The sequence below is a fragment of the Burkholderia sp. Bp9090 genome, assembly GCF_003857985.1.
Classification (GTDB): domain Bacteria; phylum Pseudomonadota; class Gammaproteobacteria; order Burkholderiales; family Burkholderiaceae; genus Burkholderia.
The window spans coordinates 55,419-112,005 of record NZ_QTPV01000019.1 but is presented as its reverse complement, the minus strand read 5'-3'; the positions used below and the strand labels follow the sequence as shown (position 1 = coordinate 112,005).

The 56,587-nt window shown below is 68.9% G+C and carries 50 protein-coding genes (2 of these 50 only partly in view); 28 read left to right on the top strand and 22 right to left on the bottom strand.

From position 1 onward, the window contains the following. The 3 genes from groL to DIE16_RS19055 form a co-directional block, all read right to left on the bottom strand. On the bottom strand, positions 1 to 1,485 hold the 5' portion of the coding sequence (gene groL, locus DIE16_RS19065) for a chaperonin GroEL (RefSeq protein WP_124893164.1). Its footprint begins 156 nt before the window's first position; 1,485 of the gene's 1,641 nt are visible here — the first part of the coding sequence; the start codon lies at positions 1,483 to 1,485; its stop codon lies off the left edge, out of view. A 13-nt stretch (positions 1,486 to 1,498) separates the two neighbouring features. Next, positions 1,499 to 1,789: a co-chaperone GroES gene (locus DIE16_RS19060; protein WP_011356207.1), complete on the bottom strand. Its 291-nt coding sequence runs from the start codon at positions 1,787 to 1,789 to the stop codon at positions 1,499 to 1,501. Positions 1,790 to 2,040: 251 nt separating this feature from the next. Beyond that, a complete protein-coding gene (locus DIE16_RS19055) occupies positions 2,041 to 2,907 on the bottom strand; it encodes a hypothetical protein (protein ID WP_124893162.1) in 867 nt (288 codons plus the stop codon). Between the two features lie 148 nt (positions 2,908 to 3,055). Between DIE16_RS19055 and DIE16_RS19050 the strand changes: the two genes are divergently transcribed. The 5 genes from DIE16_RS19050 (at position 3,056) to DIE16_RS19030 (ending at position 8,249) form a co-directional block, all read left to right on the top strand. Next, a complete protein-coding gene (locus DIE16_RS19050; RefSeq protein ID WP_124571113.1) occupies positions 3,056 to 5,011 on the top strand; it encodes an arylsulfatase in 1,956 nt (651 codons plus the stop codon). Between the two features lie 10 nt (positions 5,012 to 5,021). Beyond that, complete coding sequence (locus DIE16_RS19045; protein ID WP_124571114.1) at positions 5,022 to 6,071, top strand: formylglycine-generating enzyme family protein; 1,050 nt, start codon at positions 5,022 to 5,024, stop codon at positions 6,069 to 6,071. After that, the gene (locus DIE16_RS19040) at positions 6,068 to 6,877 is read left to right on the top strand and encodes a MetQ/NlpA family lipoprotein (RefSeq protein ID WP_124893160.1); all 810 of its coding nucleotides are present in this window, start codon (positions 6,068 to 6,070) and stop codon (positions 6,875 to 6,877) included. Before DIE16_RS19045 ends, DIE16_RS19040 begins: the two co-directional genes overlap by 4 nt. Then, positions 6,871 to 7,857, top strand: a complete 987-nt coding sequence (locus tag DIE16_RS19035; RefSeq protein ID WP_124893158.1) for a YkgJ family cysteine cluster protein — start codon at positions 6,871 to 6,873, stop codon at positions 7,855 to 7,857. The genes DIE16_RS19040 and DIE16_RS19035 overlap by 7 nt, the downstream gene beginning before the upstream one ends. 65 nt (positions 7,858 to 7,922) lie before the next feature. Further along, entirely contained in the window at positions 7,923 to 8,249 is a 327-nt protein-coding gene (locus DIE16_RS19030; protein WP_124520399.1) for an antibiotic biosynthesis monooxygenase, read from the top strand. 62 nt (positions 8,250 to 8,311) lie between these two features. On the opposite strand, the gene DIE16_RS19025 is transcribed toward DIE16_RS19030, so the two are convergent. Next, entirely contained in the window at positions 8,312 to 9,244 is a 933-nt protein-coding gene (locus DIE16_RS19025) for a LysR family transcriptional regulator (protein WP_124520398.1), read from the bottom strand. A gap of 203 nt (positions 9,245 to 9,447) precedes the next feature. On the opposite strand from DIE16_RS19025, the gene DIE16_RS19020 reads away from it, so the two are divergent. The 4 genes from DIE16_RS19020 (at position 9,448) to pdeR (ending at position 18,213) form a co-directional block, all read left to right on the top strand. Further along, positions 9,448 to 10,221, top strand: coding sequence for a putative hydro-lyase (locus tag DIE16_RS19020; protein ID WP_124893156.1), 774 nt, complete (start codon positions 9,448 to 9,450; stop codon positions 10,219 to 10,221). A gap of 244 nt (positions 10,222 to 10,465) precedes the next feature. Continuing rightward, a complete protein-coding gene (locus DIE16_RS19015) occupies positions 10,466 to 11,770 on the top strand; it encodes an MFS transporter (RefSeq protein WP_044847288.1) in 1,305 nt (434 codons plus the stop codon). 130 nt (positions 11,771 to 11,900) lie between these two features. After that, positions 11,901 to 15,539, top strand: a complete 3,639-nt coding sequence (locus DIE16_RS19010; RefSeq protein ID WP_124893154.1) for a hydantoinase B/oxoprolinase family protein — start codon at positions 11,901 to 11,903, stop codon at positions 15,537 to 15,539. Positions 15,540 to 16,209: 670 nt separating this feature from the next. Continuing rightward, positions 16,210 to 18,213 carry a cyclic di-GMP phosphodiesterase gene (pdeR, locus tag DIE16_RS19005; RefSeq protein ID WP_124487712.1) on the top strand — a complete coding sequence of 668 codons (2,004 nt, stop codon included), beginning with the start codon at positions 16,210 to 16,212 and terminating at the stop codon, positions 18,211 to 18,213. Between the two features lie 51 nt (positions 18,214 to 18,264). Here pdeR and DIE16_RS19000 read toward each other — a convergent pair whose 3' ends face one another. Together DIE16_RS19000 and DIE16_RS18995 are read right to left on the bottom strand one after the other, a co-directional pair. Further along, a complete protein-coding gene (locus DIE16_RS19000) occupies positions 18,265 to 19,128 on the bottom strand; it encodes a crotonase/enoyl-CoA hydratase family protein (RefSeq protein ID WP_124571121.1) in 864 nt (287 codons plus the stop codon). A 182-nt stretch (positions 19,129 to 19,310) separates the two neighbouring features. Beyond that, positions 19,311 to 19,526 (bottom strand): hypothetical protein, encoded by a 216-nt coding sequence (locus tag DIE16_RS18995; protein WP_124893152.1) that lies wholly within the window; start codon positions 19,524 to 19,526, stop codon positions 19,311 to 19,313. A 159-nt stretch (positions 19,527 to 19,685) separates the two neighbouring features. Between DIE16_RS18995 and DIE16_RS18990 the strand changes: the two genes are divergently transcribed. The 3 genes from DIE16_RS18990 to DIE16_RS37160 all read left to right on the top strand — a co-directional run bounded on the left by DIE16_RS18990 (position 19,686) and on the right by DIE16_RS37160 (position 22,257). Continuing rightward, complete coding sequence (locus DIE16_RS18990; protein WP_124893149.1) at positions 19,686 to 21,656, top strand: APC family permease; 1,971 nt, start codon at positions 19,686 to 19,688, stop codon at positions 21,654 to 21,656. Between the two features lie 168 nt (positions 21,657 to 21,824). After that, positions 21,825 to 22,073, top strand: a complete 249-nt coding sequence (locus DIE16_RS18985) for an OmpA family protein (RefSeq protein WP_409364457.1) — start codon at positions 21,825 to 21,827, stop codon at positions 22,071 to 22,073. Between the two features lie 58 nt (positions 22,074 to 22,131). Then, a complete protein-coding gene (locus DIE16_RS37160; protein ID WP_260434415.1) occupies positions 22,132 to 22,257 on the top strand; it encodes a hypothetical protein in 126 nt (41 codons plus the stop codon). Between the two features lie 135 nt (positions 22,258 to 22,392). On the opposite strand, the gene DIE16_RS36630 is transcribed toward DIE16_RS37160, so the two are convergent. Continuing rightward, complete coding sequence (locus DIE16_RS36630; RefSeq protein WP_185500344.1) at positions 22,393 to 22,551, bottom strand: hypothetical protein; 159 nt, start codon at positions 22,549 to 22,551, stop codon at positions 22,393 to 22,395. 612 nt (positions 22,552 to 23,163) lie between these two features. On the opposite strand from DIE16_RS36630, the gene DIE16_RS18975 reads away from it, so the two are divergent. Further along, positions 23,164 to 25,074: a DUF3857 and transglutaminase domain-containing protein gene (locus tag DIE16_RS18975; protein ID WP_124893145.1), complete on the top strand. Its 1,911-nt coding sequence runs from the start codon at positions 23,164 to 23,166 to the stop codon at positions 25,072 to 25,074. A 76-nt stretch (positions 25,075 to 25,150) separates the two neighbouring features. Beyond that, positions 25,151 to 25,318, top strand: coding sequence for a hypothetical protein (locus DIE16_RS36625; protein WP_185500345.1), 168 nt, complete (start codon positions 25,151 to 25,153; stop codon positions 25,316 to 25,318). A 93-nt stretch (positions 25,319 to 25,411) separates the two neighbouring features. Here the strand turns inward: DIE16_RS36625 and DIE16_RS18970 are convergent, their stop codons facing one another. After that, entirely contained in the window at positions 25,412 to 26,446 is a 1,035-nt protein-coding gene (locus DIE16_RS18970) for an AraC family transcriptional regulator (RefSeq protein ID WP_124487704.1), read from the bottom strand. A 70-nt stretch (positions 26,447 to 26,516) separates the two neighbouring features. Here DIE16_RS18970 and DIE16_RS18965 point away from each other — a divergent pair, with 70 nt between their 5' ends. Then, entirely contained in the window at positions 26,517 to 27,728 is a 1,212-nt protein-coding gene (locus DIE16_RS18965; protein WP_124667074.1) for an MFS transporter, read from the top strand. Positions 27,729 to 27,933: 205 nt separating this feature from the next. After that, positions 27,934 to 28,080 (top strand): hypothetical protein, encoded by a 147-nt coding sequence (locus tag DIE16_RS18960; RefSeq protein ID WP_260434414.1) that lies wholly within the window; start codon positions 27,934 to 27,936, stop codon positions 28,078 to 28,080. Positions 28,081 to 28,098: 18 nt separating this feature from the next. Here the strand turns inward: DIE16_RS18960 and DIE16_RS18955 are convergent, their stop codons facing one another. Beyond that, positions 28,099 to 28,566, bottom strand: coding sequence for a MarR family winged helix-turn-helix transcriptional regulator (locus DIE16_RS18955; protein ID WP_124487702.1), 468 nt, complete (start codon positions 28,564 to 28,566; stop codon positions 28,099 to 28,101). An 82-nt stretch (positions 28,567 to 28,648) separates the two neighbouring features. On the opposite strand from DIE16_RS18955, the gene DIE16_RS18950 reads away from it, so the two are divergent. Further along, positions 28,649 to 29,017: a hypothetical protein gene (locus DIE16_RS18950; protein ID WP_124487701.1), complete on the top strand. Its 369-nt coding sequence runs from the start codon at positions 28,649 to 28,651 to the stop codon at positions 29,015 to 29,017. A gap of 193 nt (positions 29,018 to 29,210) precedes the next feature. Further along, a complete protein-coding gene (locus tag DIE16_RS18945; RefSeq protein ID WP_124487700.1) occupies positions 29,211 to 29,828 on the top strand; it encodes a glutathione S-transferase family protein in 618 nt (205 codons plus the stop codon). Between the two features lie 64 nt (positions 29,829 to 29,892). Here DIE16_RS18945 and DIE16_RS18940 read toward each other — a convergent pair whose 3' ends face one another. The 4 genes from DIE16_RS18940 to DIE16_RS18925 all read right to left on the bottom strand — a co-directional run bounded on the left by DIE16_RS18940 (position 29,893) and on the right by DIE16_RS18925 (position 33,964). Next, entirely contained in the window at positions 29,893 to 30,615 is a 723-nt protein-coding gene (locus DIE16_RS18940; protein WP_124520420.1) for an HAD family hydrolase, read from the bottom strand. Between the two features lie 29 nt (positions 30,616 to 30,644). Continuing rightward, positions 30,645 to 31,616 (bottom strand): ornithine cyclodeaminase family protein, encoded by a 972-nt coding sequence (locus DIE16_RS18935; protein ID WP_124893180.1) that lies wholly within the window; start codon positions 31,614 to 31,616, stop codon positions 30,645 to 30,647. A gap of 174 nt (positions 31,617 to 31,790) precedes the next feature. After that, positions 31,791 to 32,924, bottom strand: a complete 1,134-nt coding sequence (locus tag DIE16_RS18930; RefSeq protein ID WP_124893143.1) for a DSD1 family PLP-dependent enzyme — start codon at positions 32,922 to 32,924, stop codon at positions 31,791 to 31,793. 113 nt (positions 32,925 to 33,037) lie between these two features. Continuing rightward, positions 33,038 to 33,964, bottom strand: a complete 927-nt coding sequence (locus DIE16_RS18925; protein ID WP_124893141.1) for a LysR family transcriptional regulator — start codon at positions 33,962 to 33,964, stop codon at positions 33,038 to 33,040. A 436-nt stretch (positions 33,965 to 34,400) separates the two neighbouring features. Between DIE16_RS18925 and DIE16_RS18920 the strand changes: the two genes are divergently transcribed. From DIE16_RS18920 to DIE16_RS18910, 3 genes are read left to right on the top strand one after another with little or no spacing between them, the layout of a single operon-like run. Next, positions 34,401 to 34,991 (top strand): DUF2760 domain-containing protein, encoded by a 591-nt coding sequence (locus tag DIE16_RS18920; protein WP_124893140.1) that lies wholly within the window; start codon positions 34,401 to 34,403, stop codon positions 34,989 to 34,991. After that, complete coding sequence (locus DIE16_RS18915) at positions 34,988 to 36,829, top strand: Hsp70 family protein (protein ID WP_044845390.1); 1,842 nt, start codon at positions 34,988 to 34,990, stop codon at positions 36,827 to 36,829. Before DIE16_RS18920 ends, DIE16_RS18915 begins: the two co-directional genes overlap by 4 nt. Before the next feature lie 5 nt (positions 36,830 to 36,834). After that, entirely contained in the window at positions 36,835 to 39,609 is a 2,775-nt protein-coding gene (locus DIE16_RS18910; RefSeq protein WP_124520390.1) for an Hsp70 family protein, read from the top strand. A gap of 111 nt (positions 39,610 to 39,720) precedes the next feature. On the opposite strand, the gene ctlX is transcribed toward DIE16_RS18910, so the two are convergent. Both ctlX and DIE16_RS18900 read right to left on the bottom strand, forming a co-directional pair. Further along, positions 39,721 to 40,698, bottom strand: a complete 978-nt coding sequence (ctlX, locus tag DIE16_RS18905; protein ID WP_124893138.1) for a citrulline utilization hydrolase CtlX — start codon at positions 40,696 to 40,698, stop codon at positions 39,721 to 39,723. A 58-nt stretch (positions 40,699 to 40,756) separates the two neighbouring features. Beyond that, complete coding sequence (locus DIE16_RS18900) at positions 40,757 to 41,836, bottom strand: ornithine cyclodeaminase (RefSeq protein WP_124893136.1); 1,080 nt, start codon at positions 41,834 to 41,836, stop codon at positions 40,757 to 40,759. Positions 41,837 to 42,132: 296 nt separating this feature from the next. Between DIE16_RS18900 and DIE16_RS18895 the strand changes: the two genes are divergently transcribed. Then, complete coding sequence (locus tag DIE16_RS18895) at positions 42,133 to 42,564, top strand: Lrp/AsnC family transcriptional regulator (RefSeq protein ID WP_044845386.1); 432 nt, start codon at positions 42,133 to 42,135, stop codon at positions 42,562 to 42,564. Between the two features lie 60 nt (positions 42,565 to 42,624). Here the strand turns inward: DIE16_RS18895 and DIE16_RS18890 are convergent, their stop codons facing one another. The 4 genes from DIE16_RS18890 to DIE16_RS18875 are packed head-to-tail and all read right to left on the bottom strand — an operon-like array spanning position 42,625 to position 46,262. After that, on the bottom strand, positions 42,625 to 43,218 hold the full coding sequence (locus DIE16_RS18890; protein WP_124520387.1) for a peroxidase-related enzyme: 594 nt from the start codon (positions 43,216 to 43,218) through the stop codon (positions 42,625 to 42,627). Next, positions 43,215 to 43,745 (bottom strand): CMD domain-containing protein, encoded by a 531-nt coding sequence (locus DIE16_RS18885; RefSeq protein WP_124893134.1) that lies wholly within the window; start codon positions 43,743 to 43,745, stop codon positions 43,215 to 43,217. The genes DIE16_RS18890 and DIE16_RS18885 overlap by 4 nt, the downstream gene beginning before the upstream one ends. 46 nt (positions 43,746 to 43,791) lie before the next feature. Then, positions 43,792 to 45,243 (bottom strand): NAD(P)-binding domain-containing protein, encoded by a 1,452-nt coding sequence (locus tag DIE16_RS18880; RefSeq protein ID WP_124893132.1) that lies wholly within the window; start codon positions 45,241 to 45,243, stop codon positions 43,792 to 43,794. Further along, on the bottom strand, positions 45,240 to 46,262 hold the full coding sequence (locus DIE16_RS18875; RefSeq protein ID WP_124893130.1) for a LysR family transcriptional regulator: 1,023 nt from the start codon (positions 46,260 to 46,262) through the stop codon (positions 45,240 to 45,242). Before DIE16_RS18875 ends, DIE16_RS18880 begins: the two co-directional genes overlap by 4 nt. Before the next feature lie 355 nt (positions 46,263 to 46,617). Here DIE16_RS18875 and DIE16_RS18865 point away from each other — a divergent pair, with 355 nt between their 5' ends. From DIE16_RS18865 to DIE16_RS18850, 4 genes are read left to right on the top strand one after another with little or no spacing between them, the layout of a single operon-like run. After that, positions 46,618 to 47,811, top strand: a complete 1,194-nt coding sequence (locus tag DIE16_RS18865) for an ABC transporter substrate-binding protein (RefSeq protein WP_044845382.1) — start codon at positions 46,618 to 46,620, stop codon at positions 47,809 to 47,811. A gap of 40 nt (positions 47,812 to 47,851) precedes the next feature. Beyond that, the gene (locus tag DIE16_RS18860) at positions 47,852 to 49,663 is read left to right on the top strand and encodes an ABC transporter permease (protein ID WP_124893178.1); all 1,812 of its coding nucleotides are present in this window, start codon (positions 47,852 to 47,854) and stop codon (positions 49,661 to 49,663) included. Positions 49,664 to 49,674: 11 nt separating this feature from the next. Beyond that, entirely contained in the window at positions 49,675 to 50,532 is an 858-nt protein-coding gene (locus DIE16_RS18855; protein WP_124893128.1) for an ABC transporter ATP-binding protein, read from the top strand. Continuing rightward, on the top strand, positions 50,529 to 51,293 hold the full coding sequence (locus DIE16_RS18850; protein WP_044845379.1) for an ABC transporter ATP-binding protein: 765 nt from the start codon (positions 50,529 to 50,531) through the stop codon (positions 51,291 to 51,293). The genes DIE16_RS18855 and DIE16_RS18850 overlap by 4 nt, the downstream gene beginning before the upstream one ends. 30 nt (positions 51,294 to 51,323) lie before the next feature. On the opposite strand, the gene DIE16_RS18845 is transcribed toward DIE16_RS18850, so the two are convergent. Further along, positions 51,324 to 52,745, bottom strand: coding sequence for a sensor histidine kinase (locus DIE16_RS18845; RefSeq protein ID WP_124487686.1), 1,422 nt, complete (start codon positions 52,743 to 52,745; stop codon positions 51,324 to 51,326). Further along, positions 52,732 to 53,397: a response regulator transcription factor gene (locus DIE16_RS18840; protein ID WP_124521995.1), complete on the bottom strand. Its 666-nt coding sequence runs from the start codon at positions 53,395 to 53,397 to the stop codon at positions 52,732 to 52,734. The genes DIE16_RS18845 and DIE16_RS18840 overlap by 14 nt, the downstream gene beginning before the upstream one ends. Positions 53,398 to 53,633: 236 nt before the next feature. Between DIE16_RS18840 and DIE16_RS18835 the strand changes: the two genes are divergently transcribed. Next, on the top strand, positions 53,634 to 54,650 hold the full coding sequence (locus DIE16_RS18835) for an ABC transporter substrate-binding protein (protein ID WP_044845401.1): 1,017 nt from the start codon (positions 53,634 to 53,636) through the stop codon (positions 54,648 to 54,650). Between the two features lie 116 nt (positions 54,651 to 54,766). Beyond that, on the top strand, positions 54,767 to 56,077 hold the full coding sequence (locus tag DIE16_RS18830; protein ID WP_044845376.1) for an MFS transporter: 1,311 nt from the start codon (positions 54,767 to 54,769) through the stop codon (positions 56,075 to 56,077). 139 nt (positions 56,078 to 56,216) lie between these two features. On the opposite strand, the gene DIE16_RS18825 is transcribed toward DIE16_RS18830, so the two are convergent. Further along, positions 56,217 to 56,587 carry the final stretch of a sensor histidine kinase gene (locus tag DIE16_RS18825; RefSeq protein ID WP_185735481.1) on the bottom strand. 1,441 nt of this gene lie beyond the right edge of the window, so the window shows 371 of its 1,812 coding nt (coding positions 1,442–1,812); the start codon falls outside the window, past its right edge — the gene reads right to left on this strand; it ends in the stop codon at positions 56,217 to 56,219.

Sequence of the window (56,587 nt, the reverse complement as noted above, 5' to 3'; positions counted from 1 at the left end):
ATCGAGCACGCCCGACTCGACGAGGTCGCCGTATTCGCCGGTCTGCGCGTTGTAGCCGAAGTTGCCCGTGCCTTCCGCGACCTTCGCGACGACCACGCTCGCTTCCTCGCCCGCGTTCGTGACGATCTGGCGCAGCGGTTCCTCGAGCGCGCGCAGCACGATCTTGACGCCCGCGTCCTGATCGGCGTTCGCGCCCTTGAGTGCGCGGATCGCCTGCCGCACGCGGATCAGCGCGACGCCGCCGCCCGGCACGATGCCTTCCTCGACGGCCGCGCGCGTCGCGTGCAGCGCGTCGTCGACGCGGTCCTTTTTCTCCTTCACTTCGATCTCGGTCGCGCCGCCGACCTTGATCACCGCGACGCCGCCCGCGAGCTTGGCCACGCGTTCCTGCAGCTTTTCACGATCGTAGTCGGAGGTTGCTTCCTCGATCTGCACGCGGATCTGCTTCACGCGGGCCTCGATGTTCTTCGCGTCGCCCGCGCCGTCGATCACGGTCGTGTTTTCCTTGCCGACCTCGATGCGCTTGGCCTGGCCGAGTTCGGCGAGCGTCGCCTTCTCGAGCGTGAGGCCCGTTTCCTCGGCGACGACCTGGCCGCCGGTCAGGATCGCGATGTCTTCCAGCAGCGCCTTGCGGCGATCGCCGAAGCCCGGCGCCTTGACCGCGACCGTCTTCAGGATGCCGCGGATGTTGTTCACGACCAGCGTCGCGAGCGCTTCGCCTTCGACGTCTTCCGCGATGATCAGCAGCGGCCGGCCCGACTTCGCGACCTGCTCCAGCACCGGCAGCAGGTCGCGGATGTTCGAGATCTTCTTGTCGTGCAGCAGGATGTACGGGTTCTCGATCTCGGCGATCTGCTTGTCGGCGTTGTTGATGAAGTACGGCGACAGGTAGCCGCGGTCGAACTGCAGCCCTTCGACGACGTCGAGCTCGTCGGCGAGCGACTTGCCGTCCTCGACGGTGATCACGCCTTCCTTGCCGACGCGATCGATCGCCTCGGCGATGCGCTGACCGATCGATTCCTCGCCGTTCGCGGAGATCGTCGCGACCTGCGCGATTTCCTTGCTGGTGGTGGTCGGCTTGCTGATCTTCTTCAGCTCGTCGACGGCCGCTGCCACCGCCTTGTCGATGCCGCGCTTCAGGTCGAGCGGGTTGAGCCCGGCCGCGACGTATTTCTGGCCTTCACGCACGATCGCCTGCGCGAGCACGGTGGCCGTCGTCGTGCCGTCGCCGGCGGCGTCGCTGGTGCGCGACGCGACTTCCTTCACGAGTTGCGCGCCGATGTTCTGCAGCTTGTCCGCGAGTTCGATTTCCTTCGCGACCGACACGCCGTCCTTCGTGACGACGGGTGCGCCGAAGCTGCGTTCGAGCACGACGTTGCGGCCCTTCGGCCCGAGCGTGACCTTCACCGCGTTCGCGAGAATGTTGACGCCTTCGGTCAGCTTCGCACGTGCGACGTCGCTGAAAATGATTTCCTTCGCTGCCATGATTTGCACTCCGTTATTGATTGACGACCGCGACGATGTCTTCCTCGCGCAGCACGAGGAATTCATTGCCGTCCACCTTGACCGCCTGGCCCGCGTACTTGCCGAACAGCACGCGTTCGCCGACCTGCAGGTCGGGCACGATGCGCTGGCCGTCCGCGTCCTTGCGGCCGGGGCCGACGGCAATCACTTCGCCCTGGTCGGGCTTTTCCGCGGCGCTGTCGGGGATCACGATGCCCGAGGCGGTGGTGGTTTCCTGGTCGAGTCGTTTCACGATGACCCGGTCGTGCAAGGGGCGTAGGCTCATCTGTCCGTCCTGTTCTGTTGTGTCGAAATTGGCTGGCACTCTTTAGCAGAGAGTGCTGACGAGTATAAAAACGCGCGACGGCGCGATCCAATAACGGATTCCGAAATGCATTTGCGTGCAGGCGCTATGGACGAATGGTGCGCGGCGTGCGGCGTCACGAAGCGCGAGCGTATGGCCTCCATCGCACACTCGCCCTAGTGGGGGCCATCAGCGTGGCAACGACGGATGAAGCCCGACGACGACTCGGCTGGCTACGCATCGCCCGACAGCGCTGCTGAACGCGATGTGTTCTTTTCCGCGTTCTCCAACGTTCGCCGCAACAACGTCAGTTCGATTAGCTCGAGTTGGTAGGCGAAGCGCGACTGGACGCGCTTCAGCATCATCGAGCCGACGGACAGGCCGAAAACCAGCGCGATACCCCAGAGAATCGCCGTATTGATGAAGTTTCCGGAGACGAATCCGTTCGTCAGCGTGTTCCGCAGCCACGGCAATCCGCCCGCATCTTTGATATTGGTGAGCGTGATGGCAAGAAGCGCATAGGCCGCCGTACCTCCGCCGAAGAATGAAACGACCCGTGAGTCGAGGCGCTTCACCTTGAGTTGCAGGCAATGCTGCGCGTATTTCAGTGTGTTGTCGGCATAGCTGTTCAGAAGCCGTGCGCTTTTCTCATCAGTCTCTATCTCGCGAATGAGCGTATCCAGCGCTTCCTGTTTCCAGCGAAACATCTGAATGACGCCGACGATGGGTTCAACGATGAGAGAAAGAAGGCTCAGGACCACGGTGAACGCATAGAGCACCAAGGCCGGCGCCGTTTGCCACTCTGCAGGCGCCAGTTTGTGCCATACCACCATCAAGAGGAGCAGCAGGAAACAAATGCCGCCGCCACCAAGCAGAAGTATCGAGCCCTTCCGCGCTCGCTCCATCGACAGTGCTTTTGCCGGCCGGTAAGGCTCGAACGTAGAGAGGGTTTTCAGTAGTTCCTTGATTTTCAACATGAGGTCTCCGATGAACATTTCACGGTCGGGCGGCATACACGCGTTGTGCTTTCGGCCGACAACGATATGCGGTCGCATGCTTTCATCGCGGTATGCGATCGGATTATGCGTTCGGAATTTCATTTCCTATCTCGATATCGGGGATGAGCAGCACGGGCCAGCGTGGGCCGCCGTGCATATTCCTGCTCCCCGTTAGCATGTGACGAATCCGACTTTGGGCGCCGCGCGGGCGCCGCTAAGATCGCCGATCCGTAATCGAGCGTTCGACAAAATGAAAAAGTCCGCGTCGCCGTTGCATGCCTTCCGTTTCCGTGTCGTCTGCGCCGCGATTGCCGGCGCGTTGTCGCTCGCATCGTGCGGGGGCGTCGACAGCGATGCGCCGTCGCAGTCCGCCGCGACACCGCCGCAGGCCGCGAAGCGCCCGAACATCCTGTACATCATGGCTGACGATCTCGGCTACTCCGACATCCATGCATTCGGCGGCGAGATCAACACGCCGAACCTCGACGCGCTCGTCGCGTCGGGCCGCATCCTGTCGAACCACCACACGGGCACCGTCTGCGCGATCACGCGCGCGATGCTGATTTCCGGCACCGACCACCACCTCGTCGGCGAAGGCACGATGGGCGTGCCGACCGACGAGCGGCGCGGGCTGCCCGGCTACGAGGGCTACCTGAACGATCGCGCGCTGTCGTTCGCACAACTACTGAAGGACGCCGGCTATCACACGTACATCGCCGGCAAGTGGCACATCGGCTCGGGGATCGTCGGCAGTGCGACGGGCAGCGGACAGACGCCCGACCAGTGGGGCTTCGAGCGCAGCTACGTGCTGCTCGGCGGCGCGGCGACGAACCATTTCGCGCACGAGCCGGCCGGCTCGTCGAACTACACGGAAGACGGCAGCTACGTGCAGCCGGGCCAGCCCGGACAGCCGGGCGGCGCGGGCGGCAATCCGGCCGTGTTCTACTCGACGGACTTCTATACGCAGAAGCTGATCTCGTACATCGATGCGAACAGGCAGGACGGCAAGCCGTTCTTCGCGTACGCGGCCTACACGTCGCCGCACTGGCCGCTGCAGGTGCCGGACCCGTGGCTGCACAAGTACGCGGGCGTATACGACGCCGGCTACGATGCGATCCGCAACGCGCGGATCGCGCGGCAGAAGGCGCTCGGCCTGATCCCCGCCGACTTCAAGCCGTTCGACGGCCTGCCCGAAACGACGGCCGCGTCGCCGGCGACGGCGAACAACGGCACCGCGAACGCGAAGTACATCAGCGCCGTGCATTCCGCCGCCGACGGCTACAGCGACTACGGCACCGGCAAGGTCGACAAGCTGTGGGCGAGCCTGAGCCCGGCCGAGCGCCGCGCGCAGGCGCGCTACATGGAAATCTACGCGGGGATGGTCGAGAATCTCGACTACAACATCGGCCTCCTGATCCAGCACCTGAAGGACATCGGCGAATACGACAACACGTTCATCATGTTCCAGTCGGACAACGGCGCGGAAGGCTGGCCGATCGACTCCGGCGCGGACCCGACGGCGACCGACACCGCGAACGGGCAGGAGCCGGTCTATTCGACGCTCGGCACCGACAACGGCAAGCAGAACGCGCAACGGCTGCAGTACGGGCTGCGCTGGGCCGAAGTGAGCGCGACGCCGTTCCGGCTCACGAAGGGTTATTCGGCCGAAGGCGGCGTGTCGACGCCGACGATCGTGCGGCTGCCGGGGCAGACACGCCAGTTGCCGACGCTGCGCGCGTTCACGCACGTGACCGACAACACGGCGACCTTCCTCGCGGTCGCGGGCGTCACGCCGCCGTCGCAACCGGCGCCGCCGCTCGTGAACACGCTGACGGGCGTCGACCAGAACAAGGGCAAGGTCGTCTACAACAACCGCTACGTCTATCCGCCGACGGGCCAGTCGCTGCTGCCGGTGCTCACCGGCTCGGCGACGGGCGAGGTGCATACCACGCCGTTCGGCGACGAAGCGTACGGCCGCGCATACCTGCGCAGCGCCGACGGCCGCTGGAAGGCGTTGTGGACCGAACCGCCGCTCGGGCCGCTCGATGGCCACTGGCAGCTGTACGACCTTGCGGCGGATCGCGGCGAGACGACCGACGTGTCGGCGCAGAACCCGTCGGTGATCAGCACGCTCGTCGACCAGTGGAAGACGTACATGAGCAACGTCGGCGGGGTGGAACCGCTGCGTCCGCGCGGCTACTACTGAGGACGGCACGATGCGGTTCCGCTTCCGGACACTCGGCGCGGCGCTCGCGGCCACGCTGTTCGCGGCTGCGTTCGCCGTCGGCTATGCGAGCCCGTCGGCGTCGCCCGCCGGCGCCTTCGACGACGCGAATCGCGGCCGCCCGCTCGTGCCGCTCGGCTCGGAGCGGCAGTGCGAGCGCTACTCGGGCCTGCCCGCGAAGTGGCGCGACGACCCGAAGGCCGGGATGGTGCACCTGAGCGGCGGCGCGTTCGTGTTCGGCAGCACACGCGGCTATGCGGACGAGCGTCCGGCGGGCGACGGCAAGACGCGCGTCGGCGGCTTCTGGATCGACCAGACCGACGTGACGATCGCGCAGTTCGCCGCGTTCGTGCAGGCGACCGGCTACGTGACCGAGGCCGAGCAGCAGGGCGGCGCGGCCGTGTTTCATGTGCCGACGCGCGACGAGCTGAACGCGCGCGACCTCGCATGGTGGACCTGGGTGAAGGGCGCATCGTGGCGGCAGCCGCGCGGCCCCGGCAGCAGCGTCGACGGGCTCGGCAACCTGCCCGTCACGCTCGTCACGCAGCGCGACGCGCTCGCGTATGCGCGCTGGCTCGGCCGCGATCTGCCGACCGAAGCCGAATGGGAATACGCGGGCAAGGCCGGTCGCGACGACGCGTCGCTCGATGCGGCGCCGCGCGACGCGCAGGGCAAGCCGGCCGCGAACTACTGGCAGGGCGCGTTCCCGGTGCTCGATACGGCCGAGGACGGCCACGCGGGCCTCGCACCGGTCGGCTGTTATGCGGCGAACGGTTTCCATCTGTACGACATGATCGGCAACGCGTGGGAATGGACGAAGGACACATACACGGGCCAGCATCAGTCGCACACGAACGGCGACACGGCGGCCGTCGCACCGCCGACGCGCCGGCACGACACGCCGATGGTGATCAAGGGCGGCTCGTTCCTGTGCTCGCGCGATTACTGCGTGCGCTATCGCGCGTCGTCGCGCGAGCAGCAGGAAGCGGATCTCGGTGCATCGCATATCGGGTTTCGCACGATTCTGAGGGATGCGTCATGAAGAGGGTGATGCATTGCGTTGCCGCGTCGCTGATCGTTGCGTGCGGTGTTGCCCATTCGGGCTGGATCGTTGCGGCCGAAACCGTCACGTCGACGATCCGCGTCGGCGTGACGCGCGGCGTGCATGCGGACATCCTGGACGAGGTGAAGCGTGTCGCCGCCACGCGCGGGCTGAATGTCGACGTCGTCGAATTCGACGACGCGTCGCGCATCGATACCGCGCTCGCCGACGGCAGGATCGACGCGGCGAGCTTCGAGGACGCGCAGCGCCTTGCCGCGACGCGCACGGCGAAAGGTCATGCACTGAACGCCGTCGCGCCGACCGTCACGCTGCCGATGGCGCTCTATTCGCGCAAGATCAGGAGTCTGAACGAACTGCAGCCCGGCGCGACGGTCGCGATCCCGGCCGATCCGCGCGGGATGGCTCGCGCGCTCGTGCTGCTGCAGAACGACACGCTGGTGACGCTGCGCGACCAGGCCGGCCTGCACGCGACGCTGCGCGACGTGACGGGCAACCGGCTCGCGCTGAAGCTCGTCGCGCTGCGCCGCGACCGGCTGCATGCGGCGCTCGACTCGGCCGCGTTCGTCGCGATCGACTACGAGGACGCCGCGCGCGCTGGGCTGCAACCGGCGCGCGACAGCATCAATCTCGAGGATGCGCGCTCGCCGTATGCGAACGTGCTGACCGTGCGCGACGCCGACCGCACGAAGCCGTGGGTCGCGCAGCTCGTCGCCGCGTATCACTCGCACGACGTCGCGCATTTCATCCTGACGCGCTATCGGGACTCGGTGCGGCGGCCGTGGTAGACGACTACCGCCTCGCGTGCAATGCGTGCGGCCGCTGCTGCAACAGCGCGCCGACGCTGTCGTTGCGCGAACTGTTCCGGCATCGGCACCGCTTCGTCGGCGCGCTGACGATCCATCGTGTGCCGAAGCGGCGCATCGGTGAACGAACGCGCGCGGGCGGACGCGAGCATGCGCTCGACGCGGACGACATCGCCGCCTGCGATGCGCTCGCGAACGCGTTGTTCCACCGCGCACGCGGCGCGAACGACGAATGGATTGCGCTGACGCTTCAGGGCTACGACTATCCGTCGCTCGGGCGCTGTCCTGCATTGGCCGACGACGGCCGCTGCAGCGTGCATGCGGACAAGCCTTCGATCTGCGGCGCCGTGCCGCTCGATCCGATGCTGCCGGACCGCCTGCAATCCCGCGTGCTCGCCGGGCGGCGCGACGAGACGGCGTGGCTCGGTGCGAATTGCATCGTCGGCGCGGACGGCGGCTCGGCTTCCCTCGATATGGCGTCGGCGCTGCCGCTCGTGACGGCAGGGCAGCTCGCGGACCGCGCGGCGCTCGACACGTTTCGCGATGCGCTCGCGTTCGAGCGTGCGGTATGGCGCGACGCGGTGTTCGCATCGCTGATCGACGGCGGACCGCAGGTGCGCGCGGCGTTGGCGCGGCTTGCGCCCGGCGGTTACCTGACGATGTCGATCGTGCCGGTGCTGCTGGCGGTCGCATCGGTGTCCGCACATTGCCGCGCGTTGTGCATCGACTTCATCGACGCGCAGCGCGCGTTGATCGACGCACGTATCGAGGCGGCGCTCGCACGCCGTCGTCTCGACGACCGGCCGGCGACGGCCGAATTGCGCGGCTTTGCGCAGGCACTCGAACGTGCGGGGAACGCACTCGCCGCCATGCCGGCCGCCACGGCGGGCACGCGCACCGACGCCCCGCGCATCGACGCGTGGCTCGACGATCGGCACGCTTCCATCGCGCTCACCGCGTGACACCGGCGGCACGCCGCGCGTGCCTTACACTTGGCGCTCTTTCAACCGTCTCCGATGGGGCGCGCATGTACGCATCGACCTTCATTTTCCGCGCAGGGCAATACGACGACGAATTCCACCGCCTCGACCGGCAGATCGCCGACATGGCGCGCGCGACGCCCGGCTACCTCGGCGAGGAGACGTGGGAGAACGCCGAGGCGGGGCTGATCCAGAACGTCTACTACTGGGAATCGGAGGCGGCGCTGCGGCAGTTGATGCAGCATCCCGCGCATCTGGAAGCGAAGGCGAAGCAGGCGCGCTGGCTGGACGGCTATCGCGTGGTGATCTCGCAGGTGCTGCACGAGTACGGCGACGGCAAGCTCGCGCAGCCGCATGCGCGGCAGCCGGCGTAAGCCGATCGCCGAACGGGCGATTCAGGCGCCGTGCGTGATCCGCCCGGCATCGCCACACGACATCAAAGCGCCTCGACCAGCAGCCGGTTGCTCTTCTCGCAATACTCGTGACACGCGGCGCGTGCCGCGATCGACGCGCCATGCACGAACTTCGGCGCGTCCGCCCGCCGTGACATCGACACGACGATCGACGGCGGCGACGGCTGCAGCGGCAGCTCGACGACCTCGCCGCTCGCGATCAGCGCATCCACGAACAGCACCGGAATCGCGGCGACGCCGAAGCCGTCGCGCACGAGCTGCACGATCACCGAGATCGACGGCGAGCCGGTGATGCGCGTCTCCGACAGCGGCACGCCATGCGCGTGCGCGAGTGTGCGCACGATGTCCTCGAGCGCGCGGTGCGGCGCGGTACCGCGCCCGTAGGTCAGGATCGGCTGGCGCAGCACCTGCCGCGCGAGGCCGGCGCGCGCAGTCGGCAGCAGCCCCGCGCGCGCGATCCAGCGCACCGGATAGTTCGCGAGCGCGTCACAGACGACCGACGCCTCGTCGCTTCCCTCCACGCGAATGATCAGGTCCAGTTCGCCGGCCATCAGCCGGCGCTGCAGCACGACACTGACGTCGACGGTCAGGTCGATCTCCAGTTGCGGATAGTCGGCGGCGAGGCGGCGCAGGTAATGCGGCAGCCAGCTGTGCACGACCGTCTCGATCACGCCGAGCCGCAACTTGCCGCGCAGCGCGCTTTCGCCGGCCGCGGCGGCCTGCAGCTCGTGTGTCGCCTCGACGACGGCCTTCGCATAGCCGAGCAGGTACTCGCCGTTCGGCGTGAGCCGGAATTCGCGGCTGTCGCGGTCGACGAGAACGGTCTGCAATTCGTCCTCGAGCGCCTTCAGGCGCTGCGAGATCGCGGCCGGCGTCGCATGCAGCGCGGCGGCCGTCGTGCGGAAGTTGCGCAGCTTCGCGAGCGTGACGAAGGTTTCGAGGAAACGCGTGTTCATGGCGGTCGGCAAGGCGTTGGGCGCGCAGCTTGCCCCGCTGAAAAAATGAACGGGACTGGGGAAAACCCGGCTTCGTGTAAAGAAATTCTATACACGCGACGCAAAAAAACTCGTTGGCGACAAAATTTTTTCTTTTCTATTCTTCGCCGTATCCGCTGACGCAACCGTCATTCCGACGACATATCGATCTGCCCGCGACCATCATGACGCCTACCGAATTCCGCCAGTCCGTGCGCAACGGCACGTTTCGCAGCCCGACGGCCGGCCAGTGCGGCCCGTTCGCGCAAGCCAATCTTGCGATCCTGCCGAACGCGTACGCGCACGATTTCCTGCGCTTCTGCCAGGCGAACCCGAAAGCGTGCCCGCTGCTGGGCGTGGGCGAACCCGGCGCGTTCCGGCTCGACGTGCTCGGCGAGGATCTCGACATCCGCACCGACGTGCCGAGCTACAACGTCTACCGCGACGGGCGCCTGACGGAGCGGGTCGAATCGCTCGAAGCGCTGTGGCGCGACGATTTCGTCGTGTTCGCGATCGGCTGCTCGTTCTCGTTCGAGGACATGCTGGCGCGCGAAGGGATCGGGCTGCGCCACATCGAGGAGGGTCGCAACGTGCCGATGTACCGTACGACGATTCCGAACCGGCGCGCGGGAATCTTCGGCGGCCAGCTGGTCGTGTCGATGCGGCCGCTGCGCGGCGCCGACGCGATCCGCGCGGTGCAGATCACGAGCCGGTTCCCGGGCGTGCACGGCGCGCCGGTCCATATCGGCCATCCGCAGGAACTGGGCATCGCCGATCTCGCCGCGCCCGATTTCGGCGACGCGGTGACGGTGCGCGACGGCGAACTGCCGGTGTTCTGGGCGTGCGGCGTGACGCCGCAAACCGCGCTGATGGACGCGAAGCTGCCGCTCGCGATCGCGCATACGCCCGGCTACATGCTGATGACCGACATCACGAACGCGTCGCTGGCCGTGTTCTGACCCGACCGACGCCGGCGGCCCGCACGGGCGCCGGTCCGGCCCCGACGCGGCGGCATGCCGCGACCACAGACGATTCGGCCGCCCGGAGGGCGGCGCGCACCCTTGGCCCGACGAGTGCGATGCACGCACGACGCGCACGACACGCACGACACGCACGACACGCACGACACGCACGACACGCACCACACGCACCACACGCACCACACGCAAGGTTTCGACCGCATATTTCGACAGGAGCTTCACCATGGAAAGCAAGACCCTCGCGGCGCCCGCCGCCGACCCCGCGGGCCCCGCACGCAACGGCCTGTTCGGATGGTATGCGGACGCGCAGCCGCGCGAACGCCGCGCGTTCTGGAGCTGCAAGGTCGGCTACATGCTCGACGGGATGGATACACAGATGCTGTCGTTCGTGATCCCGACGCTCGTCGCGACCTGGGGCATCTCGCTCGCGGACGCCGGCTTCATCGGCACGATGACGCTGCTCGCGTCGGCGCTCGGCGGCTGGATCGCGGGCATCCTGTCCGACCGGATCGGCCGCGTGCGCACGCTGCAGCTGACGGTGCTGTGGTTCGCCGTGTTCACCGCGCTGTGCGGGCTCGCGCAGAACTATCACCAGCTGCTCGCGGCGCGCGCGCTGATGGGCTTCGGCTTCGGCGGCGAATGGACGGCCGGCGCGGTGCTGATCGGCGAAGTGATCCGCGCCCGCGATCGCGGCAAGGCGGTCGGCCTCGTGCAGTCGGGCTGGGCGATCGGCTGGGGGCTGTCGGCGCTGCTGTATGCGCTGCTGTTCTCGGTGCTGCCGGCCGAACAGGCCTGGCGCGCGCTGTTCCTCGTCGGCCTCGCGCCGGCGCTGCTGGTGGTCGTGATCCGCCGCTACGTGAAGGAGCCGGACGTCTACGAGAAGGAGAAGGCCACGCAGGCGAAGGTAGCCGACGCGCCGCGCCTCACCGAAATCTTCGCGCCGAAGCTGCTGTCGACGACGCTGCGCGCGGCGCTGCTGACTACCGGCGCGCAGGGCGGCTACTACGCGATCACGACCTGGCTGCCGACCTTCCTGAAGACCGAGCGGCACCTGACCGTGATGGGCACCGGCGGCTATCTCGCGATGATCATCTTCGGCTCGTGGGTCGGCTACCTGACGAGCGCGTACCTGACCGACCGGCTCGGCCGCAAGCCGAACTTCATCCTGTTCGCGCTCGGCTCGATGGTGATCGCGTTCGCCTACACGTCGCCGGTGCTGCACCTCACGAACGCGTCGATGCTGTGGCTCGGCTTCCCGCTCGGTTTCTTCGCATCGGGCATCTTCTCCGGGATGGGGGCGTTCCTCACCGAGCTGTTCCCGACGCGGGTGCGCGGCTCGGGCCAGGGCTTCTGCTACAACGTGGGCCGCGCGATCGGCGCCCTGTTCCCGTTCCTGATCGGCGCGCTGTCGAAGCACTACGGGCTCGGCGCGAGCATCGGGATCTTCGCGGTCGCCGCCTACGGCGTGTTGATCGTCGCCGCGCTGACGCTGCCCGAGACGCGCGGCCGCGAACTCGACGCCGCATAAGGCTGCATGGGCGGGCGCCCGCCCGCCGCCTTTCTACCGCTCCCTTTTCATCGAAGCCCTCACGCGGCGCGCGACGCGCGCCGTGCGGCGGCGCTCGTCCTTCGTTCAACGACGCATCGAGTTCATCGCCATGACTGACCGACACACTTTCCCCGTTTCCTCCGACGCCGCGCGCTGGCAATTCTGGATCGACCGCGGCGGCACCTTCACCGACATCGTCGCGCGCCGGCCCGACGGCTCGCTCGTCACGCACAAGCTGCTGTCGGAGAATCCCGAGCAGTATCGCGACGCGGCCGTGGCCGGCATCCGCCACCTGCTCGGCCTCGCCGACGGCGAGCCGATCACGCCCGAGCGCGTCGACATGGTGAAGATGGGCACGACGGTCGCGACCAACGCGCTGCTCGAACGCAAGGGCGAACGCACCGCGCTCGCGACGACGCGCGGCTTTCGCGACGTGCTGCGCATCGCGTACCAGAACCGGCCGCGCCTGTTCGATCTCGACATCGTGCTGCCCGATGCGCTGTACGAGACCGTCGTCGAGGTCGACGAGCGGATCGGCGCGCACGGCGACGTCGTCGTGCCGCTCGACGTGCAACGCGCGGAAGCGGCGTTGCGCCGCGTGTTCGACTCGGGTGTGCAGGCGCTGGCCATCGTGCTGATCCACGGCTATCGCTACACCGCGCACGAGCGCGCGCTGGCGGATCTCGCGCGCCGGATCGGCTTCACGCAGGTGTCGGTGTCGCACGAGGTGTCGCCGCTGATGAAGATGGTGTCGCGCGGCGATACGACCGTGGTCGACGCCTACCTGTCGCCGATCCTGCGCCGCTACGTCGAGCAGGTCGCGCACGAGATGCCCGGCGTGAACCTGCAGTTCATGCAGAGCAGCGGCGGCCTGACACGCGCCGACGCGTTCCAGGGCAAGGACGCGATCCTGTCCGGCCCGGCCGGCGGCATCGTCGGGATGGTGCGCGCCGCGCGCGCGGCCGGCTTCGAGCGCGTGATCGGCTTCGACATGGGAGGCACGTCGACCGACGTGTCGCACTACAACGGCGAATTCGAGCGCGTGTTCGAGACGCAGGTGGCCGGCGTGCGGATGCGCGCGCCGATGATGAGCATCCACACGGTCGCGGCCGGCGGCGGTTCGGTGCTCGGCTTCGACGGCGCGCGGCTGCGCGTCGGGCCCGAATCGGCCGGCGCGAACCCGGGGCCGGCCGCCTACCGGCGCGGCGGCCCGCTGACGGTGACCGACTGCAACGTGATGCTCGGCAAGATCCAGCCCGATCACTTCCCGCGCGTGTTCGGCCCGAATGCGGGCCAGCCGCTCGACCGCGACGGCGTGGCCGCGAAATTCGCGGCGCTCGCCGACGAGATTCACGCGGCGACCGGGCGGCGCGACACGCCCGAGGCACTGGCCGAAGGGTTCCTGGAAATCGCGATCGGCAGCATGGCGAACGCGATCAAGAAGATCTCGGTGCAGCGCGGCCACGACGTGTCGCGCTACGTGCTGACGACGTTCGGCGGCGCGGGCGGCCAGCACGCCTGCGGCGTGGCCGACGCGCTCGGGATGACGCAGGTGTTCGCGCATCCGCTCGCGGGCGTGCTGTCCGCTTACGGGATGGGGCTCGCCGACCAGACCGCGATGCGCGAGCGCGCGGTGGAAGCCGTGTTGTCCGATGAATCGTTGCCGGCGCTGAACGCGGCGCTCGACCGGCTGGCCGACGACGCGGTCGGCGCGCTGCTCGAACAGGGCGTGGCGCCGGAGCGCATCGCGACCGAGCGGCGCGTGCACCTGCGTTACCAGGGCACCGATTCCGCGCTCGACGTGCCGGCCGGAAGCGTCGCCGCGATGCAGCAGGCGTTCGAGGCCGCGTATCGGCAGCGCTATGCGTTCCTGATGCCCGGCACGCCGCTGGTCGCCGAGCTGGCATCGGTCGAGGCGATCGGCCGCTCGGATGCGCCGGTCGAGATCGCACCGCTCGTGCCGCGCGACACGGGCGCGGCGCCACGCGCGCACAGCGCCGTGCGTTTCCATTCCGGCGGCCAATGGCACGACGCGGCGCTGTACGTGCGCGACGCGCTGCTGGCCGGCGACACGATCGACGGCCCGGCGATCGTCGCGGAGAAGAACGGCACGACCGTCGTCGAACCCGGCTGGCGCGCGCAGATGACCGCGCAAGGCAACCTCGTGCTGACGCGCACGACGCCGCTGCCGACGCGCCGTTCGCTCGGCACCGATGCCGATCCGGTGCGGCTCGAGATCTTCAACAACCTGTTCATGTCGATCGCCGAGCAGATGGGGCTGCGGCTGCAGAACACCGCGTATTCGGTGAACATCAAGGAGCGGCTCGACTTCTCGTGCGCGATCTTCGACGGCGACGGCAATCTGATCGCGAACGCGCCGCACATGCCGGTGCATCTCGGCTCGATGGGCGAAAGCATCCGCACGGTGATCGAGCGCAACCGCGGCCGCATGCGCGACGGCGACGTGTTCATGCTGAACGACCCGTATCACGGCGGCACGCACCTGCCGGACGTCACCGTCATCACGCCGGTGTTCGCGGACGGCTCGGACACGCCGCTGTTCTACGTCGGCTCGCGCGGCCACCATGCGGACATCGGCGGCACGACGCCGGGCTCGATGCCGCCCGATTCGACGCACATCGACGAAGAAGGCGTGCTGATCGACAACTGGCAGCTCGTGTCGGCGGGCGTGCTGCGCGATGCCGACACGCGCGCGCTGCTCGCGTCGGGCCGCTATCCGGCGCGCAACGTCGAGCAGAACATGGCGGACCTGCGCGCGCAGGTCGCGGCGAACCAGAAGGGCGTCGACGAGCTGCGGCGGATGGTCGGGCAGTTCGGCCGCGACGTCGTGCTCGCGTTCATGGGGCACGTGCAGGACAACGCGGAAGAAGCGGTGCGGCGCGTGATCGGCGCGCTGCAGGACGGCGCGTATCGTTATCCGCTCGACAACGGCGCCGAGATTCGCGTCGCGATCCGCGTGGACCGCGCGGCGCGCCGCGCGGAGATCGACTTCACCGGCACGTCCGCGCAGCTCGACAACAACTTCAACGCGCCGAAGGCCGTCTGCATGGCCGCGGTGCTGTACGTGTTCCGCACGCTGGTCGGCGACGACATCCCGCTGAACGCCGGCTGCCTGAAGCCGCTGACGGTGATCGTGCCGGCACGCTCGATGCTGAACCCCGAGTATCCGGCGGCCGTGGTATCGGGCAACGTCGAGACGTCGTCGGCGATCACCAACGCGCTGTACGGCGCGCTCGGCTGCGTCGCATCGAGCCAGGGAACGATGAACAACTTCACGTTCGGCAATGATCGCTACCAGTACTACGAGACCATCGCCGGCGGCAGCGGCGCGGGCGACGGCTTCGCGGGCGTCGGCGCGGTGCAGACGCACATGACGAACTCGCGGCTGACCGACCCGGAGGTGCTCGAATGGCGCTATCCGGTGCGGCTCGACTCGCATCGGCTGCGCGCGGGTTCCGGCGGCGCCGGGCGCTGGCGCGGCGGCGACGGCGCGGTGCGGCGGATCCGCTTCCTCGAGCCGATGACCGCGTCGATCCTGTCGAACAACCGGATCCACGCGCCGTTCGGCGCGGCGGGCGGCGAGGCCGGCGCGCTCGGCCGCAACACGATCGAGCGGGCGGACGGCACGGTCGAGACGCTCGAGCATATCGGCCGCGCGCAGATGGCGCCGGGTGACGTGTTCGTCGTCGAAACGCCGGGCGGCGGCGGGTACGGCGCGGCGGGCTGAGCGGCAGGGGGCGCACGCGGAAAGCGGTGCGGCGGGGCGCCCGCCGCACCGCTTTCGCGCGTTCCGGGCGGCGATCGCACCGGTTCCATTCATGCCGCTGCATCGGCTGCGCGGTCCGGCGATCTATTCGCTCGCGCCGATCGACGCGATGTTGCAACGGCGCTGGGAATAAGGGCGCGCATTCACGCACGAACGGGCAACGAGAATCCCCGATTCCGCGCGCGGCGCAATGCGATCCGACCCCGCCGCAGCGCCGTGCCGACACGTCGCTGCCGGGATGCCTCGATTTCCCGCAAACCGCCCGTCCGGCGGGCGCTCCGGCGATTCCACCGGCCGGGTTCGACGCGTTCGCGACCGGCTTCGTGCCTCCCGCCGATCACGAAAAATCCGTCATGCCAACCGAGTTCCAATTCCTTGACACCCCGTTCCAAATGTGAGTGCCAATCTTCTTCGTCATTTGATAAGATGGGTTCCATCATTCGTTTGGAAAACCTGCGCGCGAGATGCGCGAACGCCGGTTCGCATTGGTTGGAAACAAGTACGGAACGAGGGCCACTGGCACGGTCATCACGACTGCCCCACCGGGTACGCGCACTGCGCGCCCGGGGATCGGGGGCGGCCGGCTCGCCTCCGTCTACACTGTGCGTTTTTTCTGGATCGGGGCGTGTCCATGGATGACGAAAACGATCGCGCCGTGCTCGAAGCGCATCTCGGTACGCATAGCCCGTGCTGGCGGCTCGGCAGCGACAGCAATGCACTCGAGCTGGCCGCCGTTCGCGGCCTGACCAATGTCGCGGTGGCACTGACCGGCGAGCAGGCCGCGCGAATCCGCGCGCTCACCGGCGTCACGTCGCACCTCGTGCTCGAACTCGCGCTGTTCGGCGATCCGGTCAGCCTCCATCTGGTCGGCAGGAAGGTCGACACCGCCAATTGGGCCGGCACCGCCTCCGCCTATTCCGATACCGCGTCCGTCGCGGGCGACCTCGCGCACGGGCTCGCGTTCGCCGAGCAGGTCGTGTCCGAGGTGAATTCGCTCGTCGTGATCCTCGACCGCAACGGCATGGTGCAGCGCTTCAACCGCCTGTGCGAGGAAGTGACCGGCAAGCGCGAGGTCGACGTGATCGGCCGCAGCGCGTTCGAGCTGTTCATGAGCCCCGACCAGGGTGCGCAGTCGCGCAGCAACATCACCGGCTTTTTCGCGAGCAACCGGGCGTTCGAGGTCGAGCGCTACATCAACACGGTCAACGGCCCGCGCCTGTTCCAGTTCCGCAACAAGTTCGTGCAGAGCGGCAGCGGTGCCGACGAGCAGTTCCTGATCTGCTCGGGCGTCGACGTCACCGAGGAGCGCAACGCGCAGCAGCGGCTCAGCGAACTCGCGAATTCCGACGTGCTGACCGGCTTGCCGAACCGTCATGCAATCAGCGAGCGCATCCGCGTCGCGCTGGCCGCGGACCGCACCGACGTGCGCGGCCAGGTCGGCATCCTGTTCCTCGATCTCGACAACTTCAAGCGCGTCAACGACCACTACGGGCACATCACCGGCGACCGCCTGCTGCAGGACGTGTCCGCGGTCATCGGCGGCTGCCTGCCGTCCGGCGCGACGCTCGCGCGGCTCGGCGGCGACGAATTCCTGGTGCTGTTCGAGCACGGCACGCGGCCGCTGCTCGAGGCGACCGCGCAGATCATCCTCGAGCGGCTGCGTACGCCGATCCACCTCGGGCTGGTGGAGGTCTACACGAGCTGCTCGATCGGCATCGCGATGTATCCGCAGCACGGCGATTCGCTCGAAACGCTGATCCGCAGCGCCGACACCGCGATGTACGTCGCGAAGGAAGAGGGCAAGCATACGTACCGCGTGTTCTCGCTGGAGATGAACCAGAAGGTCGCGAAGTACATGTGGCTCGACACGAACCTGCGCAAGGCGCTCGAGGAAGAGCAGTTCGTGCTGCACTACCAGCCGGTCGTCGACATCGCGACCGGCGACGTGCACGCCGTCGAGGCGCTGATCCGCTGGCAGTCGCCGGATCGCGGGCTCGTCGCGCCGATCGAGTTCATCCGCTTCGCCGAGGAATCGGGGCTGATCGCGCCGCTCGGGCGCTGGGTGATGCGCACCGCGGCCGCGCAGGCCGCCGCGTGGAAGGCGAAGGGGCTCGACGTGCGGATCGCGGTGAACGTGTCCGCGCGGCAGTTGCAGGACATGAACATCGTCGATCAGTTCGCGTCGATCCTCGACAGCGCCGGGTTGAAGCCGAGCCTCGTCGACATCGAGCTCACCGAAAGCAGCTTCATCGAGGACGAAGAAGCGGCGCACGAGCTGATGAAGCAGTTCCGCCAGCTCGGCGCGGAGGTTCACCTCGACGATTTCGGCACCGGCTATTCGTCGCTGTCGCAACTGTCGCGGCTGCCGCTCGATTCGATCAAGCTCGATCGCAGCTTCATCACGGGCATCGACCGCAACCCGCGCTCGCAGGCGCTGGTGCGCTCGGTCGTGTCGCTCGCGCGGGCGCTGAGTTTCTCGGTGGTCGCCGAGGGCGTCGAGACGCACGCGGAAGCCGAATTCCTGAAGCAGATCAGCGTCGACCACGCGCAGGGTTTCTACTTCGCGCGGCCGATGCCGGCCCAGGCCTTCGAGGCCTGGCTCGCGGAAACCAGAAAGCTCAGGCTGATCGCCTGAGCCTCCCCGCATGACGGGCGCCGCCGCTTGCGCGGCGGCGCGCCGCTCACGTCACACCGTGCGCAGCTTCGACACGCGCCGGTTCTGCAGCATCACCAGGCGTTCCATGTACGCGAGATCCTTCGGCTCGATCGTGAACGCCGCGTGCACCCATTCCTCGGTGATGTCCATCAGCTCGGAACGCGTGAGATGGAACACGCGTTCGCGGGCGCGCAGCATCGCGCGCACGCCGTTCAGCTTCGGCTTCATCACGTCGATGAAGGTGCGTGTCGCGAGATATGCGTCGCCCGCGTCGAACGTCTGGTCGATCAGCCCGCGATCCTCGTACCACTCGGCAGCATGCGCCTCGCCGGACGAGATCAGCGCTTCCGCGAGCCCGCGGTCCGCCTTGCGCGCGACCAGCGAATAGCCGCCCATGCCCGGGAACAGGTTGAACGCGATCTCGGGGAAGCCGAGCTTCACGCCCTTCTGCGCGAGCATGTAGTGGTGCGCGAGGGCGGCCTCGAAGCCGCCGCCCAGCGCGCTGCCCTCGACCATCGCGATCGAGATCGCCCCGGTGCCGAAGCCCGTGTAGATCTCGTATACGCCGTCGATGCACGAGCGCGCGTAGGCCATCAGCTGGTCGCGGCGCCCGCTGCGGATCGCGTCGACGAAGAAGCTCAGGTCGCCGCCGACGTTGAACAGCTCGGGGACGAGCGAGCCCGTCACCCAGAAGTCGAACGGCAGGCCCGAGTCGCGTGCGACGCGCGCGAGATGGATGATGTCGGTGACGAGTTGCTGGTTGAAGCACGGCCGCGGCTCCGATCGCAGCATCATCCACATGACGTTGCGGCCTTCTTCGTAGAACGCGGTCAGTTGCGTGAGTTCGCCTGCTTCGTAAAACGGACGGCACGCCGGATGGGATTGGAGTTGCATGGTATGTCCTCGAGAGATGTGGTTTTTCAGAGACCGACGCGGCCGGCGACGTGGAAACCTGCCCCCGCACGGCGCCGGCCGCGAGGCACCGCCATTGTTGCGCGCGCACAAATGTCGAATTGCGGGGAACAACGCATGACGGGGGCGCGGGCGGGTATCGCGTCCGGCGCGAACCGTGCGGGTCATGCGGGTGATGCGAACGATGTGGTCGATGTGATCGCCCGGCGGGAGAACCGTGATGAGAGGTGGGCGGGATCGGGCCGGTGGTCGTCCGGGGCGGTGAAGGCAGCGAAGGCAGCGAAGGCAGCGAAGGCGGTGAGGGCGGCCGCGATGACGATGCCGTGCGCGATCCGCGCGATCCGCGCGATCGGCCGGCGGGCGGCGGGCGGTACGGGCACGCCGCTTCGGCCGACGCGCGGCGTGCCGGCCGCTTACGCGGTGAAAGCGACGCCGTGCCGCCGACCGCGTCTCATGGATTGTGCGGACTGGTGCAGCGGCCGGGCGTCGGCTAGCTTTAGAAGATGACGCCGCCGCGCCCGGCGTCCCGGGAGGGGACCGTGACCGCATTCCAGAAGATGTGGCAGCTGCTCGTCGGGAAGCCGCTGGACCCGCTCGATCCGCGCACGCGCCATGCGATCGCGGTGACGCCGTTGCTGGCCTGGGTCGGACTCGGCGCGGACGGCCTGTCGTCGTCGTGCTACGGCCCGGAGGAGGCGTTCCTCGCGCTCGCGCACCACACGCCGCTTGCGCTGTTCCTCGCCTGCGCCACCGCGGCGACCGTGTTCATCATCGCGCTCGGCTACAACCAGGTGATCGAGCTGTTCCCGACCGGCGGCGGCGGCTATCGCGTCGCGACCTCGCTGCTCGGGTCGAAGCCGGGGCTCGTGTCGGGCGCTGCGCTGCTGGTCGACTACGTGCTGACCGTCGCGACGTCGCTCGCGAGCGGTGTCGACGCGTTCTTCAGCCTGCTGCCGGTCAGTGCGCAGGCGTTCAAGCTCACGACCGAGATCGTGCTGATCCTGCTGATGACCGGGCTCAACTTCCGCGGGATGCGCGAATCGATCATGGTGCTGCTGCCGATCTTCATCGGCTTCGTCGTGCTGCATTTCGGGCTGATCGTGTACGGCGTCGCGGTGCACGGCAGCGCGCTGGCGACGATCGTGCCCGACGCGGTGCACGAGGCGCACGGGATGTCGCAATCGCTCGGCGTGTTCGTGATGCTCGCATTGCTGATGCGCGCGTTCTCGCTCGGCGGCGGCACCTATACGGGCCTCGAGGCCGTGTCGAACAACGTGAACATGCTCGCGGATCCGCGCGTGCCGAACGGCAAGGCGACGATGTGGTACATGTCGACGTCGCTCGCGTTCACGGCCGGCGGCATCATCCTGCTGTACATGCTGTGGCACGCACGGCCCGTCGAAGGCGAGACGCTCAACGCCGTCGTGTTCGGCAGCGTGATCGATCATCTCGGGCTCGGCTCCGCGGTCGCGCGCCACGCGCTGCTCGCGGCGGTGCTCGCGTTCGAGGCAGGGCTGCTGCTGGTCGGCGCGCAGACGGGTTTTCTCGACGGGCCGGCGGTGCTGTCGAACATGGCGTCGGACTCGTGGGTGCCGCGCCATTTCCGCGACCTGTCGACGCGCCTCGTGCGGCAGAACGGCATCATCGTCGTCGGCCTGTCGGGCCTGCTGATCCTGCTGTGGACGCACGGCAGCGTCGACGTGCTCGTCGTGCTGTACAGCATCAACGTGTTCCTCACGTTCAGCATGTCGCTGCTGGGGCTGTGCACGTACTGGTGGCGCCATCGCGGCGAGCGCGGCTGGTTCAAGCACTTCTTCCTGTCGGCGCTCGGGTTCAGCGTGACGTCGACGGTGCTCGTCATCACGCTGATCGAGAAGTTCACGGCCGGCGGCTGGCTCACGGTGCTCGTGACGAGCGCGGTGATCGCGCTGTGCGTCATGATCAACCGCCACTACGCGTACACGCGCGCGCAGCTCGCGAAGGAAGACGCGCTGTTCTCGGGGCCGCCGCCGGCAGTCGACGAGGCGACGGCGCCGGGCAAGCCCGACCCGTCGCAGCCGACCGCGGTGCTGCTGGTCGGCAAACATCGCGGCGCGAGCATGCACGCGCTGCTGTGGGTGAACCGGCTGTTTCCCGGGCACTTTCGCAACGTGATCTTTCTCGCGGTGGGCGAGGTCGATGCGAAGGCCTACGACGGGCACGAGCATCTCGAGCGGCTGCGTCACACGATCACCGAAGCGCTCGACTATTACGTCGCGCACTGCCGCCGCAACGGCATCGCGGCCGACTACCGGATCGCGTTCGGCACGAACCCGGTCGTCGAATTCATGAACCTCGCGTCGTCGACGCTCGATGCCTATCCGAACGCGGTGTGCTTCGCGAGCAAGCTGATCTTCAGGCGCGTGAATTTCCTGACCGCGTGGCTGCACAACCAGACGCCCGTCGAGCTGCAGGCGCGGCTGCACGTCGAGGGGCGGCAGATGGTGTTGTTGCCGATGAACGTCGGGTAGCGATGCACGCGGGAGACGCCCGCGCACGCCTGGAAACGATTCAACATGACGTGGCGCGTCAGAACGTTCAGTATCCGAAAGCTATTGCCCGTTTTCCCGGAAAGATTTGATAAGATGCGCGCGCTTCGACGCCATCAACAGAACGACAAATCCTTTCCGAGGGGCTCAATGAAGAACGCAGCATCGTCCGTATTCCATGTCGCGCGCCGTGGCCGCAACGCACTGTTTCAGTTCGCGCACAACGCCGACCTGTCGCAAAAGCGTGCGGAGGCCGTCGCGCAGGCACTGGCGACGACCTACAAGATCGCGCCGGCGCGGCTCGTCGCGAAGGGTGTCGGGTCGCTGTCGCCGGTTGCGTCCAACGGCGACGACGCCGGCCGCGCGCAGAACCGCCGCGTCGAACTCGTGCAGCAATAACGCACGCCGGACCGGGCGCACGCGCTGCGCGAACGAACAGGGCCGCGGCAACGCGACCGTGACGGGCGATGTGACGCCGACGCGCTACGACCTCAAGGGGCAATTGCACGGGCAGCATGCAAAGGCCGGCGCATACACGCTCGCGTGGACGTGGCGCGGCAAGCGCGTCGGCGATTGCCATTGAACGCAACGACGCTCGACGCGCAAGCAGCCGGACCGCGAGCGCCCTTCTGCGCCCGTTGATGTCCTCGAGAAACATGTGCCGCCATTCCGGGGCTGTCCGCTTGAAGGGGCTCGACGTGCGCGGCGCGCTTTCCGCTTACGAATGGTGATGCGTATGCGAGCGTGCCGAGCGCTGCGACGAGCGGTGCAGCAGCCGGTCGCGCGTGCGGTCGCGGCTGCGCCGTTCCGCGAAGAACAGCACTGCGAACACGAGGACCGCGAGCATCAGGATGATCGCGACGATAGCGTTTTCCATGTCGCCTCCGGCAGGTAGGGGCCGGTGCCGCTCGTTCCGACCCCGGGCCGCGAACGCGCACACGGCGCAGCGGAAACGGGGGGCAAGAACGAGGGCCAGGCCGCGTTCGCGTCAGCATCGGCATCGCTTCGATCAGCGCGATTCCGAGCCGCGCGCCGATCGCGGCGCCGACACGTTCAGGATGCCACCGTTCGAGATGCAGCGCAGCGATCGGGATCACGCCCGGCAGCGCGAACGCGATCACGAGATAACCGGTTTCGAATTCGTGTCGATCGGCACGATGTCTCCATCCCCATGTCGGCGTGTCGAATTCACCCGATCGTCATGCGTTTCGGCGACCTCGCACGCGCGCGTTATGCGCCCAAATAATATGTCGCGACATGACATAAATGGCGATCGCGCAGCCAGCAGGGCGCGAAAGTGCGACAGTCATGCCTGCATGACGCATGCGCGCTTCCTCGTGCGCCCGCTGCATGGCGGCGCGGGCCGCCGCCCCGTGGCTTGACGCTCGCGGGCACGTCACCCACACTGGGTTGAACGACGGGGCGCGGCGCGCGCCAATGCGTGCCCGTTGCGTCCCGACCTGAACACGAACGCGCGGAGAGCTTCGACGTGGTGCGTTTTCCGTTCCGATCGACCGGCAGGCCGCCGGGTCGCGCCGCAGCGCTCGCGGTTGCCGTGACCGCGATCGCGCTGGCGTTCGTGCGTCCCGCGTTCGCCGACGCGGGCGACGCCGCGCCCGTCACGCTCGTCAGCGACGTCCATGTATTCGTGATCCAGCACGACGGCTCGCTCGACGAGGACGACGATTCGACACTGCGCGCGAACGATGCGAACGGGATCGATGCGATCGCGCAGCGTTACGTGTGGTTCGACAAGAACCTCGAGAAGGTCGACCTGGTCGCGGCCGAGACGATCGATCGCGACGGCGTCGCGCATCCGGTCGGTCCGGAAGGCATCCGCGATGTGCAGGAGCCGCGCTCGGCCGGCGCGCCGACGTTCCAGGACGGGCTGCTGCGCACCGTCGTGTTTCCCGGCGTCGAAGCCGGATCGAGCACGCGCATCGCGTTCCGCAAGTCGCGCACGAAGCCGGTCAACGCAGGTTACTTCGGCTACTACGTCGAACCGTCGCGTGAGCCGGTGGAGAACCAGCGGCTGATCTTCGACGTGCCGGCCGACATGCCGCTGCATGCGGACGCGCGCGGTTACGTCGCGCTGCCGCCGGTGACCTCGAACGGCCGCACGCGCTACGCATTCGAATACCGGCACGGCACGTACGACCGGATCGAGAACGGCTCGGTCGGCTATCCGACCTACGGCGACCGGCTCGTGGTGTCCACGCTACCCGACTACGCGGCGTTCGCCGCGCGCTACCGCAACGCGGCCGTCGACCCGGGCGCAAACGATCCGGCCGTCGTGCAACTGGCGCGCGCGCTCACCGCCGGCACCGCCGATCCGCGCGATCGCGCGCGCGTCCTGTACGACTGGGTGCAGGCGAACGTGCGTTACGTCGCGCTTTTTCTCGGCGAGACGGCCGCCGCGCCGCACCGCGTGACCGACATCCTGCGCAACCGCTACGGCGACTGCAAGGACCACGTCGCGCTGTTCGGCGCGTTGCTCGCGGCGGCCGGCATCCGCAGCGAAGCGGTGCTGATCAATCTCGGCTCCGTGTACACGCTGCCGTCGGTGCCCGGTTACGGCGGCGGCGCGATCAATCACGCGATCACGTGGCTGCCCGATCTCGGCGTCTACGCGGACACCACGACGGCTGGCATCGCGTTCGGCTACCTGCCGCCGATCGTGATGGACCGGCCGGCGCTGCTCGTCGACACCGGCGTGCTGTCGCGCACGCCGGCCACGCAGCCGAAGCACCGCGCCGCGCGCGTGGAGATCGATGCCGCGCAACCGGGCGCCGCGCGGTTTCATGCGCGCGTCGAGGACGACGGCTGGACCGCGGAACTCGAACGCACGCTGTTTCGCCGGGCGGCGCCCGACCGCATCCGGCAGCTCGCGAACGAACGCCTGCGGCAAAGCGGGCTGCGCGGCCGCGCGCAGATCGCGACGAGCGATCGCCGTGCGACGGACGGGCCGTTCGACGTCACGTATGCCGGCACGCTCGATCACTTCGTGTGGCCGGACGGCACGACCGCCGTGCCCGCGCTGTCGAGTCTCACGGGCGGCATCGCGACGCAGGTCGAGGGCTGGCTGGCCGAGCCCGTGCGCACGCAGCCGTGGGCATGCATCGGCGGCACGTTCGACGAGACCGGCCAGGTCGCGCTGCCGGCCGACGTCGCGGTGACCGACCTGCCGGCCGATACGGCCGTGCACGACCGTTTCGTCGAGTTCACGTCGCATTACGTATTCGATGCGGCCGCGCACGTCGTGCAGGTCACGCGGAGGATGAAGGCCGAATTCGGCCGCCAGGTCTGCACGCCCGACGAGTTCACCGCGCTGCGCGCGTCGCTCGAACGCATCGAACGCGACACGCAGGCGCAGATCGTCGTGCGGGCCAGGCAACGTTGAAGGTCGGGCGCGGCGCACGCGGCGCCCGGTGCAATCGCGCGTGCGGCCGAAGCCGGCCGGCGCGCAGGAGAGGAACATGACGGAACGGGAACACGAGATCGCCGACCTGTCGAAGGAATTGCTGGGCCGGATCGTGCAGGGTGCGGTGACGAACGGCGCGCCGGTGGATGCGCAACAGTGCGCGGCGCTGGCCGTGAAGTGCGCGACGGCGCTGATCGACGAGCTCGACGCGCGCAGCGGCTGAACGGAATCGTCACGCCCGGCGACCGATCGTGCGATGCCGGGGCGACCCGGCAGGCGTTCGCTGCGCCGTGCGTTGCGCGTGACGCGTTACACGTCACGCATCGGCGTGCGTGTCGCCTTCGGCACGCACCGCGCCCGGCGGCCTGCCGACCACGCGCTTGAACGCGCGGCTGAACGCGGCGAGCGACCCGTAGCCGAGCCGGTACGCCACCGCTTCGATCGTCTCGCCCTCGCGGGCGATCCACTGCGCGGCGAGCCGCATCCGCAACTCGGTCAGGTAACGCACCGGCGTCATCCCGGTGGCCGCGAGAAAGCGCTCGGCGAATACCGAGCGCGACACGCCCGCTTCGGCGGCCAGTTCCGCGACGCTCCAGTTGCGCCCCGGATCGCGATGCAGCGCGACGATCGCGCGGCCGAGCTTCGGCTCGCGCAACGCCTGCACCCAGCCCGTCGCGTCGCCGCATCCGCACTCGACCCAGCCGCGCACGATGAACGCGGCGACCACGTCCGCGAGCCGCGCGAGGATGCCCGCGAAGCCCGCGCGCGCGGCGCACGATTCGCGTTCCATCGCGTCGAGCATCGGGCGGATTTCCGGGTAGCGCGCGAGCAGCGTGCCGACGTGCATGAATGCCGGCATCGTCCCGACGAGCGGCTGCATGCCGCCGAGATCGAGCTCCATGCACGCGCTGAAGATCAGCGCATCGCCGGCGGCCGGCTCCGTCGCGGCGCACGTCGTCGCGCCCACCGACGCGACCGTGTCGCAGATCTTCGCGGCCGCGAAGCCGCCGATCTCGCGGCACGGCGCGTCCGGATCGGACACCAGCGCATGCGTGCGGCCGTGCGGCAGCAGGATCGCGTCGCCGGCCTCGAGCCGCACCGTCGTGCCGTCCGCGTCGCGCAGCAGCACGGGCCCGCGCCCGACGAAATGGAACTGCGCGCGGCCCGGCGCATGGCCGAAGCTCAGCCCGAACGGCCGCGGCACCTGGATCCGGCGATACTGCACGCCGCTCAGGCGCATCCCCAGCAGCAACTCGCTGACGAGGTCGTGTACGTCGGGCACGGGGGGAAGCAAGGGCTCGGACATCGCGAGATTCGGACGATCGATCAACAAGAACGGATTGTATGTCATAGACCGTCCTGCCGCTGTTCCTTACGATACGCCCTCATCAGTACTTTCCCTAACCGACACGGAACCCCGCATGAATCCCGGAATCTCCTCGGCCGCTTCGACGGCGGCCCCCCGTGAACCGGCCTGGGGCGCGGTATTCGCGATGACGCTCGGCGTGTTCGGCCTCGTCACCGCCGAATTCCTGCCCGCGAGCCTGCTCACGCCGATGGCCGACAGCCTCGGCGTGACCGAAGGCGTGGCCGGGCAGGCCGTCACGGCCACCGCGACGGTCGCGCTCGTCACGAGCCTGCTGATCTCGGCGCTGACGCGCACGATCGACCGGCGGCGCGTGCTGCTCGTGTTCTCGGTGCTGCTCGTCGCGTCGAACCTGGCGGTCGCGTTCGCGCCGAACCTGGCCATGCTGCTGATCGGCCGCGTCGTGCTCGGCATCGCGCTCGGCGGCTTCTGGACGATGGCGACGGCCACCGCGATGCGGCTCGTGCCGACCGCGATGGTGCCGCGTGCGCTGTCGATCATCTTCAGCGGCGTGGCGGTCGCGACGATCGCGTCCGCGCCGATGGGCAGTTATTTCGGGCACCTGATCGGCTGGCGCAACGTGTTCCTGATCGCGGCCGGGCTCGGCGCGCTCGCGTTCGTGTCGCAGGTCATGACGCTGCCGTCGATGCCGCCGAGCGGCACCACGCGGCTGCGCACGCTCGTCGACGTGCTGCGCCGGCCGACCGTCGGCCTCGGGATGTTCGCGACGATCCTCGTGTTCACCGGCCATTTCGCGTTCTTCACGTACCTGCGGCCGTTCCTCGAACAGGTCGCGGGCGTCGGCGTGAACGGGCTGTCGGCGATCCTGCTCGGCTACGGGATCGCGAACTTCGTCGGCACGTCGCTCGCCGGGCGCGTGCTCGAGCACCGGCTGCGGCCGATGCTGATCGGGATGCCCGCGCTGATGGTCGTGCTCGGCGTCGCGCTCGTCGCGCTCGGCCGCGCGCCGATGATCGACGCGGTGCTCGTCGCGTTGTGGGGGATGGCGTTCGGCGGCGTGCCGGTCGCGTGGTCGACGTGGGTCACGCGCACCGTGCCCGACGAAGCCGAGAGCGCGGGCGGGCTGATCGTCGCGGCGATCCAGCTCGCGATCGCGACGGGCGCGGCGGCCGGCGGCGTCGTGTTCGACGCGAACGGCGCGGGCGGCGTGTTCCTGGGCGCGGCCGCGGTGCTGGCCGTCGCGGTCGCGACGATCGTGACCGGCGTGCCGAAGCGGGTTGGCGTGGCGCCGGCGCTGGCCGAGTGACGGATTACGGCACGCCGATGCGCGCGATCGCGCATCGGCTAGTGGCGCGGCGAGGTCGCGCACTAGCCGGCCCGAGTTATGCGGCGTGGCGTTGCCGAGTCGGTCGCGTTCGGCGGATAGCGGGACAGGACGCCTCTGGGCGATGTGCGCCGCCGGCATGGCGGCGCGACGCCCGAAGCGTGCTTTCGGCATCTGCTCGCTGTCGATGAAACCGCCGGAAACCTACGCACTGCGGCTCGCAACCGTCATCGACGGCGCGCTCAGCGGCGGGCAGGTACTGCATGCGCACGGGCCCGTGCGCTTCCTGCAGGAATGCGCGCAACTGCTGATGCCGAAGAAGGGCCGGAAGTGAATGACGTGACGCGCCGCTTCAGCCGCGCGTAGCCGGATCCTCCGACAGCGCGCGCAACTGGCCGCGCAACACATCGACTGCTTCCGGCGCGAACGGCCGTTCGATCTCGGTATGGGTCTGCTGCCAGAGCGGGAACGCTTCGGCCAGCAACTGATGACCGGCCGGCGTGAGTTCGAGCAGGCGGCTGCGCTTGTCGTCCGGATCCACCGTGATCGTGAGCAGCCCGCGCCGCTCGAGCGGCTTGAGCGCGGCGGTCAGCGTGGTGCGATCCATCGCGAGCAATGACGCGACCGATTTCATCGCGGCCGGCTGCGGCCGGTTCAGCGACATCAGCAGCGAGAACTGGCCGTTGGTGAGATCCAGCGGACGCAGCACATCGTCGAAGATGCGCGCGAGATTGCGCGCCGCGCGCTGCATGTGCAGGCACAGGCAGCAATCGCGCACCATCAGCGTCGTTTCGAAAGGGAGCTTTTCTTTGCGTGCCATGTTGCAATTGTGTTGATATCAACCTACTGTGTCAAGGGCGAGGTGCGGCAGCCCGCCGTGCCCGCCATCGGACGGAGGAAGCATGAGTGCTCAACAGCAGTTGTATCTCGCGGTATTCCTCGGCAGCAAGGATAGCCCGGGCATGAAGGCGTGGATGGCGTTGCCGGAGGACGAGCGGCGCACGCGGGAGCGCGAAGGGATCGCCGCGTGGCACGCGTGGGTCGAGCGGCATCGCGACGCGATCGTCGAGCCCGGCGGGCCGCTCGGCAAGACCAAGACGATCGGCAAGGGCGGCGTGACGGACACCGCCAATGCGATGAGCGGCTTCACCGTGGTGCGCGCCGCATCGCACGACGCGGCCGCCGCGCTGTTCGAGGGCCATCCGCATTTCACGCTGTTCCCGGGCGATGCGATCGACGTGATGCCGGTGCTCCCGGTACCCGGCATGTGAGCGGCGACAGGCGCTGCATGCGTGGGCGAAGCGGCCGAAGTGATCGAAGCATTCACATCATTCGAAGCATTCACATCATTCGAAGCACTCGAAGCACTCGAAGCACTCGAAGCATTCGAAGCATTCGAAGCGGCCGATTGGCCGTCGCCTGCGCGCGGCGATTTTTCCCGACATTATCGATGGAGACATTGCGATGAAGCTTTACGGATTCGCCGGCACGCGCACGCAACGCGCGCTCTGGGGGCTCAAGGAACTGGACGCGGATTTCGAGTTCGTGTCGGTCAACCTGCTAAAAGGCGAGCACAAGCGGCCCGAATTCCTGCGCCTCAATCCGGCCGGCAAGGTGCCCGTGCTGGTGGACGGCGACCTCGTGATTCCCGAGTCGGCCGCGATCGTGCTGTATCTCGCGGACAAGTACCCGGAGAAGGCGCTGCTGCCCGTCGATCTCGCTTTGCGCGCGCAGGCCTATCGATGGGTCATGTTCGCGGTGACGGAGCTTGAACAGCCGTTGTGGCGGATTACGCGCCATTCGTTCCTCTATCCGCCGGAAAAGCGCTCGCCGGCCGATATCGAGCTGGCACGCGAGGATTTCGCGACGATGGCCGCGATCCTCGACAGGCATCTCGAAGGGCGCGAATTCATCGTCGGCGACACGCTGACGGTGGCCGATTGCGTGACGGTCTACCTGATCGACTGGGCGAGCGAATGCCACCTGATCGAACCGTTCCCGCAATTGCGTGCGTACCTCGAGCGGCTTTATGCGCGGCCGAAGGCGCCGCAGCGGATCGCGGACGCACGCAAGGCGGCGTGAAGCGGCGGTCGGTCATGTCGACGGGCGTGATCGATCGCGGCCGCGCGATCTTGCGGGCTTGCGGTTACGCCACCGCGTCAGGCGCACCCAGCGCGCGACACAGCACTGACAAGTCGCGAACGGTCAGATGCGGCGACGGGGCACGATGCGCAGCATGCTCCGCTTGCGCCCCTGCGTGACGCACGACCCACGCTGCCTGAAGCCCCGCATTCAACGCGCCGACGATATCGAGGTGAAAGTCGTCGCCGACGTGCAGCAGCTCCGCCGCAGGCACGCCGAGCGTCGCGGCGGCCGCATGGAAGATTTCCGGCTCGGGCTTCGCGAACCCGAACGCACGCGCGCTGAGCGTTTCACGGAAGAACTCGCCGCCGCCGGTCAGTTGAAGGTCCGCATTGCCGTTCGTCACCGCGATCAGCGGAAACCGCGCGCTCAACCACGCGAGCGCCGGCAATGCATCGTCGAAGAACTCGACCTGGTTTCGCGCCGAATAGAACACGTCGTAGGCGCGGTCGGTCAGTGAGACGTCTTCGTTCGCGCGCTGCAACGCCAGCCGGATCGATCCGATGCGCAACGCGCGATAGTCGCCGACGAGATCTGGCCGCGAGCGTTCGTATTCATCGCGCAGTTGAGCCAGCGTCTGCGACGTCGGCAGCACGCTCGCGGTATCGGGGGCGTGCGCGATCAGCCACGCATGCAGCGACGCCTCGGCCCGTGCGACGGAAGGGCCGAACGGCCATAGCGTGTCGTCAAGATCGAACGAGATGGCGGAAACTTTGGATAGACGCATGGCGATGGAAGATATCACGCCGTTGCCGTTCACCACGGCCACGGGATCGAGCGTCCCGTGCCGCGCTCGACGGCCTGCCGATACAGGAAGCGCGCCACGGTCAGGTCCTGCAGCGCGAGCCCCGTCATGTCGAATACGGTGATCTCGCCCGGCGAGCGATCGACCGACACGGTCCCGGCGAGCACGTCGCCGATTTCGGTGCGCGGCAGATCGGGCGCCCATTGGCACTCGCCGATGCCACGCGCCTGCTCGTGATCGTCCACGAAAATGCGCGCGCGCTGCAGCAAGCCTTCGGGAAGCTCGCGCTTGCCCGCGGTGTCCGCGCCGACGCAGGTCAGGTGGGTGCCGGGCTGAACCGCGTCCGCATCGAACAGCGGGCCGCCGCCCGGCGTGGCCGTGATGACCACGTCGCTGTCGGCCACCGCATCGTTTCGGTCGCGTGCGACGCGGATGTCGCAGCGTTCGCGGAATGCCGATTCGAACACCGCGTCCGCTTCGCCGCGCGCGTTCACGTACTGCACCGCGCACCGTTGCGGGAGCAGCCTGAGCGCACGGTCGAGCTGGACGCGCGCCTGCACGCCGGTGCCGAACACGCAGATGCGCATACTGTCGCGGCGGGCCAGCGCCTGCAGGCCGAGGCCGCCGGCCGCGCCGGTCCGGGCGGTGGTGATCGCGTTGCCGTCCATGATGCAGAGCGGGCGGCCGGTGGCCGGATCGAACAGCGCGATCGTCGCCTGGTGCGGCTCGCCGCCCAGGCTGCGATTGCCGGGCCAGAATCCGGCCGCCTTGAAGCCGAGCAGATCCTGGCTCGCGACGTCGCCCGACTTGATGCCGAACACGCCGCCGGTATGCAGCTTCTCGCGCACGACCGGGAACACGCGCCCCGCGCGTTGGCTGTGCAGCACGAAGGCTTCGCGGACCGCCGCCATCACGTGTTCGGCTTGAAGGGCCGGTTCGACGACATCCCGGTCGAGAAGAAGGAGGTGGGCGTCTGTCGGCATGGTGGGGGAGCCTGTCGGATGCAATGTGAATCGCGGTTTTATAGTTTGTATAAAATTGGACAAATAGTCAATGTTGGGAGGGCGGTCAGTCGGTCGCGCGCGGCGGCCGGTTGCGTCGCCGGACGTCGGCGTATCAGTTCGCCGCACCGGCGAACGCCACCGCGCCGCCTCTGCTTACCACCCATAGAAGCGCGGCCAGCTCTGCACGATGCCGTCGTCGCCCAGCGCCTGGTATTCCGGATGTTGCGCGCCGGTCGCGCACGCGTGGTTCGGCAGGATCCGCAAACGGGTCCCGATCGGAAACCGCTTCGCGATATCCGTGTCCGGCGTCCCGATGCGGGACACGATGCCGTGCTCCTGATTGGCCGCGCTCATCACGTACTCGCCGAGCACGTCACCGTCTTCGCTACACACCTGCCCGTAGCCGAAATCCCGCGCCTGCCGCTGCGTGCCGCGATCGCGGCTCATCGCCATCCAGCCCGCGTCGACGATGGCCCAGCCTTTTTCTTCCTGGTGCCCGATGACGGTGGTCAGCACGGACAGCGCGATGTCGGACAGCGCGCACACGCCGACGTTGTGCATCACGAGGTCGAACAGCACGTACACGCCCGCGCGGACTTCGGTCACGCCGTCGAGACGCTCCGCGGACAGCGCGGTCGGCGTCGAACCGATGCTGACGACCGCGCAGGGCAGCCCGGCGGCCCTGAGGCGCTCCGCGGCGTGCACGGTCCGGCTGCGCTCCTGTTCGGCGATCGCGACCAGCGCGTCGCGGGTGTCGTATTCGTAGCTGGAGCCGGCGTGCGCGAGCACGCCGCCGAGCGTCATGCCGCCGTCGACCAGCGCGCGGCCGACGTCGATCAGCAGGTCGTCGTCGGGGGCGATCCCCGAGCGATGGCCGTCGACATCGACCTCGATCCAGACTTCGAAGCGCTCGCCGTGCTCGCGCCCGAACGCTGCGATCGCATTCGCGGCCTGCAGGCTGTCGGCGACGATCTTCAGGTCGCAGCCCTGCCGGCGCAACGCGAGCGCCTGGCCGAGCTTCGCGGGAATCATGCCGACCGCGTAGACGATGTCGCGCACGCCGCCCGCGAAGAACTGCTCGGCTTCCTTCAGCGTCGATACCGTGATGCCTTGCGCGCCGGCCGCAACCTGCGCGTCGACGACGTGCTGGCACTTGGTCGTCTTCACGTGCGGCCGGAACCTGACGCCGAGCGCGTCCAGACGCGCCTGCATGCGCGCGATGTTGTCACGCATGCGGCCGACGTCGATCAATGCGGCGGGGGTGTTGAGAAGGAGGGGAATGCCCATGATGCGTTGCCTCGGTGGATTGCCGACAGCGAACACAGTAGGGCGTTTGGCGCGCAGCGTGTTTAACGCATGCCAAATCGAGCATTAAGCAGCATTTAATCCCTGGACCGCGCTCATGCCTTGCCGCGCCACGGCGGCGGAGCGAGGAATTGCGTCGCGGCTTCGAGGAAAACCCGCTGCCGCGCGGAGCGGCCCGTGCGTGACGGCAGCAGCGCGGTCACGGGCGCGGGCGGCAAATGCCAGTCGGGCAGCAGCCTGACCAGCTTGCCGTTCGCCAGCAGCGGCGCGACGTCCCACTCGGAGCGCTCGACGATGCCGAGCCCGGCCAGTGCCCAGTCGGTAATGACGGTGCCGTCGTTCGACGACAGCGCGCCCGTGACGCGAATCACCGCCGATCGTCTGGATTCGCCCTTGCCGTCGCCGGCTTGCGAGAAGCGCCAGCGCGGCACGTCCTCGTCGTTCTCGCGCAGGCACAGGCAGTCGTAGCGCGCGAGGTCGGACGGATGGTCCAGTTGCTTGATGCGCCGCGCGTAACCGGGGCTCGCGCACAGGAAGCGCTCGTTGGGCGCGAGCGGATAGCCGATCCACGACGACGACTTCAGGCTGCCGACATGGATGACCACGTCGGCCCCCGACGCGCTGGTCAGCGGACTCTCCGACAGGTGCAGCGAGATTTCGAGCTTCGGATGCGCGCGCTGCACGTCGCGCACGATCCGCGCGACGTACTTGCGTCCGAAGCCGAACGGCGCGACGACGCGCAGCGTGCCCTGCACGTCGCCGTGATCGCCCGCGATGTTGCCCGGCAGCGCGTCCACGCGCTCGAGAATCTCCACGGCTTCCCGATAAAGCCGCTGACCTTCGTCGGTCAACTCGATCCCTTTCGGCTGCCGCACGGCGAGCCGGACGTCCAGCCGCGCCTCCATCCGCTGCAGGCGGATCGTGACCGCGGGCGGGGTGAGGTCGAGCAGGCGCGCGGCGGATGCCAATGAACGCGACGCGCCGATCGCGCGCACGAGGCGAAGGTCGTCGAGGTCGAGCATTGCGTGTCCTTTAATGCTGGCGTTGCCGGGCATTAAACATCACATTGCATGAAGCATGTAGCGCTACGCCGCCGCGGTCCCCATGCGGGGGCATGCGTTTCACGTCGCGCGCCCGAATTCGCGCGATTTTGGGGTGAAGGCGGTACGCCGCCGCAAGCCGCGCTGACGCGCCGCAACATCGCGGCCGACACCCGGCCGACCCCCGATAGCCGGCAGTCCGATGCAATCCGGCGCGGCGCAAAACCCGCGCGCCGCTGTGTTCTGTCCCCCAACTTCTGCCCGGTTCGCCCGCCACAGGGCAAAATACGGGTTTTCCGCACCCGAGAGGGCGCGCCCGAATCACGCGCCGGGCGGCGGCAGTGCGCATTCGCACGCCGCCGCCGGGCGCCCAGGCAAGCTGCTCGCCGTGTCGCGAGCCCACAGGAGTCCAGACCCCATGCCCGAATCCAACCTGTCCTTCTTCGGCCGGCTATCGCTGGCCGTCGGCACGTTCTTCTCCGTGATCGGCAACCGCGAGTTCGCGGCCGGCGTGCTGCGCGTGCGCGACGGCGCCCCGGCACCGGTCGCGCCGGCGCCGGTTACGCCGGCCCCCGCGGCGGCCCCGGCACCCGCGCCCGTGAAGGCGCCGGCCCCCGAGCTGCGCGAAGCGAGCCCGCAAGCCGCGCTGCAACTGCTCGGCCTGCTGCAGCGCGATGCGCGCTTCATCGACTTCGTCGAGGAAGACATCGCGGGCTACGCGGACGCCGACATCGGCGCCGCCGCACGCCTCGTGCACGACGGCTGCCGCGCCGCGCTGCGCGAACATTTCACGATCGTGCCGGTGCGCGACGAAGCCGAAGGCAGCCGCGTGACGCTGCCGGCCGGCTTCGACGCGACGGCCGTGCGCGTGACGGGCAACGTGGTCGGCGCCGCGCCGTTCACGGGCACGGTCAGCCACCGCGGCTGGCGCGTGGCCGACGTGCGCCTGCCGAAGCTGACCGGCAGCCACGACGCCTCGGTGGTCGCACCGGCGGAGGTGGAACTGTGAACGATCCGCGCTATTCGATCGGTATCGACCTCGGTACGACCCACTGCGCGCTGTCGTACGTCGACAGCGCCGCGAGCGACGGCGAAACGATCACGCAGCAGGTGCTGCCGATCGCGCAGCTGACCGCGCCCGGCGCGCTGGAGTCGCGCGACCTGCTGCCGTCGTTCCTCTATCTTCCGCATGAAAGCGAGCTGACGCAGGGCGACCTGACGCTGCCGTGGACGGCCTCGCGCGCGTTCGCGGTCGGCGAGATGGCGCGCACGCGTGGCGCCGGCACGCCGATTCGCCTCGTGTCGAGCGCGAAGAGCTGGCTGTGCCACCCGGGCGTCGATCGCCGCGCGGCGATCCTGCCGAGCGATGCGCCGCCGGAAGTGGCGCGCGTGTCGCCGCTGGAAAGCTCGATCCGCTACCTGACGCACCTGCGCGAAGCGTGGGACCACGCGCATCCCGACGCGCCGTTCGCCGACCAGGACGTGACGGTCACGATCCCCGCGTCGTTCGACCCGGCCGCGCGCGAGCTGACGGCGGAAGCCGCGCGTGCCGCCGGCTATTCGCGCATGACGCTGCTGGAAGAGCCGCAGGCGGCGCTCTACAGCTGGATCCAGAAGAGCGAAGGCGGCTGGCGCAAGCAGGTGCAGGTCGGCGACCTGATCCTGTGCGTGGACGTCGGCGGCGGCACGACCGACCTGTCGCTGATCGCGGTGGTCGAGCGCGACGGCAATCTCGAACTGCATCGCGTGGCGGTCGGCGAGCACATCCTGCTCGGCGGCGACAACATGGACCTCGCGCTCGCGCACGTGGTCGCGCGCAAGCTCGCGCAGCAGGGCACGCAGGCCGATCCGTGGCAATTGCGCGCGCTGACCTACGCGTGCCGCTCGGCGAAGGAAACGCTGCTGTCCGACCCGACGACCGACGCGGTGCCGCTCGTCGTGCCGAGCCGCGGCTCGAAGCTGATCGGCGGCTCGATCCGCACGGAACTGACGCGCGCGGAACTCACGCAGACGATCCTCGAAGGTTTCTTCCCGCAAGTCGATGCGGCCGCGCGCCCGGTGAGCCGCGCGCGCGTCGGCCTGACGCAGCTCGGCCTGCCGTATGCGCAGGACGCGGGCATCACGCGCCACCTCGCGGCGTTCCTCGGCCGCCAGGTCGCGGCGCTCGACGCGCTCGAAGGCGTGCAGCGCACGCTGCCGCAAGGTGCGACGTTCCTGCATCCGACCGCGGTGCTGTTCAACGGCGGCGTGTTCAAGTCGCCGCTGCTCACGCAGCGCGTGCTCGATACGCTCAATAGCTGGCTCGCCGCCGAAGGCGCGCCGGCCGCGCGCCTGCTCGAAGGCGCGGACCTCGATCTGGCGGTCGCGCGCGGCGCGGCGTATTACGGCTACGTGAAGCGCGGCCGTGGCGTGCGCATTCGCGGCGGCACGGCGCGTGCGTATTACGTCGCGATCGAGTCGGCGATGCCCGCGGTGCCGGGGCTGGAGCCGCCGGTGCAGGCGCTCTGCGTCGCGCCGTTCGGGATGGAGGAAGGCTCGGATGCGGCGTTGCCGCCGCAGGAGTTCGGCCTCGTCGTCGGCGAGCCGGTGCAGTTCCGCTTCTTCGGGTCGTCGGTGCGGCGTCAGGACCAGGTCGGCACGCTGCTCGACTACTGGTCGCCTGAAGAGCTGCAGGAACTCGAGGAAATCCAGGCCACGCTGCCCGCCGAAGGGCGCACGGTCGGCGAGGTCGTGCCGGTGAAGCTGCATGCGCGCGTGACCGAAGCCGGCACGCTCGAACTCGAGGCGATCCCGAGCGGCACGAACGAGCGCTGGAAGGTCGAGTTCGACGTGCGCGGCGCCGCCTGAGCGCGATGAAGCGCTATACGGTCGGCATCGACCTCGGCACGAGCAACACGGTCGTCGCATACGTCGAGGCCGGCTCCGACGCGATCCGCGTGTTCGACGTCGAGCAGCTGGTCGGCCCCGGCGCGGTGGCGGCGCAGCCGCTGCTGCCGTCGGTGCGTTATCACCCGGCGGCGGGTGAGCTGCCGCCGGACGCGCTGCGCCTGCCGTGGGCGGCCGATTCGAAGGCGGGTGCGAAGGCTGATCCGAAGGCCAACGCGAATGCGGCCGGTGCACCGCCGGCCGTGATCGGCCGCTATGCGCGCACGCTCGGCGCGCAGGTGCCGGGGCGGCTCGTCACCAGCGCGAAGAGCTGGCTGTCGCACGCATCGGTCGACCGGCTCGCGGCGATCCTGCCGTGGGGCGCGGCCGACGGCGTCGACAAGGTGTCGCCGGTCGACGCGAGCGCGAGCTATCTCGCGCACGTGCGGGCCGCGTGGGATGCGCGTTTTCCCGATGCGCCGCTCGCGAAGCAGGACGTCATTCTGACGGTGCCGGCGTCGTTCGACGACGGCGCCCGCGCGTTGACGGTCGAGGCGGCCAAACGCGCGAAACTGCCGGCGCTGCGCTTGCTGGAAGAACCGCAGGCCGCGTTCTACGACTGGCTGTACGGCCAGCGCGCGACGTTGCGCGACACCTTCGCCGCACCGCGCCGCGTGCTGATCTGCGATGTCGGCGGCGGCACGACCGACCTCACGCTGGTCGACGTCGCGCCGGGAGACGATGGCGAACCGGCCTTCACGCGCGTCGGCGTCGGCAATCACCTGATGCTCGGCGGCGACAACATGGACCTCGCGCTCGCGCGCCTGGTCGAGACGCGGCTGACCGAGCCCGGCACGCGGCTGTCGGCCGCGAGCCTGTCGCAGCTCGTCGAGCGCTGCCGCGCGGCGAAGGAGCGGCTGCTCGGCGACGACGCGCCGGCCTCCGTCACCGTGACGCTGCTCGGCGCGGGCAGCAAGCTCGTCGGCGGCGCACGCTCGGCCGAGCTGACGCGTCAGGAAGTCGAGCAGATCGTCGTCGACGGCTTCTTTCCGCAGGTCGAGGCCGGCGAGCTGCCGCGCCGCGCGCGGGCCGCGATCGTCGAATTCGGCTTGCCGTATGCGAGCGACCCGGCCGTCACGCGCCACGTCGCCGCGTTCCTGAATCGTCATGCGGAAGGCCCGCTGCCCGACACGCTGCTGCTCAACGGCGGCGTGTTCCGCGCGGGTGCGCTGGCCGGCCGTCTCGCGCAGACGCTCGGCGCGTGGCGCGGCGCGCCGCTCGACGTGCTGCACAACGCGCATCCGGACGTGGCGGTCGCGCGCGGCGCGGTGGCTTATGGCCTGGCGCGGGCGGGGCATGCGCCGCGCATCGGCGGCGGTTCCGCGCGCAGTTATTTCCTCGTGCTCGACGATGGCGAGGGCGCCACGGCGGCGCGCGGTGTCTGCCTGCTGCCGCGCGGTGCCGAGGAGGGCCGCGAGATCCGGCTCGAGGAACGCACGTTCGCGCTGCAGCTCGGGCAGCCGGTGCGTTTCCACCTCGTGTCGACGGTCGCCGACACCGCGTACCAGCCGGGCGATCTGGTCGAGCTGGACGGCGGCGACTTCGTGCGGCTGCCGCCGATCGCGACGGTCGTCGACGCGAAGGCCGGTAGCGATGCGCGCGAAACGCCGGTGAAACTGACCGCGTCGCTGACCGAGGTCGGCACGCTCGAAATGCACTGCATCGCGACCGACGATGCAGCGCGCCGCTGGCGGCTCGAATTCCAGTTGCGCGGCGATGCGCCCGCGCAAGGCGACGATGCCGCGTTCGCGCGCCATCCGCGCGTCGATCACGCGATCGAGCTGATCGACCGCTCGTTCGGCAGCAAGGCCGCGGACGTCACGCCGAAGGACACGCGACGGTTGCGCGCGCAACTTGAACAGGTGCTCGGCCCGCGCGACGAGTGGGACGTCGCGCTCGCGCGCGAGCTGTTCGACGCGTTGCTTGCGCGCGCGCGTCGCCGGCGGCGCTCGGCCGATCACGAACGCGCGTGGCTGAACCTCGCCGGCTATTGCCTGCGCCCGGGCTTCGGCCATCCGCTCGATGCGTGGCGCATCGAGCAGCTGTGGCCGCTGTTCGACGACGGGATCCAGTACGTGAACGACGCGCAGGTGTGGTCCGAGTGGTGGACGTTGTGGCGGCGCGTGGCCGGCGGCCTCGACGACGACGCGCAGACGCAGGTGCGCGATGCGATCGCGTTCCTCGAACCGTCCGACGACAAGCGCCGCAAGCTGCCGTTCGACCCGGCCAAGGTCGGCCCGGCCGACATGACGCGCCTGTCCGCGTCGCTCGAACGACTGCCGGTCGAGCGCAAGGTGGAACTGGCCGAGCGGTTGATCGTGCAATTGCAGAAGCCGGCCGAGCGCACGCTGTGCGCGTGGGCGCTCGGGCGGATCGGTGCGCGCCGGCCGTTCTACGGCAGCGCGCACAGCGTGGTGCCGGCCGACGTCGCGAACCGCTGGCTCGATGCGCTGTTCGCGCTGGACTGGAAGCAGGTGGAACCCGCGGCGTTCGCGGTCGCGCAAATCGCGCGGATGACAGGTGACCGCGAACGCGATTTGCCGGATGAAACGCGTGAGGCGGTGATCAAGCGCCTGTCTTCCGCGAATGTGTCGGCCGCGTGGATCGACATGGTGCGCGAGGCGATTGCGTTCGACGAAGCCGACACCGCACGTGTGTTCGGCGAAACGTTGCCGGCCGGGTTGAAGCTGCTGGCGGGGTGATGAACGGGCGGGACGATGCTTCGATCTGATTCGCAGATCGAAGCATCGTCCGGCGGCGCCATCGGGCTATTCGCGCAGGATGTCCGCTCAGGCGTGCGGCACCGGTTCGCGTTACCGCGCCGCCGATTCCATTTCCTTCACGTCATGTGCTGCGGCCCGCCGCGCGAGATGAATGCCCGCGAGCATGCAGCGCACCGAGCCACCGGCCAGTTCGATCGTCGACACGTCGAGCGGCAGCAGCCGCGCGGAGCGTTCGATCGTCGCGCGCTGGCCGCCGGTGAGGCAGTCGAACGCACGCCGCGACAGCGCGAGCACGCGCCCGTCCTTGCCCGACAGCTCCAGCGTATTGCCCGCGAAATTCGCGATCTGCGCATGATCGAGCGCGATCACGGTGCGGCCCGTTTCGGTCAGGCGTTGCGCGATTTCGTCGCGGCGCCGGCGGTCGGCGATCAGGTCGAGGCCGATCATCGCGAACTCGGTGGCGACGCTCATCATTACGTTCGTGTGATAGATCGGGTTGCCGTTCGCATCGGCCGTATCGAAGCAGATCGGCTCGAAGTTGAAGTTCGTGCAGAAACGCTCGAGCGCGACCGGATCGGCGCGGCGCGAACGCGCGGTGTACGCGATCCGGGCGACGTGGTCGAGCACCATCGCGCCGGTGCCTTCCAGGAACACGTCGTCGTACTCGAGCCCCGAGTAGTCGATCACGTCCTGCACGCGGTATTCCGCTTTCAGCATCTCGACGATGTCCGCGCGCCGCTCGCGGCGGCGGTTCGGGCTATGCATCGGAAACAGCGCGATATGCCCGCCCGGATGAGTCGAGAACCAGTTGTTCGGGAACACGGAGTCGGGCGTGTCGCGCTCGCCGTGATCGTCGAACACGTGCACGCGCACGCCTGCATCGGCGAGTGTGCGCGCGGCGGCCGTGACTTCGTCGCGCGCGGCGGCCGACACCGACAGCGTGTCGTGCGCGCCGCCGACGGCCGTGCGCTGGAACGCGTTGTCGGCCGCGGTCTGCGGATTCGGCAGGAAGCGGTGCGGCCGGATCATCACGACGGCGGCCGGCGCCTGGATCGATACGAGATTCATGAACGTTTGAAGAGACAGGCGGAGAATCGGGCGGCGCGCCGGCCGCCCGGGATGACGATCAGCGTGCGAACGCGGCGACGGCTTCGGTCACGAACGCCGCATGACCCTGCGCGATCGCGGCCGGATCGTCGATCAGCGCGAACAGGTTTTTCGGATCGACGGCCGGCGGAATCAGCGCGATCTCGACGCCCGCGTTGTGCTGCTGCGCGAGCGCATACAGGTAGCGCAGCGCCGAGTAGTCCTCGAGCGCGAAGCCGACCGAGTCGAACACCGTGACTTCATCTGCGCGCTCGCGGCCGGTCGTCTCGCCCTGCAGCACGCGCCACAGTTCCGTCACCGGGAAGTCGGCCGGCATCTGCTGGATCTCGCCCTCGATGCGCGACTGCGGCTCGAATTCGACGAACACGCGGCCCGCCTGCAGCACGCCCGCGTCGAGCTCGGTCTTGCCCGGGCAATCGCCGCCGACCGCGTTCAGGTGCATGCCGGGCTCGATCATGTCGGCCGTGACGATCGTCGCATACGCCTTGTCGGCGGTGACGGTCGTCACGATGTCGGCGCCACGCACGGCGTCGGCGGTCGACGCGGCGCGCACGACGCGCAATTCAGGGTAAGCGGCGAGGTTCTTCACGAGCTTGTCGGTCGCGAGCGGATCGACGTCGAACACGCGGATTTCCTCGATGCCGAGCAGCGTGTGGAACGCGATCGCCTGGAATTCGCTCTGCGCGCCGTTGCCGATCAGCGCCATCGTGCGCGCGTCGGGGCGCGCGAGCGCTTGCGCGGCCAGCACCGACGTCGCGGCGGTGCGCAACGCGGTGGTCAGCGTGAGTTCGGCGAGCAGCAGCGGGTAGCCGGTGTCGACTTCGGCGAGCGCGCCGAACGCCATCACGGTGTGCATCCCGCGCGCGGCGTTGACGGGGTGGCCGTTCACGTACTTGAACGCGAACAGCGACGCGTTCGCGACGGGCATCAGCTCGATCACGCCGTCGCGCGAGTGGCAGGCGACGCGCGGCGACTTGTCGAAGTCGGCCCAGTGCAGGTAATCGGCGCGCAGCGTGTCGACGAGCGCGCGCAGGAACGGCGTGACGCCGGTCTGGGCGATCAGTCGGGCGGTGGCGGGTACGTCGAGGAAGCGGGTCATCGGTCTGTCTCCATTTTGCTGCCCGGACGCGTGTCCAGGCGTTCTGGTCGACCGGGGCGGGCGTGTCGGCCCGGGCCCCGGCTCCGTCAAAAGCGGCGTCGCGGCCCATGCGGCCGGTCGTTGGAGTCATTATTTCCGTGAGTCGAGCCAACAAAAAGACGGCAAAAATGGCAGATTTCTCGATAGACTTGGCAGATTGCTGGCCGGATATGGCAGTTTGTTCAAATCATGCTGGTCGAAATGCGTGCCGTCCGGCACGCTGGCGGCCGTGTCACGTTCAACAGGAAGGTCCGTTCATGATTACGCTCGACGACGTCGACCGGCAGCTCATCGCGCTGCTGCGCGACAACGCGCGGATGCCCGTCGTCGCCCTTGCGAAGGCGTTGCGCGTCGCGCGCGCGACCGTGCAGAACCGGCTGACGCGGCTGGAGAAGAACGGCGTGATCGTCGGCTATACGGTGCGGCTCAAGCCGGCCGCCGAGCGGCACCGGATCCGCGCGCTGATGTCGATCGCGGTGCAGGGCAATCGCGGCGCGGAAGTGGTGAAGGTGCTGCGCGGGCATCCGAACGTCGCGTCGATCCACAGTACCAACGGGCGCTGGGATCTGGTCGCCGAGCTGCACGCCGATTCGCTCGAGCATTTCGATCGCGTGCTCGGCGCGATCCGGTTGATCGACGGGATCGCGAATACGGAGACGAGCATTCTGTTGTCGACGCACAAGGCGTGACGCGCGGCGGCGCGCGTCGGCCGGCGTGCTCGCCTGCGCCAGCGCCGGCGCGGCGGCGAGTCAGTCGCCCGCTGCGGATTCGGGAAACACCGGTTCGCCCAGCGTCAGCATCAGCCGGTTCGCCCACGCGAAGATCGCGACGGCGTGCGACAGGTCGAGAATTTCTTCGTGGGTGAGCCCTTCGGCTTCGAGCGCGGCGATGTCGCGTTCGTCCACCGTGTCGGGCCGCTCGGTCAGCGCGACCGCATAGCGGATGATCGCGCGTTCGCGCGCGGTCGTGCCGGCTGTCGACGGATCGTCGAACACCTGGTCGATCGCATCGGTGCGTTTCGCGAGCTGCGCGAAGCGTTGTGCGTGCACCGATGCGCAATACACGCAGCCGTTCACGCGCGACACGGCCGTGCTTGCCAGCTCGCGTTCCGCGCGCGACAGTCCGCCCGGACCATACATGATCGCGTTGAACACGCCGGAACGCTGCCGCAGGATGTCGGGCAGGTGGACGAGCAGCAGGTAGTAGTCCGACGTTTTCGCTTGCGGATGGCTCGCTTCGAGCACCGCGAGCTGGTCGGCCGTGGCGCGCTCGAGCGGCACCGTGTCGAGCCATGCACGCCAGCCGAGCGTGGCGGACGTGAAACCGTGCGTGGCCATCGTCATGCGGCCTCCCGGGCGGCACGCGCCTGCAACGCTTGCGCCGCTGCCGCGACACGCAGCTGATACGAGACGAAGGCGACGAGCTGCGACAGCGCGACGATCGCGGGTGTCGTGAACCCGGCCGACTTCAGTGCGTCGAGATCGGACGGGCGTGCGTCGGCGGGCGAGCGCGTCAGGCGCCGCGCATGCACGAGGAGCGCGCCGAGGCGTCGAGGCAGCGCGTCGAATGCATCGGCATCCGCGCGGGCGATGTCGTCGGGCGTGCCGCCTGCGTCGATCAGCCGTGCGCGATAGGTTGCGGCCAGTGCGTGCGCATTCGAGCGCTGCGCGACGTACCGCGCCGCATGCAATCGTTCGATTAACGAAAGATCGGGCAGAGCGGTGTCGAACAGCGCGGCTTCGCTGAGCCGCGTATGGAGCAGCACCTTGTCGCGTGCGCGACGCAGCGTGGCCACGGCATCGCCTTCGCGCAGGCCGGCGACGGCGTCGATCGTATCCGGCGCGGCGGCCGGCGGGACGGGTTCGGTCATCGTGATGGATTCCAGTCGTCGTGAGTAGCGTGGATCGCGGCGGCGCTCATGCGTCGGCGTCGCGCCATTCGTCGCCCTGCAGCTCCGCGGTCGCGAACGCGACGAGCGCGTCGTAGTGGCGGTCGCGATCGGCGTCGAACAGCCGGCTCGCGATGCCGCGTGCGAGCCGCCCGGCGCCCGCGCTGATCGCGGGGATGTCGCCCGACAGCTTGCCGTGGCTCAGGCTCGCCGCATGGTTGAAGCAATGGATGCGCGTGACGGCCGGGCAGGCGCCGCGCTCGCGTTCCTGGAACGCGAACGCGGGGCCGAGGTCGGGCGACTCGGCGAGCTCGTCGAGCCATGTGCCCGGTTCCGGTTGATAGCGATCCTTCCAGCGCCGCACATGCGGCCCGAACGACGCGAATTCCGCGCGTGTCGTCCAGTCGGAATGAAAGCCCGTCGCGAAGATCAGGAAGTCGACCGTGTAGCGGCCGCGCGGCGTGACGACGTCGAGGCCGTCCGCGTGTTCGACCAGCGTTTCGATCGGGCTGGCTGCATGGAAGTGTGCGTGAGCATGCCGCGACACGCGCAGCACGCTGTCGCGCGGCGGCGGTGTCTGCGACGTCAGCGCGTAGTGCATGAAGCGCCACTTCGTCGCATCGTCGAGATCGGCATAACCGTGCACGAGGCCCGGGCTGCCGATGCCCGTCAGCTTGTTGATGCGCGGAATGTCCGCGCGACGGAAGAACAGGTCGACGCGCGCGGCGCCCGCTTCGAGCGCGGTGCCCGCATTGTCGAACGCGGACGCACCCGCGCCGACCACGCCGACGCGCTTGCCGGCGAGCGAAGCGAAATCGATCGGCTCGGACGAATGGGCCCAACGCGAGCTCGGCGCGCGTTGCGCGACAGGCGGCACGTACGGGCCGCCGAGCCCGTCGCGGCCGGTCGCCAGCACGACGTGTCGCGCGAGCACGGTCTGCGCCTGGCCGTTCGCGCGCAGGTCGAGCGCGAGCAGGCCGTCGTCGCGCGGACGCAGTGCCACGAGCGCGGTGTCGTTGCGCACCGGCAGGTCGAGCACGCGGCGATACCAGCGCAGGTATTCCATCCATTGCGTGCGCGGAATCTTGTAGAGCGCATCCCACGCGTCGCGGCCGTATCGTGCTTCGAACCACGCGCGGAACGTCAGCGCGGGCAGGCCGAGCGCGGGGCCGGTGAGTTGCTTCGGCGAGCGCAGCGTCTCCATCCGCGCAAACGTGATCCACGGGCCTTCGTAGCCGGCCGGTGCACGGTCGATCACGCACTGGTTGTCGATGCCGAGCAGGCGCAGTTCGGCGGATGCCGCGAGCCCCGCCATTCCGCCGCCGACGATCGCGACGTCGAGCACGCGCGTGCCGTCGACGTCGCGCGGCGGCACCCACGACGGCGCGGGCAGGTCGAGCCAGCGCAGGTCCTGGGCGAGGCGGGCTTCGAGTGCGTCGAGCGTGTCGGGTGCGTCGGGTGTGTCGGGCGTCGCCGTCATGCGGCCTCCGGGCGGGTACCGCGTGTGCGTGCGGTTCGTGTGGCGCGTGTCACGCGAGGCGGGCGATCGATGCGCAACCGGTCGCCTCGCAGCAGCGCGTCGTGCACGGATGCATCGTGAAAGGTCACGTCGTCGAGCAGCGCGCGCGTCGTGTTCTGCAGCGCGTCGAGCAGCGCCTCGACGGAGGCCGTGCGCGTCTTGCCGGCGGGCGTCGCGACACCGAACGCGAACGGGATGTCGACATCGAGCGGTCGTGCGACGACGCCGTCCACCGGCAGTGCCACGCCGGTCGCCGGGTCGACGATGCCGATCCCGACGCCTGCGCGCGCGGCCATCACCGCGTTCAGCGATGCATTGGTTTCGATGAACACGTGCGCGTCGACGCGTGCGGCCGCGAATGCCGCATCGATCCGCTGGCGCAGCCGGTGCCGGTTCGCGACCGTCACGATGCGGCGGCCCGCGAGATCGCGCAGCGCGATGCGCGGCTTGCCCGCGAGCGGATCGTCGGCCGGCAGCACGGCGACGCAGGGCGTTTGCGCGATCCAGTGCACGTCGAGCCCCGCATGCGCCATCGGCAGCGTGACGACGCCGATATCGGCCGTGCCGGCGAGCACTTCGTGCACGACGTGTTCGGCCGACTCGCTGCGCAACTGGTAGTGCGGCGCGTGCGCGCCGTCGGGCAGTGCGGCGAGCGCGGCCGGCACGAGCGTGGCCGCGAGTGAAGGCGTGGCCGCGATGCGCACGGGTTCGGCGGTTTCGTCGCCGAGTGCGCGCGCCCGCGCTTCGATCGCGCGCAGGCCGACGAGCGAGCGTTCGACTTCCTCGTAGAGCAGGAATGCACGGCGCGTCGGCGTGACGCGCGGGCCGTGCCGGTCGAACAGCGCATAGCCGAGATCGGCTTCGAGCTCCTGGATCTGTCGCGTGACGGCCGGCTGCGAGCGGCCGAGCAGTTCGCCCGCGCCGGTCACGCTGCCGGCCGACATGACCGCGGAAAAGGCTTCGAGTTGATGCAACTCCATGACGCGTTCCGATGATGCGATTTGCGCATTGTAGGAGTGCGAGCATGCACGATTCATATAATGATTTTTGCTATCGACAGTGCCAAACATGCGAAGGGCACGCGCGCCGGTACGACGAGCCGTGCATGCACGCGCGTCGGCCGGCAGCGCTGCACGACGGCAAACGTCAATCGAATCAATGCGCTGCAGCGCATGCCGATGCGTCGCGCGAGGCGCGCCGTGCAGGAGACCGTGGCAGTGATGTTGCGCTTCGCGCCGCGCACGATATCGATATGCGCAAAACTTCGTTGGAACGCCCTGAACCGGATGGTTACATGCCCTCACTCTTTTCGACTGACTGAAGCTGGGGGGACGCATGAACGTTTCGGGGAACGACGCACGCGGCGCATGGCGGCGCGTGCTGGGCACGGTGGCGGCACTGGCTGCCGCATGGGGCTTGTCGACGGGCGGCGCGCTCGCGGCGGGCGTGTCCGGCGAGCCGGTGGTGATCGGCGTGAGCGGGCCGCTCACCGGGCAGGACGCGCAATACGGCGAACAATGGAAGCGCGGCTTCGATCTCGCGCTCGACGAGATCAACGGCGGCGGCGGCATCCACGGCCGGCCGCTCGCGGTCGACTTCCAGGACAGCCGCAGCGATCCGCGCCAGGCGGTGGCGATCGCGCAGAAATTCGTCGCGGACCCGCGCATCGTGATCGAGCTCGGCGACTTTTCCAGCGCGACGTCGATGGCCGCGTCGCCGATCTACCAGCGCGGGCAGCTGATCCAGTTCGGCTTCACGAACTCCCATCCGGATTTCACGAAGGGCGGCGACTACCTGTGGAGCACCGCGCTGAGCCAGGCCGAGGAGCAGCCGCTGCTCGCGCGCTACGCGGTGAAGGAGCTCGGCTTCAAGCGGATCGCGGTGCTGTACCTGAACACCGACTGGGGCCGCACCAGCAAGGACATCTTCGCGAAGGCGGTGACGGGGCTCGGCGCGCAGGTCGTCGCGGCCGAAGGCTACCAGCCGGCGGAGAAGGATTTCCGCTCGACGCTCGTGCGGATCGGTGCGTCGAAGCCCGATTCCATCGTGCTGATTTCCTACTACGCGGACGGCGCGCAGATCGTGCGGCAGGCGCGCACGTCGGGGCTCACGCTGCCGATCGCGGCGGTCGGCTCCGTGTATTCGCCGAAGTTCCTCGAACTCGGCGGCACGGCCGTCGAAGGCGTCTATACGGAATCGAACTTCTTCCCGGCCGAACCGCGACCGGAGGTGCAGGCGTTCGTGCAGCGCTATCGCGCGAAATTCCATGCCGATCCCGATTCGTTCGTCGCGCGTGCATACGATGCGCTGATCCTGTCGGCCGAAGTGCTGCGCCGCTACGGCGTGACGCGCCAAGCCGCGCACGACGGCTTCGAGAAAGTGAGCGACGTGCCGAGCGTGATCTTCGGCAAGGTGCGTTTCGATCCTCAGACGCGCCGCGTCGCGGGCGCACGCACCGTGTATCTCGTCGTGAAGCAGGGGCAGTGGGCGCTGTGGGACGGCGCGAAGCCGCAGCTCGCGGCGCGCTGACCCCGACCCGGAACCGCATGCAAATGACGGACGCATCGTGATGGCTTCCTGGCTCGACTACACGCTCAACGGCCTCATCGTCGGCAACATCTACGCGCTGCTCGCGGTGGGGCTCGCGCTGATCTTCGGCGTGTCGCACCTGATCAACTTCGCGCACGGCTCGGTCTACATGGGCGGCGCCTTCATCGGCTGGCTGTGCCTGACGCGCTTCGGCTTGCCGCTGCCGGCCGCGCTCGCGGCGGTCGTCGTCGGCTGCGGCGCGCTCGGCATCGCGATCGAGCGGGTCGGGCTGCGGCCGTTGCGCCACGCCGCGCGCATCGCGCCGCTGCTCGCGACGATCGGCATCAGCTTCATCCTCGACCAGCTCGCGCAACTCGCGTTCGGCGCGGACCCGCGTGCGGTGCCGACGCCGCTGCCCGACTGGCACCTGCGCATCGCCGGCGCGACGCTCGGTGCGCTCGACCTGCTGATCGCCGGCATCGGCCTCGCGGCGGCCGCGCTGCTGTACGGCTTCCTGCGCTTCACGCGGCTCGGCTGGGCCGTGCGCGCGACCGCGCAGGATCGCGACGCGGCGCTGCAGATGGGCGTGGACGTCGATCGCGTGAACCAGACGGTGTTCGCGATCGCGTGCGCGCTCGGCGGTGTCAGCGGGCTGCTGGTCGGCATGTACTACAACAGCATCGATCCGGCGATGGGCTTCCAGGCGACGCTGAAGGGCGTGGTCGCGCTGCTGATCGGCGGGCTCGGCAACGTGCCCGGCGCGATCGGCGGCAGCCTGCTGCTCGGCCTCGTCGAAAGCTACGGCGTCGCGCTGTTCGGCACCAGCTATCGCGACCTGTTCGCGTTCGGGCTGCTGATCGTGTTCCTCGTGTGGCGGCCGAACGGCCTGTTCAGCGGGAAGCGCGCGCTGCCGCCGGAGCCGATGACGGGCACCTTCCTCGCGGCCGCGAAAGCCGTGCGCGTGCCGCGCCCGGTGCTCGTCGTGCTGATCGTGGCGGCGGCCGTGCTGCCGTGGTTCGGTGCATCGCCTTATGTGCTGCAGACGCTGACCAACGCGTGGCTGTACGGGCTGCTCGCGCTGAGCCTCACGCTCGTCGCGGGCACGGTCGGGCAGATCTCGCTCGGCCACGCCGCGCTGCTCGTGATCGGCGCGTATGCGTCGGCGCTGCTGTCGTCGGATCTCGGCTGGTCGCCGGCCGTGACGGTTCCGTGCGCGGGCGCGATCACCGCCGTGCTCGGCACGCTGCTCGTCTATCCGGCGTTCCGGCTGCGCGGGCACTACGTATCGATCGCGACTCTCGGGATCGGCGAAGTGGTGAGCCTCGTGATCCTGAACTGGGACGGTCTCACGCGCGGCCCGCTCGGCATCACCGGCATCGCGCCGCTGCCGTGGGCGACGACCGCGCGCGCCGCGTACTGGTTCACGCTCGCGGTGCTCGTCGCGTTCGCGCTCGTGCAGGTGCGGCTGCTGCGCTCGCATCTCGGCCGCACGCTGCGCGCGGTGCGCGAGGACGACGTCGCCGCGCGCGCGCACGGCATCGCGCCGAACCGCTACAAGGCGATCGCGTTCGCGGTCGGCGGCGTCGCGGCCGGCGTGAGCGGCGGCATCGCCGCGCACCTGTACAGCTACATCAATCACCAGACCTTCGATTCGCAGGTGTCGATCCTCGCGCTGACGATGGTGATCCTCGGCGGGCTCGGCAACGTGCTCGGCGGCGTCGTCGGCGCGATCGCGCTGATCGGGCTGCCCGAGCTGTTCCGCTGGGCGGCCGACTACCGGATGCTGATCTACGGCCTCGTGCTGCTGCTGCTCGTCCGGTTCCGGCCGCAGGGCCTGCTCGGCACGGTGTGAGGAGGAATGCGATGACCACCACTCGACCCTTGCTCGACGTACGGGGTTTGACGCGCCGCTTCGACGGCGTGACCGCGCTCGACGCGGCAAGCCTGACGCTCGCCGACGGCGAGCTGCTGAGCGTGATCGGCCCGAACGGCGCGGGCAAGTCGACGCTGTTCAACCTGATCGCGGGCGCGGACCGCCCCGATGCCGGCCGCGTGACGTTCGACGGCCGCGACATCACCGGCACGCCGCCGGAACGGCTCGCGGCGCTCGGCATCGCGCGCACGTTCCAGCACGGCCGCGTGTTCGGCAACCTGAGCGTGCTCGACAACGTGCTGATCGGCGCGCACGCGCGGTTGCGCGCGGCGCGGCCGGGCTGGCCGGCGCTCGGCGCGGCGGCCGAGGTGTGGCGCGCGCTCGTGCGGCCCGCGTCGGTGCGGCGCGAGGAAGCGGCGCTGCGCGACGAGGCGCGCGACATCATCGCCGGGTTCGGCGAGCGGCTCGCGCCGCGCATCGATCATCCGGCGCACAGCCTGTCGTATGCGAACCGGCGGCGCGTGGAGATCGGCCGCGCGCTCGCGCTGCATCCGCGCCTGCTGCTGCTCGACGAGCCGACCGCCGGGATGAACGAGACCGAGACCGCCGAGATGCTGCAACTGATCCAGTCGCTGAAGACGCGCGGCCTGACGATCCTGCTGATCGAGCACAAGCTCGAACTCGTGATGCGCGTGTCCGACCGCGTGATGGTGCTCGACAACGGCGTGAAGATCGCCGAAGGCGCGCCACGCGACGTGCGGCACGATCCGCGCGTGATCGAGGCTTATCTCGGTCGCCGCCATGCAGGCGGCACGGCCGCCGAGCGCACCGTGCAGGCGGCCGCATGAGCGCACCTTCTTCCGGACCCGACACGACCATGACCGACGCGCTGCTGAAACTCGAACACCTCGACACGTTCTACGGCCCGGTGCAGGTGCATTTCGACGTGAACGTCGAAGTCGGCCGCGGGCAGATCGTCAGCCTGCTCGGCGGCAACGCGAGCGGCAAGTCCACGACGATGAAGCTGATTCTCGGGCTGATGCGGCCGCGTCGCGGCGTCGTGCGTTTCGACGGCGACGACGTGACCGCGCTCGCGACGCCGCAGCGCGTGCGGCGCGGGATCGCGGCCGTGCCCGAGGCGCGGCGGCTGTTCGGCGACATGAGCGTGCGCGAGAACCTGCTGATGGGCGCCTATACGCGCGGCGATCGTACGGCGGTGGCCGACGACTACGCGCGCGTGCTCGAACTGTTTCCGCGCGTGCGCGAGCGGCTCGCGCAGCGCGCGGGCACGCTGTCGGGCGGCGAGCAGCAGATGCTCGCGATGGCGCGCGCGCTGATGGCGCGTCCGAAGCTGATCTGCATGGACGAGCCGACGATGGGGTTGTCGCCGCTCTACGTCGACAAGGTGCTGGAACTGATCGACACGATCAACCGGCAGGGCGTGACGGTGTTCATGGTCGAGCAGAACGCGAGCCTCGCGCTGGAGATCGCGCATTACGGATACGTGCTGCAGACGGGGCGCGTCGTGCTCGAAGGGCCCGCGAAAACGCTGCTCGACGACGAACGCGTGCGCGATGCGTATCTCGGCGGGGAGGCGGTCGCGGCGTAGTCGATGGAAGGGGCGCCGCGTTCCGCCGATTCATGCGTGACCGGCGTGCGCCGTTGCCGGCCGCGGAAACGTCAGCACCACCGCGAACCCGCCCGCATCGGGAAACGCGAACCCGACGCGCCCGCCGTGCGCCTTCATCACTTCCTGCACGATCGCGAGCCCGAGCCCCGACCCGGTGCGGCGTTCGCTGCCGTCCGGTGCGATCCGCACGAACGGCTGCAATGCCGCGTCCCAATGCTCGCGCGGAATGCCGCGCCCGTTGTCGGTGACGGTCAGCGTCACCGACCGATCCGCGTTGCCCGCGGTGGCGACCGACACGACGATATCGTCCGCATGCCCGTGCAGCAGCGCGTTGTGCAGCACGTTCGACAATGCCTCCTGCAGACTGATTGCATCGCCGTCGATCCACGCATGCGGCGCGTCGCTCGCGAACGCGACGGCCACGTCGCGCGCGTCCGCGAGCGGAATCGTGCGGCCGAGCACGTCCTTCGCGAGCGCGACGAGATCGACGGGCTGCAGCGGCACGACCTCGGTTCGATGAATCACCATCGCATGATTGAGCAACTGCCCGGTGAGACGCCCGACATCCGAGCAGGTCGCGCGCAACGCATCGAGCCGCGCCGCATGACGCGCGGGATCGGCTTCGCCGTCGAGCAGTTCGATCTGCGCGTCGAGCCGCGCGAGCGGCGTGCGCATCTGGTGCGCGGCGTCGGCGATGAAGCGCTGCATCGCGTTGATCCGCTCGGCGAGCCGCCGCATCAGCCCGTTGATCGACCCGATGATCGCGTCGATCTCGCTCGGCGTGTCGACGGCCACCGGCCGCAGGTCGGCCGGGTCGCGCGCGGCGATGATCGCGCCGATCTGTGCGAGCGGGCGCAGCCCGCGCCGGATCGCGAGGCCGCTCGCGCCGATCGCGAGCACGCTCATCAGCAGGATCAGCGTCCACACCTTGATGCTCATGTCGTTCGTCAGCTGTTGCCGCGCATTGGTTGTCTGCGCGACCGTCACGAGCGCCCAGCCCGGCGTGCTTTCTTCCGGCATGTAGCGCGCGATGGTCGCGGTGCGGATCCGGTGACCCTGGTAGACGGCGTTCGCGAACGACGGGCCCTGTTTCGCGGCCGCGAGCGTTGCGGGGCTCGCGAGATCGTTGTAGCCGGCCACGACGACGCCGCGCGAATCGACCACCTTGTAGTAGACGAGGTCGTAGCGCGACAGCGTCGACAGCGCGGCGACGGGCGGGTTCAGCGCGAGCACGCCGCCTTGCACATACAGGTTCTCCGCGACCTGGATCGACGCGCCGGCGAGCAGCTGGTCGTACGCGCGCTCGGCCGCGACGCCCGCGTAGTAGCGCGCGATCGCGGCCAGCGCGAGCGCGCCGGTCGCGACGACGAGCGCGATGAACAGCAGCGTGCGCCCGAACAGCGTCTTCGGGAACCAGTCAGTGCGCGGCAATCTGATACCCCATCCCGCGCGCGGTGCGGATCTCGACCGAGCTGCCCTGCAGCTTCCTGCGCACGCGCGTCACGTATTGCTCGACCGCGTTCGCGGTCGGCTCGTTGCCGAAGCTGAACAGCTGGTTCAGCAGTTCGTCCTTCGAGAAGATCCGCTGCGGACGGCTCGCGAGGATCTCCAGCAGCGCGAATTCCTGGCGCGACAGCGACAGCGGCTGGCCGTCGAGTTCGGCAAGCCGGCTGCTGCGGTCGATCACGAGGCCGCCGAGCGTCAGCACGTCGTTCGCATGGCCGCTGTTGCGGCGCAGCAGCGCCTGCACGCGCGCATCGAGCTCGCGGTAGTCGAACGGCTTCACGAGATAGTCGTCGGCGCCGAGGCCGAGGCCGCTCACGCGGTCGTCGATCGCCGAGCGCGCGGTGACGAGCAGCACCGGCGTCGTGCTGCCCGACGCGCGCAGGTTGCGCAGCACCGCGAAGCCGTCGAGGCCGGGCAGGTTCGCATCGAGCACGACGAGGTCGAAGCGCTCGACGCGCAGCAGGCCGTTCGCGGTCGAGCCGTCGGTTTCGAGATCGACGGCATGGCCGAGCCGCGCGAGGCGGCTGCGGATCGCCGCGCCGATTTCGGCATCGTCCTCCACGACGAGAATGCGCATGGTGCCGTTTGCAGGGTGAGGGGTTAGGGGTTTTCCCGGGGGCGGGATGTCAGTATTTTCTCAGACTCGCTCGATAACCTGTGTTCAGCCGGAGCAAGCGACGACGGCATTAATACCAGAGGAGACGGCAACATGCAGCATGTCACGGGCACGACGAAGGCGCGGCCGGATGCACGGCGTAGCCTGACGCCGGCTGCCGCGTTGCGGCTGGTCGCGCGCCGCATGGAGGCATGCGCATGAAGACGTCGCCGCGCCGCCGCGCGTTGCTCGCCGCCGGCCTCGGCATGCTTGCCGCACCGTCGCTGGTGCGCGCGAAGCCACGCACGGTGCGGATCTCGAAAGGCTATGGCGTGTTGTACCTGCCGCTGCTCGTGATGGAGAAGCAGCGCCTGTTCGAGCGGCATGCGGCGCGGCACGGCCTGCGCGACGTCGCGGTCGACTGGGTGCTGCTCGACGGCGGCAATTCCGTCAACGACGCGATGATGGCCGGCACGCTCGATTTCGCGGGTGCCGGCGCGCCGGGCTTCATCGAGCTGTGGGCGCGGGCGCGCGGGATTCCGAACGTCGAGGTGATCGGCATCAGCGGATTGTCCACGACCTCGCTGTCGCTCAATGCGAACCGTCCGGGCCTGACGTCGCTGCGCGACTTCACGCCGTCCGACCGGATCGCGGTGCCGGGCATCCGCACGTCGCTGTCGGCGGTCGTGCTGCAGATGGTCGCGAGCCGGCAGCTCGGCGCGCGGCATTTCGCGCAGCTCGACTCGATCACCGTGAACCTGCCGCATCCGCAGGCGATGCAGGCGCTGATCCGCCGCGAGAACGGCGTCACCGCGCACTTCACGTCGCCGCCGTTCTCGACCCTCGAATTGCGGCAGCCGGGCATTCATCGTGTCGTGAATTCGGTCGACGTGCTCGGCCCGCTGACGCTCGACGTCGTGTTCGCGCCGAAGCGGCTCGTCGATACGGAGCCCGCGCTGGCCGCGGCGTTTCTCGGCGCGCTCGACGAAGCGAACCGCCTGATCGCGCAGGACCCGCGCGCGGCGGCCGCGCTGTATGCGGCGTCGTCGGGCGTCGCCGTGTCGCACGACGATGTGATGCAGATGCTCGCCGCGCCTGACACGCGTTTCTCGGTGCGGCCGAATCAGCTGATGGACTACGTCGAATTCCTGTATCTCGCCGGCACGATCAAGGCGAAGCCGCGCGCGTGGCACGAGATGTTCGCGCCGATGCTCGACGACTACCGGACCGGCTGACGACGGCGGCCATCCGTTTCCGGATCCCGATTTCATCGAACCCCACCGCGCCCGCGCGTTCGTCGCGCGCGGCGCCGATTCAACCGACAAGCAACCGCTTCACGGAGGAGCCCGCAGTGAATGCCACCGAAACCCTGGACCCCGCGTCCGCCGAAGAGCAGCGCATCATGTCGAAGATGGCGCGGCGCCTGATGCCCATCCTCGTCGTGATGTTCCTGATCGCGTTCATCGACCGGCAGAACGTCGGCTTCGCGAAACTGCAGATGGTGCACAGCCTCGGGATGACCGAGGCCGCGTTCGGTCTCGCGTCGTCGCTGTTCTTCATCGGCTACCTGCTGTTCGAGGTGCCGAGCACGCTCGCGCTGCATCGCTACGGCGCACGCGTGTGGCTCGCGCGGATCATGCTAACGTGGGGCCTCATCACCGTGCTGATGGGCTTCACGACGTCGATGCCCGCGTTCTGTTCGCTGCGCTTCCTGCTCGGGATTGCCGAGGCCGGCTTCTATCCGGGCGTGATCTATTACCTGACGCTGTGGTTCCCGCAGAGCTATCGCGCGAAGGTGCTCGGCATCTTCACGCTCGGCAGCGCGCTCGCGAACATGCTCGGCTCGCTGGTCGGCGGCGTGCTGCTGAGCCTGAACGGCGTGTGGGGGCTCGCGGGCTGGCAGTGGGTGTTCGTGGCGACGGGCATCCCGGCCGTGATCGTCGCGATCGTCGTGTTCCGCGTGCTGCCGGCGTCGTTCCGCGAGGCGCCGTTCCTCGACGAACGCGAGAAGCAGATCGTCGCAGCCGCGCTGGAGCGCGAGAAGCCGGCGCAGGCCGAGCATGCGCAGCCGTGGAAGGCGCTGCTCGATCCGCGCGTGATGCTGTTCGCGGCGACCTACATGCTGATGTCGACGTCGCTGTACGGCGTCACGTACTGGCTGCCGACGCTCGTGAAATCGTTCGGTGTGTCGAGCAGTACGAACGGTTTGCTGAGCATGCTGCCGTGGGCGCTCGCGGTGGTGCTGCTGGTGTGGCTGCCGTCGAAGCTGCGCCGCGCGAAGAGCATCCTGCGCACGATCGCGATCGTCGCGGCGCTCGGCGCGCTCGGCTTCCTGCTGAGCCTCGTGCTGCCGTCGACGCCGCTGCGCTTCGTCGCGCTCGTGCTGGGCGGGGCGTGCATCCCGCTGCTGTATCCGTGCTTCTGGTCGATGCCGCCGCGCTACTTCACCGGCGCGCGTGCGGCGGCGAGCGTCGCGGCGATCAACTCGATCGGCAACCTCGGCGGCTTCTTCAGCCAGAACCTGATGCCGTTCGCGGGCAAGGTGACGGGCACGGCGTTCGGGCCGATGATCGTGCCGATCGTGTGCCTCGCGCTGCTCGGGATCGGCGCGCTCGTCGCGTGGACGCGCTCGGAGAGGGGGATGGTGGCGGCGCGGGTGTGATGGGCGGCGGCGGCCGGGGGCTGCGGTATCGCGCAGTCCCTGCTGCCGATCGGGCCAACGGTCGAACAAGTCACGATCCTCACCGTTCGGCATCAGCGGGAAGAGGACTACCACTGCCCCCCATGGCAGCACAACGCCGCTACTGCTTCGCCCTTACCTCTTCCGTCCGTGACGTCCCCCGTCCGTCATGCGCAATCGCCACATGCGCCGACCCCACCGGAATATCCACTTCCACCGTCGTTCCTTCGCCGAGCGTCGTATCGATCCGCAGCGTGCCGCCGACGAGATACGCGCGCTCGCGCAGGCCGACCAGCCCGAACGATCCCGACTTGCGCGGCGCACCGGGATCGAAGCCCGCACCGTCGTCGCGAATCGTCAGCGCGATCGTCTCGTCACGGTAGACGAGCGCCACGGTCGCGCTCGACGCGGCCGCGTGCCGCGCGACGTTCGCGAGCGCTTCCTGCGCGATACGGAACACGGCCGTCGCATACGGTTCGTCGAGCAGCAATT

What these genes read in the sequence shown, in the direction of transcription:
- DIE16_RS19060 (WP_011356207.1), bottom strand. Translation starts at nt 1,789, where the DNA reads ATGAGCCTACGCCCCTTGCACGACCGGGTCATCGTGAAACGACTCGAC.
- DIE16_RS19055 (WP_124893162.1), bottom strand. Translation starts at nt 2,907, where the DNA reads ATGAAATTCCGAACGCATAATCCGATCGCATACCGCGATGAAAGCATG.
- DIE16_RS19050 (WP_124571113.1), top strand. Translation starts at nt 3,056, where the DNA reads ATGAAAAAGTCCGCGTCGCCGTTGCATGCCTTCCGTTTCCGTGTCGTC.
- DIE16_RS19045 (WP_124571114.1), top strand. Translation starts at nt 5,022, where the DNA reads ATGCGGTTCCGCTTCCGGACACTCGGCGCGGCGCTCGCGGCCACGCTG.
- DIE16_RS19040 (WP_124893160.1), top strand. Translation starts at nt 6,068, where the DNA reads ATGAAGAGGGTGATGCATTGCGTTGCCGCGTCGCTGATCGTTGCGTGC.
- DIE16_RS19030 (WP_124520399.1), top strand. Translation starts at nt 7,923, where the DNA reads ATGTACGCATCGACCTTCATTTTCCGCGCAGGGCAATACGACGACGAA.
- DIE16_RS19025 (WP_124520398.1), bottom strand. Translation starts at nt 9,244, where the DNA reads ATGAACACGCGTTTCCTCGAAACCTTCGTCACGCTCGCGAAGCTGCGC.
- DIE16_RS19020 (WP_124893156.1), top strand. Translation starts at nt 9,448, where the DNA reads ATGACGCCTACCGAATTCCGCCAGTCCGTGCGCAACGGCACGTTTCGC.
- DIE16_RS19015 (WP_044847288.1), top strand. Translation starts at nt 10,466, where the DNA reads ATGGAAAGCAAGACCCTCGCGGCGCCCGCCGCCGACCCCGCGGGCCCC.
- DIE16_RS19010 (WP_124893154.1), top strand. Translation starts at nt 11,901, where the DNA reads ATGACTGACCGACACACTTTCCCCGTTTCCTCCGACGCCGCGCGCTGG.
- pdeR (WP_124487712.1), top strand. Translation starts at nt 16,210, where the DNA reads ATGGATGACGAAAACGATCGCGCCGTGCTCGAAGCGCATCTCGGTACG.
- DIE16_RS19000 (WP_124571121.1), bottom strand. Translation starts at nt 19,128, where the DNA reads ATGCAACTCCAATCCCATCCGGCGTGCCGTCCGTTTTACGAAGCAGGC.
- DIE16_RS18985 (WP_409364457.1), top strand. Translation starts at nt 21,825, where the DNA reads ATGAAGAACGCAGCATCGTCCGTATTCCATGTCGCGCGCCGTGGCCGC.
- DIE16_RS36630 (WP_185500344.1), bottom strand. Translation starts at nt 22,551, where the DNA reads ATGGAAAACGCTATCGTCGCGATCATCCTGATGCTCGCGGTCCTCGTG.
- DIE16_RS36625 (WP_185500345.1), top strand. Translation starts at nt 25,151, where the DNA reads ATGACGGAACGGGAACACGAGATCGCCGACCTGTCGAAGGAATTGCTG.
- DIE16_RS18970 (WP_124487704.1), bottom strand. Translation starts at nt 26,446, where the DNA reads ATGACATACAATCCGTTCTTGTTGATCGATCGTCCGAATCTCGCGATG.
- DIE16_RS18965 (WP_124667074.1), top strand. Translation starts at nt 26,517, where the DNA reads ATGAATCCCGGAATCTCCTCGGCCGCTTCGACGGCGGCCCCCCGTGAA.
- DIE16_RS18960 (WP_260434414.1), top strand. Translation starts at nt 27,934, where the DNA reads ATGAAACCGCCGGAAACCTACGCACTGCGGCTCGCAACCGTCATCGAC.
- DIE16_RS18955 (WP_124487702.1), bottom strand. Translation starts at nt 28,566, where the DNA reads ATGGCACGCAAAGAAAAGCTCCCTTTCGAAACGACGCTGATGGTGCGC.
- DIE16_RS18950 (WP_124487701.1), top strand. Translation starts at nt 28,649, where the DNA reads ATGAGTGCTCAACAGCAGTTGTATCTCGCGGTATTCCTCGGCAGCAAG.
- DIE16_RS18945 (WP_124487700.1), top strand. Translation starts at nt 29,211, where the DNA reads ATGAAGCTTTACGGATTCGCCGGCACGCGCACGCAACGCGCGCTCTGG.
- DIE16_RS18940 (WP_124520420.1), bottom strand. Translation starts at nt 30,615, where the DNA reads ATGCGTCTATCCAAAGTTTCCGCCATCTCGTTCGATCTTGACGACACG.
- DIE16_RS18935 (WP_124893180.1), bottom strand. Translation starts at nt 31,616, where the DNA reads ATGCCGACAGACGCCCACCTCCTTCTTCTCGACCGGGATGTCGTCGAA.
- DIE16_RS18930 (WP_124893143.1), bottom strand. Translation starts at nt 32,924, where the DNA reads ATGGGCATTCCCCTCCTTCTCAACACCCCCGCCGCATTGATCGACGTC.
- DIE16_RS18925 (WP_124893141.1), bottom strand. Translation starts at nt 33,964, where the DNA reads ATGCTCGACCTCGACGACCTTCGCCTCGTGCGCGCGATCGGCGCGTCG.
- DIE16_RS18920 (WP_124893140.1), top strand. Translation starts at nt 34,401, where the DNA reads ATGCCCGAATCCAACCTGTCCTTCTTCGGCCGGCTATCGCTGGCCGTC.
- DIE16_RS18910 (WP_124520390.1), top strand. Translation starts at nt 36,835, where the DNA reads ATGAAGCGCTATACGGTCGGCATCGACCTCGGCACGAGCAACACGGTC.
- ctlX (WP_124893138.1), bottom strand. Translation starts at nt 40,698, where the DNA reads ATGAATCTCGTATCGATCCAGGCGCCGGCCGCCGTCGTGATGATCCGG.
- DIE16_RS18900 (WP_124893136.1), bottom strand. Translation starts at nt 41,836, where the DNA reads ATGACCCGCTTCCTCGACGTACCCGCCACCGCCCGACTGATCGCCCAG.
- DIE16_RS18895 (WP_044845386.1), top strand. Translation starts at nt 42,133, where the DNA reads ATGATTACGCTCGACGACGTCGACCGGCAGCTCATCGCGCTGCTGCGC.
- DIE16_RS18890 (WP_124520387.1), bottom strand. Translation starts at nt 43,218, where the DNA reads ATGACGATGGCCACGCACGGTTTCACGTCCGCCACGCTCGGCTGGCGT.
- DIE16_RS18885 (WP_124893134.1), bottom strand. Translation starts at nt 43,745, where the DNA reads ATGACCGAACCCGTCCCGCCGGCCGCCGCGCCGGATACGATCGACGCC.
- DIE16_RS18880 (WP_124893132.1), bottom strand. Translation starts at nt 45,243, where the DNA reads ATGACGGCGACGCCCGACACACCCGACGCACCCGACACGCTCGACGCA.
- DIE16_RS18875 (WP_124893130.1), bottom strand. Translation starts at nt 46,262, where the DNA reads ATGGAGTTGCATCAACTCGAAGCCTTTTCCGCGGTCATGTCGGCCGGC.
- DIE16_RS18865 (WP_044845382.1), top strand. Translation starts at nt 46,618, where the DNA reads ATGAACGTTTCGGGGAACGACGCACGCGGCGCATGGCGGCGCGTGCTG.
- DIE16_RS18860 (WP_124893178.1), top strand. Translation starts at nt 47,852, where the DNA reads ATGGCTTCCTGGCTCGACTACACGCTCAACGGCCTCATCGTCGGCAAC.
- DIE16_RS18855 (WP_124893128.1), top strand. Translation starts at nt 49,675, where the DNA reads ATGACCACCACTCGACCCTTGCTCGACGTACGGGGTTTGACGCGCCGC.
- DIE16_RS18850 (WP_044845379.1), top strand. Translation starts at nt 50,529, where the DNA reads ATGAGCGCACCTTCTTCCGGACCCGACACGACCATGACCGACGCGCTG.
- DIE16_RS18840 (WP_124521995.1), bottom strand. Translation starts at nt 53,397, where the DNA reads ATGCGCATTCTCGTCGTGGAGGACGATGCCGAAATCGGCGCGGCGATC.
- DIE16_RS18835 (WP_044845401.1), top strand. Translation starts at nt 53,634, where the DNA reads ATGAAGACGTCGCCGCGCCGCCGCGCGTTGCTCGCCGCCGGCCTCGGC.